46 protein-coding genes and 1 riboswitch (1 of these 47 running past the window's edge) are annotated in these 57,671 nt (G+C 70.6%); of the genes, 28 read left to right on the top strand and 18 right to left on the bottom strand.

Translation table 11 applies throughout. The features are described from left to right. Positions 1-681, bottom strand: the 5' portion of a protein-coding gene (locus MZC64_RS37520) for an AAA family ATPase (RefSeq protein ID WP_247764421.1). Its footprint begins 660 nt before the window's first position; the window shows 681 of its 1,341 coding nt (coding positions 1-681); it begins with the start codon at positions 679-681; the stop codon falls past the left edge of the window. Positions 682-797: 116 nt separating this feature from the next. Here MZC64_RS37520 and MZC64_RS37515 point away from each other — a divergent pair, with 116 nt between their 5' ends. Further along, a complete protein-coding gene (locus tag MZC64_RS37515; protein ID WP_247764420.1) occupies positions 798-1,457 on the top strand; it encodes a transcriptional regulator in 660 nt (219 codons plus the stop codon). Here the strand turns inward: MZC64_RS37515 and MZC64_RS37510 are convergent. From MZC64_RS37510 to MZC64_RS37500, 3 genes are all read right to left on the bottom strand, one after another. Then, positions 1,445-3,562, bottom strand: coding sequence for a diguanylate cyclase (locus MZC64_RS37510; protein ID WP_247764419.1), 2,118 nt, complete (start codon positions 3,560-3,562; stop codon positions 1,445-1,447). The two genes, MZC64_RS37515 and MZC64_RS37510, sit on opposite strands and share 13 nt — an antisense overlap. Positions 3,563-3,886: 324 nt before the next feature. Further along, complete coding sequence (locus tag MZC64_RS37505; protein WP_247764418.1) at positions 3,887-4,963, bottom strand: ribonucleotide-diphosphate reductase subunit beta; 1,077 nt, start codon at positions 4,961-4,963, stop codon at positions 3,887-3,889. Further along, on the bottom strand, positions 4,960-7,794 hold the full coding sequence (locus MZC64_RS37500) for a ribonucleoside-diphosphate reductase subunit alpha (protein WP_247764417.1): 2,835 nt from the start codon (positions 7,792-7,794) through the stop codon (positions 4,960-4,962). The genes MZC64_RS37505 and MZC64_RS37500 overlap by 4 nt, the downstream gene beginning before the upstream one ends. A gap of 284 nt (positions 7,795-8,078) precedes the next feature. Next, a riboswitch (cobalamin riboswitch) is annotated at positions 8,079-8,317 on the bottom strand. 107 nt (positions 8,318-8,424) lie between these two features. On the opposite strand from MZC64_RS37500, the gene MZC64_RS37495 reads away from it, so the two are divergent. The 3 genes from MZC64_RS37495 (at position 8,425) to MZC64_RS37485 (ending at position 11,016) form a co-directional block, all read left to right on the top strand. After that, entirely contained in the window at positions 8,425-9,411 is a 987-nt protein-coding gene (locus MZC64_RS37495; protein ID WP_247764416.1) for an NADPH:quinone oxidoreductase family protein, read from the top strand. Beyond that, positions 9,411-10,334 (top strand): LysR family transcriptional regulator, encoded by a 924-nt coding sequence (locus MZC64_RS37490; protein WP_247764415.1) that lies wholly within the window; start codon positions 9,411-9,413, stop codon positions 10,332-10,334. Before MZC64_RS37495 ends, MZC64_RS37490 begins: the two co-directional genes overlap by 1 nt. 67 nt (positions 10,335-10,401) lie before the next feature. Continuing rightward, complete coding sequence (locus MZC64_RS37485; RefSeq protein ID WP_247764414.1) at positions 10,402-11,016, top strand: DUF1579 family protein; 615 nt, start codon at positions 10,402-10,404, stop codon at positions 11,014-11,016. Here MZC64_RS37485 and MZC64_RS37480 read toward each other — a convergent pair. Beyond that, positions 11,013-11,453: a hypothetical protein gene (locus tag MZC64_RS37480; protein WP_247764413.1), complete on the bottom strand. Its 441-nt coding sequence runs from the start codon at positions 11,451-11,453 to the stop codon at positions 11,013-11,015. The two genes, MZC64_RS37485 and MZC64_RS37480, sit on opposite strands and share 4 nt — an antisense overlap. Before the next feature lie 165 nt (positions 11,454-11,618). Here MZC64_RS37480 and MZC64_RS37475 point away from each other — a divergent pair, with 165 nt between their 5' ends. Both MZC64_RS37475 and MZC64_RS37470 read left to right on the top strand, forming a co-directional pair. After that, positions 11,619-13,004: a polysaccharide lyase 6 family protein gene (locus tag MZC64_RS37475; protein ID WP_247764412.1), complete on the top strand. Its 1,386-nt coding sequence runs from the start codon at positions 11,619-11,621 to the stop codon at positions 13,002-13,004. A gap of 88 nt (positions 13,005-13,092) precedes the next feature. Continuing rightward, on the top strand, positions 13,093-13,824 hold the full coding sequence (locus MZC64_RS37470; RefSeq protein ID WP_247764411.1) for a DUF4097 family beta strand repeat-containing protein: 732 nt from the start codon (positions 13,093-13,095) through the stop codon (positions 13,822-13,824). Positions 13,825-13,879: 55 nt separating this feature from the next. Here the strand turns inward: MZC64_RS37470 and MZC64_RS37465 are convergent, their stop codons facing one another. From MZC64_RS37465 to MZC64_RS37455, 3 genes are all read right to left on the bottom strand, one after another. Then, positions 13,880-15,811 (bottom strand): N-acetylmuramoyl-L-alanine amidase, encoded by a 1,932-nt coding sequence (locus tag MZC64_RS37465; protein ID WP_247764410.1) that lies wholly within the window; start codon positions 15,809-15,811, stop codon positions 13,880-13,882. A gap of 414 nt (positions 15,812-16,225) precedes the next feature. Then, complete coding sequence (locus tag MZC64_RS37460; RefSeq protein WP_247764409.1) at positions 16,226-17,518, bottom strand: HAMP domain-containing sensor histidine kinase; 1,293 nt, start codon at positions 17,516-17,518, stop codon at positions 16,226-16,228. A gap of 14 nt (positions 17,519-17,532) precedes the next feature. Further along, positions 17,533-18,201 carry a response regulator transcription factor gene (locus MZC64_RS37455; RefSeq protein WP_247764408.1) on the bottom strand — a complete coding sequence of 223 codons (669 nt, stop codon included), beginning with the start codon at positions 18,199-18,201 and terminating at the stop codon, positions 17,533-17,535. Between the two features lie 64 nt (positions 18,202-18,265). On the opposite strand from MZC64_RS37455, the gene MZC64_RS37450 reads away from it, so the two are divergent. Further along, positions 18,266-20,104, top strand: a complete 1,839-nt coding sequence (locus tag MZC64_RS37450; protein ID WP_247764407.1) for a glycoside hydrolase — start codon at positions 18,266-18,268, stop codon at positions 20,102-20,104. Here MZC64_RS37450 and MZC64_RS37445 read toward each other — a convergent pair whose 3' ends face one another. Continuing rightward, positions 20,105-21,103 carry a LacI family DNA-binding transcriptional regulator gene (locus MZC64_RS37445; protein WP_247764406.1) on the bottom strand — a complete coding sequence of 333 codons (999 nt, stop codon included), beginning with the start codon at positions 21,101-21,103 and terminating at the stop codon, positions 20,105-20,107. A 210-nt stretch (positions 21,104-21,313) separates the two neighbouring features. On the opposite strand from MZC64_RS37445, the gene MZC64_RS37440 reads away from it, so the two are divergent. Together MZC64_RS37440 and MZC64_RS37435 are read left to right on the top strand one after the other, a co-directional pair. Beyond that, positions 21,314-22,399 (top strand): S-(hydroxymethyl)mycothiol dehydrogenase, encoded by a 1,086-nt coding sequence (locus tag MZC64_RS37440; protein ID WP_247764405.1) that lies wholly within the window; start codon positions 21,314-21,316, stop codon positions 22,397-22,399. Then, a complete protein-coding gene (locus MZC64_RS37435; RefSeq protein WP_247764404.1) occupies positions 22,399-23,028 on the top strand; it encodes an MBL fold metallo-hydrolase in 630 nt (209 codons plus the stop codon). The genes MZC64_RS37440 and MZC64_RS37435 overlap by 1 nt, the downstream gene beginning before the upstream one ends. A 66-nt stretch (positions 23,029-23,094) precedes the next feature. Here the strand turns inward: MZC64_RS37435 and MZC64_RS37430 are convergent, their stop codons facing one another. Continuing rightward, entirely contained in the window at positions 23,095-24,897 is a 1,803-nt protein-coding gene (locus tag MZC64_RS37430; RefSeq protein WP_247764403.1) for a S8 family peptidase, read from the bottom strand. 205 nt (positions 24,898-25,102) lie between these two features. Here MZC64_RS37430 and MZC64_RS37425 point away from each other — a divergent pair, with 205 nt between their 5' ends. Beyond that, on the top strand, positions 25,103-26,695 hold the full coding sequence (locus MZC64_RS37425; protein WP_247764402.1) for a sodium:proton antiporter: 1,593 nt from the start codon (positions 25,103-25,105) through the stop codon (positions 26,693-26,695). 32 nt (positions 26,696-26,727) lie between these two features. On the opposite strand, the gene MZC64_RS37420 is transcribed toward MZC64_RS37425, so the two are convergent. The 4 genes from MZC64_RS37420 to MZC64_RS37405 form a co-directional block, all read right to left on the bottom strand. Further along, entirely contained in the window at positions 26,728-28,032 is a 1,305-nt protein-coding gene (locus MZC64_RS37420; RefSeq protein ID WP_247764401.1) for a helix-turn-helix transcriptional regulator, read from the bottom strand. A 34-nt stretch (positions 28,033-28,066) separates the two neighbouring features. After that, positions 28,067-28,552 (bottom strand): hypothetical protein, encoded by a 486-nt coding sequence (locus tag MZC64_RS37415; RefSeq protein ID WP_247764400.1) that lies wholly within the window; start codon positions 28,550-28,552, stop codon positions 28,067-28,069. A gap of 38 nt (positions 28,553-28,590) precedes the next feature. Continuing rightward, the gene (locus MZC64_RS37410) at positions 28,591-29,184 is read right to left on the bottom strand and encodes an NADPH-dependent FMN reductase (protein WP_247764399.1); all 594 of its coding nucleotides are present in this window, start codon (positions 29,182-29,184) and stop codon (positions 28,591-28,593) included. A 100-nt stretch (positions 29,185-29,284) separates the two neighbouring features. Continuing rightward, positions 29,285-30,835 (bottom strand): helix-turn-helix transcriptional regulator, encoded by a 1,551-nt coding sequence (locus tag MZC64_RS37405; RefSeq protein ID WP_247764398.1) that lies wholly within the window; start codon positions 30,833-30,835, stop codon positions 29,285-29,287. 75 nt (positions 30,836-30,910) lie between these two features. Between MZC64_RS37405 and MZC64_RS37400 the strand changes: the two genes are divergently transcribed. Further along, on the top strand, positions 30,911-31,384 hold the full coding sequence (locus MZC64_RS37400; protein ID WP_247764397.1) for a DUF4334 domain-containing protein: 474 nt from the start codon (positions 30,911-30,913) through the stop codon (positions 31,382-31,384). After that, positions 31,384-32,790 (top strand): GDSL-type esterase/lipase family protein, encoded by a 1,407-nt coding sequence (locus MZC64_RS37395; protein WP_247764396.1) that lies wholly within the window; start codon positions 31,384-31,386, stop codon positions 32,788-32,790. The genes MZC64_RS37400 and MZC64_RS37395 overlap by 1 nt, the downstream gene beginning before the upstream one ends. Here the strand turns inward: MZC64_RS37395 and MZC64_RS37390 are convergent. Continuing rightward, entirely contained in the window at positions 32,777-33,436 is a 660-nt protein-coding gene (locus tag MZC64_RS37390; RefSeq protein WP_374205839.1) for a response regulator, read from the bottom strand. The two genes, MZC64_RS37395 and MZC64_RS37390, sit on opposite strands and share 14 nt — an antisense overlap. Positions 33,437-34,028: 592 nt before the next feature. After that, positions 34,029-35,090, bottom strand: coding sequence for a sensor histidine kinase (locus MZC64_RS37385; RefSeq protein ID WP_247764507.1), 1,062 nt, complete (start codon positions 35,088-35,090; stop codon positions 34,029-34,031). Between the two features lie 220 nt (positions 35,091-35,310). Between MZC64_RS37385 and MZC64_RS37380 the strand changes: the two genes are divergently transcribed. The 5 genes from MZC64_RS37380 (at position 35,311) to MZC64_RS37360 (ending at position 44,782) form a co-directional block, all read left to right on the top strand. Next, positions 35,311-36,045, top strand: a complete 735-nt coding sequence (locus MZC64_RS37380) for an ABC transporter ATP-binding protein (protein WP_247764395.1) — start codon at positions 35,311-35,313, stop codon at positions 36,043-36,045. Next, a complete protein-coding gene (locus MZC64_RS37375; RefSeq protein WP_247764394.1) occupies positions 36,045-38,477 on the top strand; it encodes an ABC transporter permease in 2,433 nt (810 codons plus the stop codon). Before MZC64_RS37380 ends, MZC64_RS37375 begins: the two co-directional genes overlap by 1 nt. A 96-nt stretch (positions 38,478-38,573) precedes the next feature. Beyond that, positions 38,574-39,368 (top strand): FHA domain-containing protein, encoded by a 795-nt coding sequence (locus tag MZC64_RS37370; protein WP_247764393.1) that lies wholly within the window; start codon positions 38,574-38,576, stop codon positions 39,366-39,368. 152 nt (positions 39,369-39,520) lie between these two features. Beyond that, entirely contained in the window at positions 39,521-40,489 is a 969-nt protein-coding gene (locus MZC64_RS37365; protein WP_247764392.1) for a D-2-hydroxyacid dehydrogenase, read from the top strand. A gap of 30 nt (positions 40,490-40,519) precedes the next feature. Further along, positions 40,520-44,782 (top strand): hypothetical protein, encoded by a 4,263-nt coding sequence (locus tag MZC64_RS37360; RefSeq protein ID WP_247764391.1) that lies wholly within the window; start codon positions 40,520-40,522, stop codon positions 44,780-44,782. On the opposite strand, the gene MZC64_RS37355 is transcribed toward MZC64_RS37360, so the two are convergent. Beyond that, positions 44,779-45,123: a helix-turn-helix domain-containing protein gene (locus tag MZC64_RS37355; RefSeq protein ID WP_247764390.1), complete on the bottom strand. Its 345-nt coding sequence runs from the start codon at positions 45,121-45,123 to the stop codon at positions 44,779-44,781. The genes MZC64_RS37360 and MZC64_RS37355 overlap by 4 nt on opposite strands. Positions 45,124-45,198: 75 nt before the next feature. On the opposite strand from MZC64_RS37355, the gene MZC64_RS37350 reads away from it, so the two are divergent. The 4 genes from MZC64_RS37350 (at position 45,199) to MZC64_RS37335 (ending at position 48,738) form a co-directional block, all read left to right on the top strand. Continuing rightward, on the top strand, positions 45,199-46,077 hold the full coding sequence (locus tag MZC64_RS37350) for an NAD(P)H-binding protein (protein ID WP_247764389.1): 879 nt from the start codon (positions 45,199-45,201) through the stop codon (positions 46,075-46,077). Between the two features lie 115 nt (positions 46,078-46,192). Beyond that, on the top strand, positions 46,193-47,311 hold the full coding sequence (locus tag MZC64_RS37345) for an FAD-binding oxidoreductase (RefSeq protein ID WP_247764388.1): 1,119 nt from the start codon (positions 46,193-46,195) through the stop codon (positions 47,309-47,311). After that, positions 47,286-48,176 (top strand): SDR family oxidoreductase, encoded by an 891-nt coding sequence (locus MZC64_RS37340; protein ID WP_247764387.1) that lies wholly within the window; start codon positions 47,286-47,288, stop codon positions 48,174-48,176. Before MZC64_RS37345 ends, MZC64_RS37340 begins: the two co-directional genes overlap by 26 nt. A 64-nt stretch (positions 48,177-48,240) precedes the next feature. Next, on the top strand, positions 48,241-48,738 hold the full coding sequence (locus MZC64_RS37335) for a cupin domain-containing protein (protein WP_247764386.1): 498 nt from the start codon (positions 48,241-48,243) through the stop codon (positions 48,736-48,738). A gap of 65 nt (positions 48,739-48,803) precedes the next feature. On the opposite strand, the gene MZC64_RS37330 is transcribed toward MZC64_RS37335, so the two are convergent. After that, complete coding sequence (locus MZC64_RS37330) at positions 48,804-49,421, bottom strand: TetR/AcrR family transcriptional regulator (protein ID WP_247764385.1); 618 nt, start codon at positions 49,419-49,421, stop codon at positions 48,804-48,806. A 99-nt stretch (positions 49,422-49,520) separates the two neighbouring features. Here MZC64_RS37330 and MZC64_RS37325 point away from each other — a divergent pair, with 99 nt between their 5' ends. The 7 genes from MZC64_RS37325 (at position 49,521) to MZC64_RS37295 (ending at position 57,670) form a co-directional block, all read left to right on the top strand. Next, positions 49,521-50,261, top strand: coding sequence for an SDR family NAD(P)-dependent oxidoreductase (locus tag MZC64_RS37325; RefSeq protein WP_247764384.1), 741 nt, complete (start codon positions 49,521-49,523; stop codon positions 50,259-50,261). An 83-nt stretch (positions 50,262-50,344) separates the two neighbouring features. Continuing rightward, complete coding sequence (locus MZC64_RS37320) at positions 50,345-50,701, top strand: multidrug efflux SMR transporter (protein WP_282106498.1); 357 nt, start codon at positions 50,345-50,347, stop codon at positions 50,699-50,701. 307 nt (positions 50,702-51,008) lie between these two features. Continuing rightward, a complete protein-coding gene (locus tag MZC64_RS37315) occupies positions 51,009-53,786 on the top strand; it encodes a helix-turn-helix transcriptional regulator (RefSeq protein ID WP_247764383.1) in 2,778 nt (925 codons plus the stop codon). Positions 53,787-53,903: 117 nt separating this feature from the next. Beyond that, complete coding sequence (locus tag MZC64_RS37310; RefSeq protein WP_185003987.1) at positions 53,904-54,266, top strand: VOC family protein; 363 nt, start codon at positions 53,904-53,906, stop codon at positions 54,264-54,266. A 120-nt stretch (positions 54,267-54,386) separates the two neighbouring features. Next, a complete protein-coding gene (locus tag MZC64_RS37305) occupies positions 54,387-56,066 on the top strand; it encodes a class I adenylate-forming enzyme family protein (protein WP_247764382.1) in 1,680 nt (559 codons plus the stop codon). 32 nt (positions 56,067-56,098) lie between these two features. Further along, positions 56,099-57,175: a methyltransferase gene (locus tag MZC64_RS37300; RefSeq protein ID WP_247764381.1), complete on the top strand. Its 1,077-nt coding sequence runs from the start codon at positions 56,099-56,101 to the stop codon at positions 57,173-57,175. Between the two features lie 162 nt (positions 57,176-57,337). Next, positions 57,338-57,670, top strand: coding sequence for a hypothetical protein (locus MZC64_RS37295; protein ID WP_247764380.1), 333 nt, complete (start codon positions 57,338-57,340; stop codon positions 57,668-57,670). Position 57,671 lies beyond the last annotated feature (1 nt).

Here is a 57,671-nt window from a genome sequence, read left to right as displayed (position 1 = left end):
GTCTGGCAGAAGCCCGTCGGCCAGGATTCGGAGCGCGGACTCCTTGAGATCCACGGCGGAGCTGTTGCCTTCGAGTGCACGCAGGTGTTGCCCGATCAGCCAATCGATGCCGTCCGCGAGTGAGAAGTCCTCGTCGAACAGGCTCAGCAGGCGGGCGACCCGGCTGGGAGTCTTGCGATCGCCTGCGTCACCCGCGAGTCGGCGAAATGGGCCATAGGCGGCGCAGAACCAACCGCGTGGATTGGTGTGCCACGGGCCTTGGTTGAGCACGGTGTCGGCCATAGACGGGACCAGGATTTGCGGCTGCGCCCCAGATTGGGTCGGTGAGCCTTCTGGTGCTCTCCAAAGCAGCGCGGTCTCAAACGACGCGCTGCCGACACCACCCTGTTGCTGTTGCACGACATCGACGGTGGGTTCCGTGGCCAGATCGATCCAAGCCTTTCCCTTCGAGTGACTGGTGCTGATCCAGCTTTCGAAGTCGGAGACCAAGTTTCGGGTGACGTCGGGACCGCTGACCGTGAGGGCGATCGCGCGAAGCAACGAGGTCTTTCCGGAGCCGTTGCGCCCCGCGATGACCGTCCACCCCGCATGTGACCCGTCCGGCCGGGTCAACTTAAGGTCGACATTCCGGGCGCCGTGGAACCCCCGAATGTTCTCCAGGCGGACGCGCGAGATGTACATGGTGGCGACTGTAGTCGGACCGGTCGCCGGCATCCGGATGGATGGCGCGCAGTGCCACCCGGAAGAGGGCTAGGCTGCCCGCGTCACAGCGGTTTCACGCAGGAAGTCAGAGGCGAATGAGTCCAACCGCGCAGGAGACGTTGGCCGGTCTACGCGATGTGCTCGGGCACGCCGACGGGGAGAACCGGCTGGTGCCGCGGATCGCCACGGGCGAGGCGCCCGTGGCGGTGTTCGCGGCGCTGGCGGGGGAGCAGTACCGGGTGATCAGCAGTGACTGGCGCAGTCTGCTGCACCTGGCGGCGCGGGCGGAGACACCCGCGGCCAAGCAGTACTTCGCCACCATGGCCGCGGGCGAGGGCATCGCGCTGGAGCGGGTGCTCGACTTCGCTGCCGCGGCGGGGCTGGATGAGGACGGGCTGCGGAACTACCAGCCGTTGCCGGGATGTCAGGCGTATCCGTCGTACCTGGCCTGGCTGGCGTTGAACGGGGACATCACCTCGGTGATCCTGGCGCTCAACGTCAACTTCGGGGCCTGGGGCGAGTACTGCGGGACCGTGTCCCGGGCCCTGGAGACCCACTACGGGTTCAGCGAGGCGGGGCGCGGGTTCTTCGACTTCTTCGCCGCGCCCGCGCCGCAGCTCCTGGAACTGGCCATGGACGCGGTGCAGGCGGGGCTGGCGGCCGGGGACTCGGTGCACGCGGCGCACGGGTACGGGCGGCTGTTGCAGGCCTATGAGTTGTCCTTCTGGAACAGCCTGGACGATCACGTCCGGTAGCTGCGGTCCTGGGCTTCTTCGGTGGCGGGGCGGATCGGGCGCAGGGTGCCCACCGCTCCGCGCCGCTGGAGCTTGAGGAAGGCCGCCACCACGTCCGGGTCGAACTGGGTGCCACTGCCCAGCCGTAGTTCCTGGATCGCCTGCCGGGCAACCAAAGCCCGCTGGTACGGGCGGTCCGAGCACATCGCGGCCCAGGCGTCGCAGACCGCGATGATCCGGGCTTCGATCCGGATGTCGGCGCCGGAGAGGCCCTGTGGGTAGCCGCTGCCGTCGAAGCGTTCGTGGTGCTGGCGGATGATGTCGGCGATCACCTCGAAGTCCGGCACCATCGCGGCCAGCCGGTAACCGTGATCGGGGTGCTGGCGCATCAGCTCCCACTCGGCCTCGTCCAGCCTGCCCGGTTTGGTCAGCACCTCCGGCGGCACCACGATCTTGCCGATGTCGTGCAGCCGCCCGCCCAGCCCGGCCTGGTGCGCGGCCTCCGGACCCAGCTTCATCGCCTCGGCCACCTCGCGGGCCCACCGGCTGATCGCCCGGCTGTGCTCCTGACCGGCCAGTTTGCCGTCCACCTCATCGGCCACGTGCCGCAGGTAGTCCACCATCGCCGCGTGATCGGCCATCCGGCCCGCCGGGGGTTCGGGGGCGCGGCCGACCACGATCCGGTCCCGGCCCTGGGCCTTGGCCGCGTACAGCGCCCGGTCGGCCACCGCGACCAGTTCGCTGGGCTGCTCGCCGTGCAGCGGGAAACAAGCCGTGCCAACGGAGACGGTGACCGCGATCCAGGTGTCGGCCGAGACGGTGATCGGGCTGCTGGCCACGCAGTGCCGCAGTCGTTCCGCTATCCCGGGCAGCTCGGTGGGGCTGGTGTCGGGGAACAGCAGCGCGAACTCCTCGCCGCCGTAGCGGGCCACGATGTCCCCGGCGCGGGCGCAGGCACGCAACCGGTCGGCGATCTCCACCAGCACCTGGTCCCCGGCCGGGTGCCCGTACCGGTCGTTGATCGACTTGAAGTGGTCCACGTCCACGATGAACACCGCGAGGTGCCCGTCCGCGCGTTTCGCCCTGGCGATCTCGATCGGCAGATGCGCCTCGAGGAAGCGCCGGGTGTACAGGCCGGTGAGCACATCGGTGATGGCCAGCCGTCGCTGCGCCGAGACCAGGCCGGCCAGCCGGGCGATGGTCAGCCCGAACAGCAGCGCGCAGGCCACCGCGATCACCGGCACCCCGGTCATGTCCCCCTGCGCGCTCTGCACCAGCAGCAACACCGGCGCGAGCAGCGCGGCCGCGGACAGCACCGCCATCCGGGCCAGGCTCGGACCGGTGTCGGTGTCCGAGGTCGAACGCTCGCCGAGCTGGCGCATGGTCGGGTGCAGCGCCGCGGCGCCCAGGGCCAGGTTGGAGGTCAGCCAGATCGCGTCCAGGTAGTTGCCGGCGGCGTAACTGCCGTCGAGCTGTTGCAGCACGTAGAGCGAGTCGGCCGCGAACAACGCCAGCAGGTTGGTGCTGAGCAAGGTGAACGCCGCCGGTCGCCGCCCGCCACCCATGATCAGCCGGATGGCCACCGCGAGCATCGCCAGGTCCATCATCGGATAGGCCAGCGAGGCCGCCTTGACCAGCAGCGGCGAGTCCAGCCGGGCTCGGGGCCCGATCAGGTACAGCCAGGACATCATGCCCGCGCTGACCGACAGCACGGCCGCGTCCAGCACGCCCGGCATGTCCCGGCCGGGGCTGCGCATCCGGATCAGCAGCAGCAGACCGGCCACCACCAGCGGGTAGTGCCCGAGGTAGAAGATGTCGGCCACGTTCGGGTAGCTGTGATCGCGCAGCACGTAGTGCGCCACGTAGAAGCAGATGTCGGCCACCGCGTAGACGACCTGACCCAGCGCGATCAGCGTCCAGGGCCGCAGCGGCCGCGGCCGGTTCCGCCGCACCCCGTACAACGCGGCCACCGCCGCCGAGGAGGTGATCAGGCAATACACCACGAACCGGGCGATGCGACCGGTGTCGTCGGTGGGAATCAGGTAGTAGACCCCGACAAAGGCGAGCCCCACGAGCAGGTAGACCAGCCACCGCCGATCACCGGCCGGACGACTGCTTACGTCCATGCACGTCCCCTTGCTCGAAACACACCCGCGCGCGCATCATGCCCCACTCCCGGCGTGTGCAAAACCATTGAACCCCTGGATACCGCCGGACGCACCCGGTCGATGGTGTGAGATCCGCTCCGCTTGGCCGCGCTCGACCTGCCCGAGCTTGTTTCCGCAGGCCCTGGGGCCGCGCCGGACCGGATTAGGTAAGGCGGCGGTTGAAAGTAGAACTGATGTCGCTGGGTAAGCGCACTAATGGGGGACAACGCCGCGCGGGACCGGCGCGGTCCGTTTCCGGACTCGCCCCGATCCCGCGCGTGATTGCTCAGTGACCGACGGAAATCAGTCCCAGTCGAGCGCGCCACCGGTCTGGTACTCGATGACCCGGGTCTCGAAGAAGTTCTTCTCCTTCTTCAGATCCATCATCTCCGACATCCACGGGAACGGGTTCTCCGCCTCCGGGAACACCGGGGTCAGGCCGATCTGGGCGCAGCGCCGGTTGGTGATGAAGTGCATGTACTGCTCGCACAGCTCGGAGTTGAGGCCGAGCAGGCCGTTGGGCATGGTGTCGCGGCCGTAGGCCACTTCCAGCTCGCAGGCCTCGCGGAGCATGGTGCGGATCTCGGCCTGGAAGGCCTCGGTCCACAGGTGCGGGTTCTCGATCTTGATCTGGTTGATCGCGTCGATGCCGAAGTTCAGGTGGATCGACTCATCGCGCAGGATGTACTGGTACTGCTCGGCGATGCCGACCATCTTGTTCCGCCTGCCCAGGGACAGGATCTGGGCGAAGCCGGTGTAGAACCACATGCCCTCGAAGACCACGTAGAAGGCGACCAGGTCGCGCAGGAACGCCTGGTCCTTCTCCGGGGTGCCGGTGCTGAACTCCGGGTCCTCCAGGTTCTGCGTGTACTGCAGCGCCCACGCGGCCTTGTCCGTGATGGACGGGACCTCGCGGTACATGTTGAACAGCTCGCCCTCGTCCAGGCCCAGCGATTCGCAGATGTACTGGAAGGTGTGCGTGTGCACGGCCTCCTCGAAGGCCTGGCGCAGCAGGTACTGGCGGCACTCCGGGTTGGTCAGGTGGCGGTACACCGCGAGCACGATGTTGTTGGCCACCAAGGACTCCGAGGTGGCGAAGAAGCCAAGGTTGCGCTTGATCGCCCGGCGCTCGTCCTCGGTCAGCCCGGTCGGGGACTTCCACAGGGCGATGTCGGCCTGCATGGAGACCTCGGTGGGCATCCAGTGGTTGTTGCAGCCCGCGAGGTACTTGTCCCACGCCCAGTTGTACTTCAGCGGCAGCAGCTGGTTGACGTCGGCGCGACAGTTGATCATCGCCTTGTCGTCCACGCTGACCCGGCCGCCGCTGCGGTCGATCTGGCCGAGGCCGGTGGCGTCCACGGAGGGTTCAAGGGCGGTCACTGGCAGGCCTCGCAGTCCGGGTCGGTGATGGAGCAGGCCAGCGCCTCGGCGGCCTGGGCGGCGGCGGGGGAGACCGCGGCAGGCGCGGGCTCGGGCGCCACCAGCACGGGGGAGACGGCGTTGAGCTTGCCGTCGGTGCCGCGCAGGGTGGACTTCTCCACGTGCGTGGCGCTCTGCGCGCGCAGGTAGTACGTGGTCTTCAGACCGCGCAGCCAGGCCAGCTGGTAGAGCGAGTCCAGCTTCTTACCGCTGGGCTTGGCCATGTAGAGGTTGAGCGACTGGGCCTGGTCGATCCACTTCTGCCGCCGCGCCGCCGCCTCGATCAGCCATTCGCTGTCCAGCTCGAACGCGGTGGCGTACAAGGACTTCAGCTCGGCCGGGATGCGCTCGATGGCGCCGAGGCTGCCGTCGAAGTACTTCAGGTCGCCGATCATGACCTCATCCCACAGCCCGCGCTCCTTCAGCTCGCGCACCAGCTGCGGGTTGACCACGGTGAAGTCGCCGGACATGTTCGACTTCACGTACAGGTTGCGGTACAGCGGTTCGATCGACTGGTTGACCCCGGTGATGTTGGCGATGGTCGCGGTCGGCGCGATCGCCATCACGTTGGAGTTGCGCATGCCGACCTCGACCACGCGCGCCCGCAGCGTGTCCCAGTCCAAAGTGGACGAACGGTCCACCGCGAGGTCGCCCGCCCGGTTGTCGGCCAGGATCTGCACCGAGTCGATCGGCAGGATCCCCTTGCTCCACAACGAACCCGGGAAGGACTCGTACGCGCCGCGCTCGGCGGCCAGCTCGGCCGAGGCCGAGATCGCGTAGTAGGAGATCTCCTCCATGCTGCGGTCGGCGAACTCCACCGCGCCGGGGGAGGCCATCGGCAGGCGCAGCGCGTAGAGCGCGTCCTGGAAGCCCATCAGGCCCAGGCCCACCGGACGGTGCCGCATGTTCGAGCGGCGCGCCTCGGGGATGGTGTAGAAGTTGACGTCGATCACGTTGTCCAGCATGCGGACCGCGGTGCGCACGGTCTTCTCGAGCCGGGCGTGGTCGATGCCGTCGGGCGTGATGTGCTGGGCCAGGTTCACCGAACCCAGGTTGCACACCGCGACCTCGTCGATCGTGGTGTTGAGGGTGATCTCGGTGCACAGGTTGGAGGAGTGCACCACACCCGAGTGCTGCTGCGGGGAACGCAGGTTGCACGGGTCCTTGAAGGTGATCCACGGGTGGCCGGTCTCGAACAGCATGGTCAGCATGCGCCGCCACAGGTCCTTGGCCTGCACCCGGCGGAAGACCCGGATCTCGCCGCGGTCGGCCGCCGCCTCGTACTCGGCGTACTTGCGGGAGAACTCCAGGCCGTAGGCGTCGTGCAGGTCCGGGACCTCGTCCGGGGAGAACAGCGTCCACTGGCCGTCCGCGCGCACCCGGCGCAGGAACTCATCCGGCACCCAGTTCGCGGTGTTCATGTCGTGCGTGCGCCGCCGGTCGTCGCCGGTGTTCTTGCGCAGGTCGAGGAATTCCTCGACGTCGATGTGCCAGGTTTCCAGGTAGGCGCAGACCGCGCCCTTGCGCTTGCCGCCCTGGTTGACCGCGACCGCGGTGTCGTTGGCGATCTTCAGGAACGGCACCACGCCCTGGGACTTGCCGTTGGTGCCCTTGATGTGCGCGCCGATACCGCGCACCGGGGTCCAGTCGTTGCCCAGCCCGCCCGCGTACTTGGACAGCAGCGCGTTGTTGCTGATGCCGTGGAAGATCCCCTCCAGGTCATCGCCGACCGTGGTGAGGAAGCAGGAGGACAGCTGCGAGCGGGTGGTGCCCGCGTTGAACAGCGTGGGGGTGGAGCACATGAAGTCGAAGCTGGAGATCAGGTTGTAGAACTCGATCGCGCGCGCCTCGCGGTCGTCCTCACGCAGGGCGAGACCCATCGCCACCCGCATGAAGAAGGCCTGCGGCAGCTCGTAACGGACCTCGTCGCTGTGCAACAGGTACCGGTCGTAGAGGGTCTGCATGCCCAGGAACTGGAACTGCAGGTCGCGGTCGGCGACCAGCGCCGCGCCCAGGCGCTCCAGGTCGAACTTGGCCAGTTCGGTGTCGAGCTGGTCCAGTTCCACGCCGCGCCGGATGAACTCGGCGAAGTAGACCGGGTACTGCTCGGTCATCTGCGCGTGGCTGGCCACCCGCTCCTCGCCGGCCAGGAAGCCGAGGGCCTCACCGCGTGCCTTGTCCAGCAGCAGCCGGGCGCTGACGTAGGAGTAGTTCGGGTCGTTCTCGACCATGGTGCGCGCGGCCATCACCGGCGCCACGCTCAGCTCGGCCGGGCTGATCCCGTTGTAGAGGTTGCGCATGGTCTCGGCGAGCACGGTCTCCGCGGAGACCGCGGTCAGCCCGGCGCAGGACTCCTGGATCACCAGCGCGAGCCGCGCGGCATCCAGCGGGACCAGGGTGCCGTCGGCCTGGCGCACCGAGAACTGCGGCGCGGCCTTGGGCGCGGATTCGGCGCGGGCCTTGGTGTGCTCCTCGCGGTAGAGCACGTAAGCGCGGGCGACCTTCTGGTGCCCGGCCCGCATGAGGGTCAGTTCGACCTGGTCCTGGATCTGCTCGATGTGCAACGGCCGGTCCGGTCCGGCGTGCCGCAGCAGAGCCTGTTCCACCGACTGGGTCAGTTCGGCGATCTGTTCCCGCACGCGCGGCGAGGCGCCGGCGTCGGTGCCCTCCACGGCCAGCCAGGCCTTGGTCATCGCGACCGAGATCTTGCTCGCTTCGAACGGGGACACCGCGCCGTTGCGGCGGATCACCGTGATCGCCCCCGAGGCGATCTCTGGCGAATGGACTGACACGAAAGCTGCTCCAAAATGTGTGCTGGGCGGAGGAAAGGCAGCGCCGGGCGACCGAGCACCCGGGTGCGGGTTCGGTTGCCGTCGCTGGGGAAGCTTGGGGTGAGGCGTTAGCTCTGAGGCTCGCTAGCGCTCGCAGGCGATGCGGTCATACAGGTCGTCTCTCCTCGCGAGCGTCGGCGCGATGGGCCGCGGAGTCAGAGGCAGGCGAGGGCCGACCGGGGCGCGCGGAGGCGCCGTCTGGTCGTCCGCTCGGCCTTCCCACGAGACCGCGAACCGGGCACACCGTCGGTGCGCCCGCTGACGGCAGGTCTTCGGACTCGTGGGCGTGCCGGCCGAGGCCGGTGTTCCTACTGGCCGTCGCTTCCCGGACCGTGGCGTCCAGTGCTGTACCGGCGCGATCGCTCGGCCGGTGACGGCGGTCGTTCCCACTCACCGCTGCGGGGCAGTCCCGGAGTCGCACCGGGTTCCCTGTTGCCTCACCGGGGGTTTGCGTGCCCGGTGAACCATCAGCGGAACGGATACTACATGTAGGGGTCGCCCGCGCAAGCGCACCCAATATGGCCGTGTGTCGCGTGTCGGTGGGACATGACACGATGGGGGCTGACCAGTCACGGTGCGTGGAGGTGTGTAGTGCGGGCATGGCGGGTGCACGAGCTGGGCGAGCCGCGGGATGTGCTCAAGCTGGACGAGGTTCCGGACCCGGTGGCAGGCCCCGGCCAGCTGTTGGTGAAGGTCCGGGCGACCGCGCTGAACTTCCCGGACGTGCTGATCTGCCGTGGTCAGTACCAGGTCCGCCCGCCACTGCCGTTCACGCCGGGGGTCGAGCTTTGCGGTGACGTGGTCGCACTCGGTGAGGGCGCGTCCGGCTGGTCGGTCGGCGATCGGGTCATCGCCACGCCCGCGCCGCCGCACGGCGGACTTGCCGACTACGTCACAGTCAACGCGAACGAGGTCATCCCGGCGCCGGAGTCCCTGGACGACGCGCAGGCCGCCGGATTCCACATCGCCTACCAGACCGGCTGGTTCGGCCTGCACCGCCGGGCCGGGCTGGCCGAGGGCGAGACGCTGCTCGTGCACGCCGCCGCGGGCGGGGTGGGCAGCGCGGCCGTCCAGCTCGGCAAGGCCGCGGGTGCCACGGTGATCGGCGTGGTCGGTGGCGCGCGCAAGGCCGAGGTGGCCAAGCAACTGGGCGCGGACCTGGTGATCGACCGCAAGCAGGAGGACGTGATCGCCACGGTGAAGGAGTTCACCGGCGGCCGCGGCGTGGACGTGGTCTACGACCCGGTCGGCGGCGACTCCTTCCGCGCCTCCACCAAGGTCATCGCCTTCGAGGGCCGGATCGTCATCGTCGGCTTCGCCAGCGGCGAGATCCCCAGCGCCGCGATGAACCACGCCCTGGTCAAGAACTACTCGCTGCTGGGCCTGCACTGGGGCCTGTACACGCACAAGGACCCGGCCTCGGTCCGCCAGGCGAGCCTGGAACTGGCCGCACTCGCCGAGGAGGGCCTGGTCGACCCGCTGGTCGGCGAGCGGCTGCCACTGGCCGAGGCGCCCGCGGGCCTGCAACGACTCGCCGACGGCGACTCCGTCGGGCGAGTCGTGGTCACGATGGATTGATGGAGTTACGCGAGATCGAGGCCTTCCTGGTACTGGCCGAGGAACTCCACTTCGGCCGCACCGCCGCCCGCCTGCACCTGACCCAGGGCCGGGTGAGCCAGACCATCCGGACCCTGGAACGGGAGATCGGCGGCGCGCTGTTCGAGCGGACCAGCCGTTCGGTCCGGCTCACCGGGCTGGGCCAGGAGTTCCTGGCCGGGGCGCGCACCGGGCACGAGCAACTCCTGAACACGCTGCGCGCGTGCCAGGTGCTCGCGCGCGGGGTCAACGGCACGCTGCGGGTGGGCTACCACCCGTCGATGGGCCTCGATTTCGTCACCGGGCTGGTGCGGGCCTTCGAGGCCAGGCACCCGCGGTGCGCGATCCAGCTCAACGCCACCGAGATCGGCCCGGACCTGCTGCCGGTCTTCGCCGGCGCGCAGGTGGTGCTCACCTGGTCCCCTGGCGACCCGGAACTGTTGCGGGACACCGGACTCGGCGTCGGACCGGTGCTCGCCAGACATCCGCGGGCACTGGTCACCCCGGCCGATCACCCGCTGGCCCGCGGCGAGTCGATCTGCGTGGAGGACCTGGCCGGGCACCTGCTGTGCAACCCGACCAACTCCGCGCCGCCCGCGCACCGCGCCGCCTGGACCCCGGTGGTCACCCCGTCCGGCCGGCCGATCCCGCAGACCTCCGATGACCTGTGCGCGCTGACCGGCAAGACCAGCATGCTGGTCGACGACGCGCTGATCCTGGTCGCCCGCGGGGTCGGGCTGCACTGCTCGGTGGCCGGGGTGCTGGACCGGATGCCGTTCCCCGGTCTGGTCGCGGTGCCGATCCGCGACCTGCCGCCGATGCTGGCCGTCCCGGTGTGGCACCAGGATTCGGCGGCGGTCCGCGCCTTCGTGGACCTCGCCGTCGAACTGGCGCCGATCGATTAGCCCGGCTAATCGGAACCATTGATGATCGACTGTTGTTCCGGCTGACCGCCGATCACAGACTTCCCCCGTGCTGACAAGACTTCTCGCGACCACGGTCGCGCTGACCCTGACCCTGACCCTGCTCGCCTCCTGCGCCGCCGCCCCCGCCAGCCCCGAGGTGCCGACCTTGGTGCGCAACGGCCTGCCCGGCCCCGCCCACCAGCGCCTGCAACCGCTGATCGGTGAGTGGGAGGTGGAGATGCGCACCTTCATCGCCGGCGGCACCGCGGAGAAACCGTTGGTGGCCAAGGACGTCAAGGGCACCCGACGGTGGGTGGAGGGCACCGGCGGCCGCCACCTCCAGGAAGAGCTGACTGGCACCTTCAACGGCGGCCCGTACTACCGGCTCGGCTGGTTCGCGCACGCGAACATGGCCAAGCAGTACGAGTTCGTCACCATCGACGCGCTCAACGCGGCCATGATGAGCTACCACGGCGCCTCCGACAACGGTTCGCCCGAACTGAACCTGACCGGCGAGTTCGTGGACCAGGGCGTGCTGGGCGACGCCTACATCGGCAAGACCATCCGGATGCGTACGGTCATCCGGTTCGAGACCCCGGACCGGCAGGTGATCGACCTGCTCTTCACCCCGCCCGGCGAGCCGGAGCGACTGGCCGACCGCAAGACCTACACCCGCCGCTAACAGATCACCGGACGGTTGGCGTTGATGAGCCCGAAGCGGCGGTCGACCCACGCGGTCCGCCACCCGGCGAAGAACGCGTCGCCCGCGTCCGACAGGTGCACCCCGGCGCCGACCTCGTAGACCACGCAAGCCCAGCTGTCGTCGACGTGCACCGCCAGTGCGCCGGGCCGCGGGACGGCGCGCAACAACCGGGCGGCGCTGGGGCCGCGTTCACCGGCCTCGCCGTCGTCCAGGCAGCGGGCCAGATCGCCGATCGCCTGGGCTGCGGTGCCGAACAGCGCCCACCGGTACTTCGGGGACGGCGGTCCGGCCGCCCACGGATGGAAGAACGCGGCCGAGCACCAACCGGGCCCGTGGCGATCATCGCGCTGTCCCGGGCTCGGCTCGCGCTCGGTGGGCATGATGCAGTTGTAGCCGGTGAACGTCGCTGGACTCATCCGCTCATCTCAGGGCCGGCGGCCAACCTCGTCCACCTCGTTCCAGGGACTGGACCTGCCGGTTCACATCCGTGCATCACGGGATTTGGCAAGGTTCTTGACTAGAGATCGGATGTGTCCCTAGCTTGTGGTCACCGCCGCGCCGTCTCACTGGAGAGCTGGCACATGAAACAACACACCGCCGTGCTGCTGCCCGTTCTGGCCGCCGCGATCGTCCTCACCCTGCCGTCCGCCGCAACGGCCGGGTCCACCGCTGCCGAAGTGGTGCGGGTGAGCAGCCTGCCCGCGCTGCAGAACGCGCTCAACGCGGCCAAACCGGGTGACCGGATCGAACTGGCCGACGGCAGCTACAACGCCACCAGCGCGATCACCGTCCGCCGCTCCGGCACCGCGTCCGCGCCGATCACGGTCAGCGCGGCAAACGTGGGCAAGGCGGTGATCACCGGGTCCACCGGGTTCGCCTTCGACAACGTCAGCTACGTGACGCTGAACGGGTTCTCGCTGCGGCACGGCGGTTCGCTGTCCGTGCCGACCGCGGCGCACCACATCCGGTTGAGCCGCAACACGATCCAGTTCTCCGGCGACGGGAACTGGGTCAACATCAACGGCAACGACGTGGAGATCGACCGCAACACCTTCCAGAACCGCAGCACCGCCGGGGTCTTCCTGCAGATCTCCGGGCCCAGCGACAACATCGCCAAGCGCACCAAGGTGCACCACAACTACTTCTACAACCACAGCTTCGCCGGCGCCAACGGCGGGGAGTCGATCCGCCTGGGCTACAGCCACAAACAGAGCTACTCGGGCAACGCGGTCATCGAGCACAACCTGTTCGAGAAGGCCAACGGCGACGCCGAGGCGATCTCGGTGAAGGCATCGGACAACACCATCCGGTACAACACCATCCGGGACAGCAAGGGCTACATCGTGCTGCGGCACGGCCACCGCAACCTGGTGGAGGGCAACCTGTTGTACGGCAACACCGGCATCCGCTTCCACGGCAACGACCACAAGATCATCAACAACTATGTGGCGGCCACCGGCGGGCGGGCGCTGGTCTTCGGCAAGGGCTCGGAGGCGGACAGCTCACCGACCAGCACCGGGCACGACCGGCCGGACCGGGTCACCGTCGCCTACAACACCCTGCTGGGCACCAGCTCGGTGGTGGACAGCGACGGCGGCGAGTTCCTGCCCAAGGACTGCGTGCTGGCCAACAACATCATCGTGGGCAGCTCCGGTTCGCTGGTGGCGATGCGCAGCGGGTCCACGGTGAAGTACGAGGGCAACATCGCCTACGGCGCCAGCGCGGGCATGCCCTCGGGTGGCTACCGCAACGTCGATCCGAAGCTGGTCACCGACGCCAACGGGCTCAAGCGGCTCAGCGCGGGCAGTCCGGCCATCGACGCCGGTGCGGGCAGCTATTCCTTTGTCACCAACGACTTCGACCCGCACGCGCGCAGCGGCAAGCTGGACGTGGGCGCGGACGAGTTCGGCGGTTCGGTGAGCCGCAAGCCGCTGCAGAAGGCCGACGTCGGCCCGTCGGCGCCCTGAGTCACCCGGTGGAGGTGGGGCTAGCCCTACCTCCACCGGAGGTGGTGACCCGATCGTGCCCGCAGGCCGCGATCACTACGGTTGCCGCATGAGGATGCTCAAGGTGGGGGCGGCGCTGGTCACCGGCGCCGTGCTGTTGTCGGGGTGCTCGCTGATCGCGCGCAACCGGGAGACCCAGCAACAGGATTTCGAGCAGAAGATCGCCAAGCTGGAGGTGACCCTCGACAGCGGCGACGTCGAGGTCCGGGCCGGTGCGGACGGCAAGGTCAGCGTCACCAGGAAGCTGGAGTGGGCCAACAACAAGCCGGTCGCGCACGAGGAGTGGTCCGGGGAGACGCTCCGGATCACCGAGCCCACCTGCTCGAACAACTGCGGGATCGACTACGTGATCACCGTGCCCGCCGCCATCGCCGTGCAGCTGCGCACCGACTCGGGTGCGGTCTCGGTCTACGACGTCAAGGGCGACCTGCGACTCGAAACCGATTCCGGGGACGTGCGCGCGGACAATCCGGTCGCCGCGCTGTGGGCGCGCACCGGCTCGGGCACGGTCACCACCTCCGGCGCGCGCTCGCCCAAGGCCGAGCTGCACACCGATTCCGGTGACATCACCGCCGGGTTCGCCGCCGCGCCGGGCAGCGTGGTGGCCGAGGCCGGGAGTGGCACCGTCACCGTCACGGTGCCCAAGGAGCCCGCCGGGTACCAGGTCACCGCCAAGACCGATTCGGGCAAGAAGGACATCGCCGTCACCCAGGAGGCGGGGAGTTCGCGCACGATCTCCGCGACCGCCGACTCCGGCGACGTCACGGTCAAGTACGGCTGAGGGGGAGTGGGTCCGGCGGAGGCGGTGAGGGACGCCTCCGCCGGACCCACCGGGACTACCAGCTCGGGCTGAGCCGGACGTCCGCGGCCTTCACGAAGAACGCCCGGTGCCCGAAGAACACCTGGTAGTACTTGTCCTTGCCCCGCACCACAGTGCGCGGGCCTTCCCAGTTCTGCGCGAAGTAGTAATCCGTGGACACCTCGTGCTCGGCGAGCACGTACTTCTCCCCGGCGCGCATCGTGTACTGCAACGGCGCGATCGGCTGATATGGCACGCCGGTGCCCGCGTAGGCGGCTTCCTCCGGGTAGGCCCGGCCGAACACCGGGACCTCGGTCAGGCCGGGGCGCGGGGTGACGGTGTACCCGGTGCTGTTCACCGCGGTCGGCTTGGCGCGCGGGTTGTGGAACCAGGCTTTCTGGCCCAGGTACCAGATCGCGGTCCACTCGCCGCGTCGTTCGGCCACCGCGAAGCGCTGCCCGGTGTCCACCCGGCCGCCGTAGTCGCTGACCTGCCGGGTGCTGTGGCTGCCGTCCGGCCGCAGACCGGGGTCCTTGACCAGCGGGGCGTCCGTGCTGGGTTCGGTGTGCAGGAACACCGAGGTGGTGCCGCGGACCGGGCAGGGGTCGGCGGGCTTGGCGCTGTCACAGCCGTACATCGCCGGGTGGTGGGTGGCGTAGTCCGGTTTGATGGTGACGATCCCGGCCCACGGCCCGGAGCTGGTGTGGAAGGGCGCGCCGAGCAGGTCGAAGTAGTGCGCCCAATCCCAGTAGGGGCCCGGATCCCAGTGCATGCCGCGCACGGTGGCCGGGGTGGTGCCGGGGACGTTGTCGTGCCCCAGGATGTGCCCGCGGTCCAGCGGGATGTCGTACTTGTTCGCCAGGTAGCGGACCAGCCGGGCCGAGGAGCGGTACATCGCCTCGGTGTACCAGGTGCCCTTGGCCGCGAAACCCTCGTGCTCCAGGCCGATGGAGTGCGAGTTGATGTACCAGTTGCCGGCCTGCCAGGCCACATCCTCGGCCTTGACGTGTTGCGCCACATGGCCGTCGACCGAGCGCAGGGTGTACTGCCAGCTCACGTACTTCGGGTTCTGCACCAGCCGCAGCGTGGTGTCGTAGTAGCCCTCGGTGTCGTGCACGATGATGTACTTGATCTTCAGGTCGCGCGGCCGGTCGGCCTGGTCGTGGTTGCCGTAGCTGCCCGGCTTGGTCGGGTCGAAGTGCTCGTACGGTGCCGGAATCCATTCGCAGCCCAGGTTTCTCGGACACTCGGTGGCAGCCGGCTTCGGCGCGCGCAGTCCGAGACCGTCCACTTGGGACACTCGCGGGCTGAGTCCTGGCTCGGCGGTCAGCCGGACCCGGTGCCCGTCGTCGGTGACCCGGTCCGCGCCGGTGCGCAGCAACTCGAACACGTCGTCGGCGAACCGGCGGGCGGTCGCGGTGTCGGTGGCCCCGCTGTACCTGGCCACCGCCCCGTACCAGTCGCCGGTCGCGGTGCCGCCACGCAGTTCGCGCTGGTACTGCGCCAGCACAGCCGCGCCACCGCGGATGTTGACCGCCGGATCCGCGCGCAGCCGCGCCGGTTCGGCCCCGGTCAGCCGCGCGGCCAGGTCCAGGGTCTGCAACCCGGCGGGGGAGGCGCCGGCGGGCGCGGGTTCGGGCAGCCGCAGCGGCCGGGCGGAGTCCCCGCGCGGGTCCTCGGCGCCGTCCCCGTGGTGGGTGTCCGGGGCGACGCCGAGGCCCCGCGCATCAGTGAGGTGCATGGGCCCGAAGCCCGCACCGCGGCTCGGTTCCCCCGCGTTGGCATCCCAGCGCGACTGGAGGTACGAGACGCCGAGCAACACACTCGGCGGCACGCCGAACTCGGTGGCGGCGGCCGTGAACGCGTCCTGCCGGTCCGCCGGAGCGGCGGTCGCGGACACCGGGGTGAGCAGCGCGCCGAGCACCGCGAACGCGGCCCCCAGTGCGAGGTGACGCCGGACAACGGGCATGTGGACATCTTTCTCACAACGCCCATTGTGTGGCAATAGTCCACAAGGAGCACCCACCCCGTGTTGGCCGTTCTCGCACGGTGTCTTGGCCGTTCTGGACGCCGTGTTGGCCGTTGTGGGCGGCGTGTTGGCCGTTGTGGGCGGCGTGTTGGCCGTTGTGGTCGGTGTGTTGGCGCGTGGGCGTACCAGTTCGGCCAAGACTGCGTACGACGACTCTGTTGGCGAAGTCGCCCCGGTGTGCCGATCTTCCGGCCAGTTGGGCCAACTGGTACGCCGGTTTGGCCAAAGTGGGCGTACCAGTTGGCCCAAGTGGTGCGGGAGTGCGGATCACACCGCCGATTCGCCAACAGAGTCGTACGACAACGGCCAACACGCCGGCGAGTTGCGGGGCGAGCCAAGGTGGCAGCGCCAGTTTCAGCTGAAACGCATGCGCAGCAACGTTCCGCCGCCCTCGGGGCATTCGGCGGACACGGTCGCGCCATGTGCCCTGGCCACCTGTCCCACGATCGCCAGCCCCAGCCCCGAACCCGGCAGCGACCGGGCCGCGGCGGAGCGGTAGAAGCGCTCGAACACCCGGTCCAGGTCCGCCGCCGGAATCCCCGGACCTTGATCCCGCACGCACAACTCCTTGTCCCGCAAGGAAACCCACACGATCCCGCCGGGTGGGCTGAACTTGCCCGCGTTGTCCAGCAGGTTGCGTACCGCGCGGGCCAGGCGGCCGGGCTGGCCGGTGATCGCGGTGGGGTCCAGGTCCAGGCAGAAGGCGGTGCGCGGCCAGTGCGCACCCACCTCGGCCGCCACGTGTTCGACCAGCAGGTCCAGGCGTAGTTCCTCGGCCGGGTCGTTGGCCTCCTCGCCGCGGGCCAGTTCGATCAGGTCGGTGACCAGGCCGGTCAGCCGGGTGGCCTGGGTGTGCAGGGCGGTGAGCACGTCGCCGCGCTGGGTCTGGGTGAGCTGGTCGGCGCGGCGCAGCAGGTCGATGTTGGCGCGCAGGCCGGTCAGCGGGGTGCGTAGTTCGTGCGAGGCGTCGGCGACCAGTTGTCGTTGTGCGGCAAGGGCTGCGTCCAGTTCGGCGAGCATGGTGTTGAACCCGGTGGAGAGCCGGGCCAGCTCGTCCGCGCCGTCGACCTCGATGCGGGCCCGTGGATCCCGGTTCGCGGCCACCCGCTCGGTCGCCTCGGTGAGTGCGGCCACCGGGCGCAAACCGCTGCGCGCCACCAGGTATCCGGCCGCGGCGGCCACCGCGACGCCGACCAGTCCGGCGCCGATGAGCGCCCAGCCGATCCGGGTGAGGCTCTCCTCGGTGCGGTCCGAGCGCACCGCCACCTGCACCGCCACCCCTTCGGCCAGTGGCGAGGTGAGCATGCGCACCGGGTGGCCGCCGATGGTGGCCGCGCTGAAGAAGGCGGTGCGGCGGCCGGCGGCGACCGCGCGGGTCTCCTCGGTGACCGGCAGGCCGGCGTCGTCGGTGATCCGCCCGTCCGCGGTCACCTTCTGCGCGCAGGCCGGCGCGGTGATGAACTCGCAGGGGCCAGCGGGGATCCAGGCGTCGGGGGCCACGCGTTTCAGCCGAGTCACCTCCCGCTGTAAGCCCAGGTCGGTCGACCGGTGCAGCTCACCCGCGATCAACAGGTAGGCGGCCACCGCCATCGCCGTGGACGTCAGCGCGACCGCCAGCGCGCCGGTGACAGCGATTCTGGCGCGCAATGGCCAGCGGCGCCTCACGGGTCACCCAGTCGATAACCAAGTCCGCGAACCGTGTGCAGCAACGGGGGCTCGCCAGGCGTCTCCAGCTTGCCGCGCAGATACCGGATATACACCGCCAAGGAGTTCGCTGTGGACAGTCCGGGACCCCACACCAGCTCGATGATCGACTCCCGCGGCAGCGCCCGGCCCGCGTTGCGCGCCAGCACCTCCAGCAGGGCGAACTCGGTGCGGCTCAACTCGATCCGCCGGTCGCCGCGGCGCACCAGCCGGGCGGCGGTGTCCACGAGGAGATCCCCGTGTCGCAGGATCGCCGGATCCTCCGGGTAGGCCCGGCGCAGCAGTGCCCGCACCCTGGCCAGCAGCTCGTCCAGGTCGAACGGCTTGACCAGGTAGTCATCGGCCCCGGCGTCCAGTCCGGCGATCCGGTCGCCCACCGCGTCCCTGGCGGTCAGCACCAGGATCGGCGTCCGGTCACCGCTCGCGCGCAACCGGCGGCACACGGTGAGGCCGTCGGTGAAGGGCATCAGCAGGTCGAGGACCACCGCGTCCGGCCGCCAGTCCGCGATCTCGGCCAGCGCCAGCCCGCCGTCGCCCACTCCGCGCACCTGGTGGCCCGCGGTGCTCAGCGCCAGCTCGACCGCTGTGCGCACGGCATCGTCGTCCTCGGCCACCAGTACCCGCATGATGCCCCGATGGTAGCCAAGGGATTCTCACCGGACTCTCATCCGTACCCGACATGGTGATCCGGTGCGAACATCACGTGAACGAGCCGTGTCCGTCGGCCTCGCCCTGGCCCTGCTGCTCACCGGAACACCCGCCACCGCCGAACCCGCCGCCGGCGAGGTGTTGTTCCCGGTGAGCGGCGGGGTGCTGCGGCTGCGTCCGTCCACAATGGAGATCACCGGCCCGGCCCTGGTGTCAGCGGGGGTTGACGGGTTGGGTCCAGTGACCGGGTTGCGGCGCAACAAGGACGGGGTGAGCTGGCGGTACCCCGAGCGCGGCTACCGGGTCTGGGCCGGGGTGCGGGAGGGCAGGCTGCGGGTCACTGTCCACGGTGGAGCGGGCAGTCTGCGCTGGCCGGTCAGCGGCGCTGACCCTGGCACCACCCGGCTGGCCGTGCCGCGGGGCGAGGGCCTGTCCGTGCCGGTCAACGACACCTGGTGGGCGCAGCGCCTGGGCACGGTCCCGGTCTCCGGCGGCCTCACCCTGCCATTCTGGGGACAGACCCTGGGCGGCCGCGGGGTGAGCTACCTGGTGTCCACCGAGATCGGCACCGACCTCGCTGTGTCCACTGTGGACAATCGGTTGCGCGCCACCGCGGAACACCGGTTCGAGGCGCGCACGCCGGAATATACCGTCGACTTCGGGCTCACCGACGGCTCCCCGGTGGCTGCCGCCGCGGACTACCGCCGGTTCCTGGCCGCCCGCGGTGGACTCGGCAACCTGCGCGCGAAGATCAAGGCCAACCCCGCGGCCGGCAAGCTGCTCGGCGCGTTGCACGCCTACGGCTGGGGGCAGGCCCGGCAGGTCGAGGGCGTGCGCCGGCTGCGCGAGCTGGGCATCGACCGGCTGTGGCTGGGTTACGACGGCACCCCGATGAGCAAGGAGGCGGTGGCCGAAGCCCAGCGGGCCGGGTACCTGGTCGGCCCGTACGACTCCTGGGACAACGCCCAGGACCCGGCCACCGCGGACAATCCCGGCTCGGTCTGGCCGGGCAAGCTCTGGCCGGAAGGCTGTGTCCGCAAGGCCGACGGCACCCCGGAAACCGGCTTCGGTGGCCGCGGCTGCTACCTCAGCACCGCCGCCCTGCCCGACCCGGTCTACCGGGACAGGGTGCGCGAGTGGACGGCCAACGGCGCGGACAGCTACTTCCTCGACGTCGACGCCGCCAGCGAACTCTTCGACGACCATTCACCGGCTCATCCGATGACCCAGGAACAGGATCGCGCCAACCGGCTCCAGCGGATGGCCTGGCTCTCCGGTGAACGCCGCCTGGTGCTCGGCTCGGAAACCGCCGCGGGCTGGGCGAATCAGGTCCTCGCCTTCAACCACGGCTCGTCGACTCCGATCACCGACGCGCTGTGGAAGGCCCAGCGGGACAAGCCGAACTGGGGCGCCTGGTATCCGGAAGCGGCCCCGACGTTCTTCTTCAAGCCGGTCGAGCTGTCCGCCGAGCTGACCCGATTCCTGTTCGACCCGGCCGTGCGCGTTCCGCTGTACCAGACCGTGCTGCACGATTCGCTGATCTCCACCGACCGCTGGGAGCTGCCGCTGTCCAAACTCCCGGCCCTGGCCACCGACCGCATCCTGCTCGCGCTGCTCTACAACACCCCGCCGAACCTGGTGCTGGACCAGGGCGAGCTGGACCGGCACGGCGAGCGGATCGCCGAGCTGCACCAGGTGTTCTCGCCCCTGCACAAGCTGGCCGGGACCGAACCGCTGACCGGATTCCGCTGGGTGGACGGCAATCCCAAGGTGCAGGAGACCGAGTTCGGCAACGGGGTGCTGCGGGTGCGAGCCGACTTCAGCACGGGGTGCGTGGAAACCTCGCGGAGCGCGCGGAAGTACTGCCCGACGGCCTGGTGATCACGGCGACCCTGGACTCCTGGTGGAGCTGCCGCGCGGGATGAGCCGGGCGTCCAGGGTCACCGTGCTGGGTAGTCGCCCCGGATCGGCGATCCGGGCCAGCAGCAGCCGGGTGGCCTGCACCCCGATCTGGTAGGCGGGCTGGGCCACCACGCTGAGCTGCGGCTCCAGCAACGTCGTCCACGGCGCGTCGTCGAAGGAGACCAGCCCCAGATCGATCCCGGCCCGCAACCCGTGCGCGCGCATCGCGGCCAGCACCCCGACCGCCATCGCGCTGTTGCCCACCAGCATCGCGTCCGGCCGCTCCGGCCCGCCGAGCAGCTCCGAGGCCGCCACCTGCGCGCCCGGCGCCCGGTACTCGGCCCGGCGCAGCAGCTCCCGGCGCCCGGTGCCGACCAGGGCGTCCCGGTAGCCCGCGGCGCGGTCATCGGCCGTGGGCACCCCCTCCGGGCCGGTCAGGCAGGCGATCCGCTGATAGCCCTGCTCGATCAGGTGCTCGGTGGCCTGGCGGGCGGCCAGGCGGCTGTGCACCAGCACCATGTCGCAGGAGCGGTCCGGCATCCGGCGGTCCACCGCCACCACCGGGGTGCCGCTGTCGAAGAGCGGGTCCAGGCTGCCGGGCAGCCCCGAGGGCGAGACGATCACACCAGCCGCCCGCTCGCTCAGCGCCACCTCGACATAGCGCCGTTCCTTGTCCGCGTTCTCATCCGAATTGCACAGGACCACCTGGTAGCCACCGGCCTGCGCGGTGTCCTCCACCCCGCGGGCGATGGCCGTGAAGAACGGGTTCTCCACGTCTGAGATGATCAAGGCGAGCACCGCGGTCTCCTGCCTGCGCAGGTTGCGGGCCAGGCCGTTGGGCCGGTACCCGAGTTCCTTCGCCGCCGCCCGCACCCGGCTCGCCAGCTCCGGGTCCACGGTGGACTTGCCGTTCAACGCCCGCGAGACCGTCGCGGTGGACACCCCTGCCCGTGCGGCTACATCACTGATCGTCGCCAACTTGTCTGACCCCTTGCTGCGCGCTGTCCCCGCGGACACCTTATTGACCCGACCGCAAATTAAGAAAGAATCTTGGCGAAATCGATTGCGTGCACGTTGCGCTTTTCGCCCGGTCGGGGATTGATCCACTCGGTTGACGCACGCGGTTCAGGCGTGGCGAATCATGCGCATGTCTGCAACCGTGCACTCAGGCACCGAAGGGAGAGCAACGTGGCTCAAGAGGTCCGTGGCGTGATCGCCAGGAGCAAGCAGGCGCCCGTCGAACTGGTGACGATCGTGGTACCGGACCCCGGGCCGGGCGAGGCCGTGGTGCGGGTGCAGGCGTGCGGGGTCTGCCACACCGACCTGCACTACCGCGAGGGCGGCATCAACGACGAGTTCCCGTTCCTGCTCGGCCACGAGGCCGCCGGGATCGTCGAGGCGGTCGGCCCCGGCGTCACCGAGGTCGAACCCGGTGACTTCGTGGTGCTGAACTGGCGCGCGGTCTGCGGCCAGTGCCGGGCGTGTCGCCGCGGGCGGCCCTGGTACTGCTTCAACACCCACAACGCGACCCAGCCGATGACCCTGACCGACGGCACCCCACTCAGCCCGGCCCTGGGCATCGGCGCGTTCGCGGACAAGACCCTGGTCGCCGCCGGTCAGTGCACCAAGGTCGACCCGGAGGCCAGGGCGGCCGCGGTCGGCCTGCTCGGCTGCGGCGTGATGGCCGGCATCGGCGCGGCCATCAACACCGGCGGCGTCGGGCGCGGCGACTCGGTGGCGGTGATCGGCTGCGGCGGCGTCGGCGACGGCGCGATCGCGGGTTCCGCGCTGGCCGGGGCGCACACCATCATCGCGGTGGACATGGACCCGGCCAAGCTGGAACTGGCCAAGGGCTTCGGCGCCACCCACCTGGTCAACGCCAGGGAGACCGACCCGGTCGCCGCGATCCAGGAGCTGACCGGCGGCAACGGCGCGGACGTGGTGATCGACGCGGTCGGCCGCCCGGAGACCTGGAAGCAGGCCTTCTACGCCCGCGACCTGGCGGGCACCGTGGTGCTGGTCGGCGTGCCCACCCCGGACATGACCATCGAGATGCCGCTGATCGACTTCTTCTCCCGTGGCGGCGCGCTCAAGTCCTCCTGGTACGGCGACTGCCTGCCCAGCCGCGACTTCCCGACGCTGGTCGAGCTGTACCGGCAGGGCCGCCTGGACCTGGACGCCTTCGTCAGCGAGGAAATCCCCCTCGATGGGGTGGAGGGCGCGTTCGAGAAGATGCACACCGGCGGCGTGCTGCGCTCGGTGGTGGTCTTCTGATGGCCGTCCGGATCGACCACGCGGTCACCTCCGGCACGTTCAGCCTGGACGGGCAGACCTACGAGGTCGACAACAACGTCTGGGTGCTCGGCGACGACGCGGAATGCGTGGTCTTCGACGCCCCGCACGACGTCGAGGCGATCCGCAAGCTCATCGGCGACCGGCGGGTGGCCGCGATCCTGGCCACGCACGCCCACGACGACCACATCCGCTACGCCCCGGAACTGGCCGAGGCCACTGGCGCGCCGATCCTGCTGCACCCCGAGGACCTGCCGGTGTGGGAGCTGACTCACCCGGACCGGGAACCGGACGACATGCTGCGGGACGGCCAGGTGATCGAGGTCGCCGGGACCGCGGTGCACGTGCTGCACACCCCCGGCCACGCGCCGGGCGCCTGCTGCTTCCACGTGCCCGAGCTGAACGTGGTCTTCACCGGCGACACCCTGTTCCAGGGCGGACCGGGCGCCACCGGCCGGTCGTTCAGCAGCTTCGACACCATCATCGGCTCGATCAAGGACCGGCTGCTGACCCTGCCGCTGGACACCACCGTGCACACCGGGCACGGCGGCAGCACCACCATCCGGGCCGAGGCGCCGCACCTGCAGGAGTGGATCACCCGCGGGCACTGACGCACCTGCGGCGAGGGCTCCATGGCGGAGTTCGGAGCCCTCGCCGAGGTGATCACCCGGTCAACCTCACCTGGTGATCGTCAGGGCGTAGTCGCTGCTACCGGACTTGTCCCCGCTGGTCGCGGTGATCTTGAGGGTGTAGCTGCCTGCCGCGCTGCCGAACCCGGTCCAGATGAACGCGGTCGAGGTGCCGCCGTCGGTAACCTGAGCGGGGGAGAAGAACACGCTGGTCCCCGCCGGCGCCCCGGAAGCGGACAAGGTCGCGTCGCCACCGGTCACGGTGATCCTGGTTTGCAGGAAGCCGCCCGGCCGCGCGCTGCCCGAGGCGGGGGACAGCGAGACGGATAGGGGCGAACTGCCCGGCTTGCCCACGGTCAGCGCCACGGTCGCGGTGCGGGTCGCCGACTTCGACTTGCCGGACACGGTCACCTGGTAGCTGCCCTTGGGCGTGCTCGCCGAGGTCGAGATGGTCAGCTTCGCGTTCTCCCCGGCGGTCACCGAGGCCGGATCGAAGGCGGCGGTGGCGCCCGAGGGCAGCCCGCTCGCGGTGAGTTCGACCGCCTCGGCCTGGCCCTTGACCACCTTGGTCGTCACGGCCGACTCGGCCGAGCCGCCCGGCTCCTCGACGGTCACCGCGGCCGGGTCCACCGCGACCGAGAAGTCGTTGGTGACCGGCACGCCGCCGATGAAACCGCTGTAGAGCAACCGGTTCGGCGAACCGGTGCGGATGTCGCTGAGCTTGTCCTTGGTCGAGTCGTTCACCAGCGCGTCGCGGACCTGCTGGTTGGTCGCGCCGGGGTTCTCGTTGAGGTAGAGCGCGGCGACCCCGGCCACGTGCGGGGAGGCCATCGAGGTGCCGCTCATCGTCTTGGTGCCGGTGTCATCGGTGTGCGAGGCGGACACGGTGTTGGTGCCCGGCGCCCAGATGTCCAGGCAGGAGCCGTGGTTGGAGGAGACGGACTGGCCGTTCCACACCGCGCGGCCGTCGTTCTGCTGGGTCGCGCCCACGGTCACCGCCTCGGCCACCTTGGCCGGGGTGAAGCCGCAGGCGTCCTGCCCGGAGTTGCCCGCGGCCAGCACGAAGGTCACCCCGGTGCCGATCGCCTTGCGGACCGCGTCCTCCAGGGCCTGGTTGGACCCGGTGCCGCCCAGGCTCATGTTGGCCACCGCGGGCTTCTTCGCGTTCTTGGCCACCCAGTCAATGCCGCCGATGATCTGCGACCACTGCCCGCTGCCCTGGCAGTTGAGCACCCGCACGCCGACCAGGCCGACCTTCTTGGCCAGGCCGTACCGGGTGCCGCCGACGGTGCCCGCGACGTGCGTGCCGTGCCCGTGGCAGTCGCTGGCGTCGGCGTCGTTGTCGATGAAGTCGTAGCCGCTCCTGGCCCGGCCGCCGAAGTCCTGGTGCGAGTTGCGGATGCCGGTGTCCAGCACGTAGGCGGTGACCGCGCTGCCGTCGTTGGCGTAGCTGTACTTCTTGTCCAGCGGCAGGTCCCGCTGGTCGGTGCGGTCCAGGCCCCATTCCGGGTCGTTCTGGGTGTCGGTGGCGTGCGCGAGCCCGTCCTGGGCCACGTAGTCCACCCGGGGGTCCGCGGCCAGCCGCCTGGCCTGGGTCTCGGTCATGGCGGCGGCGAAGCCGTGCAGGGCCGCGCCGTAGTTGTGCGTGACGCGGCCGCCGTAGCGGTCGGTGAGCGTGCTCGCCACAGCCGGGCCGTCCTTGAGCACCACGAGGTAGCTGCCGGCCACCGCGTCCGGCGTGCTGCGGATCGTGCCCTCCGCGGGTGCGGCCGCGGCCGGCGCGGCGGCCGCGCCCAGCGCGAGTAACGCGCCTAACGCGGTCAGGACCGCCGCCCGATTTCCTTGTCGCATCGTGACTCCTTCGCAGGGGGAGTTGCCCGAGTCACGATCAGCCAGCCGGATGAGGCGGACAATCAGGGCGGGGATCCGTAGGGGTACCTATCTATTGCCGTCGGCCAGGTGTCCCCGGATGTGGTGAAGGCCCGGCCGGGCGCGGAGTTCCGGGCCGCCGCTTCGGTTACCGTGCGGCGCACCGATCCGGTGCCCCGCGGCGGAGGTGAGTGCGATCCAGTTGCTCCTGGTGGTCGTCGGCGCGATCGCGGTCACCGCGTTCGCCAGCCGCAAGGGCAGGCAGCCCGCCCTCGTCGTGGTGGTGCTCGCCTCGGCGATCTCGTTCATCCCGGGGCTGCCCCGCTTCGAGCTGGCGCCGGAACTGATCCTGAGCGTGGTGCTGCCGCCGCTGCTGTACTCCGCGGCGCTGGACTTCTCCTTCGTCAGCTTCGCCCGCAACCTCCGGCCGATCCTGTCCCTGGGCATCGGTCTGGTGGTGGCCTCCACCGCGGTCACCGGGGTGGTCGCGGCCTGGGCGGTGCCGGGCCTGGCGCTGGTGCCCGCGTTGCTGCTGGGCGCGGTGGTGGCCCCGCCGGACGCGGTGGCGGCGCTGGCGGTGGGCCGGAAACTGGGGCTGCCCAAGAAAGTCATGGCCATCCTGACCGGGGAGAGCCTGGTCAACGACGCGGCCGCGCTGACCCTGTTCACCCTCGCGGTGGCCGCCGCCACCGGCAAGGACACCCTGTTCGGCAACCCGTTCCTGCTCTTCGGCTACGGCGTGCTGGCCGGGGTGCTGATCGGCCTGGCACTGGCGCTGGTGGTGCACTGGACCCGCTCCCGGCTGCGGGACAGCGGACTGGAGACCGCGCTCGGCCTGATCGTCCCCTTCGCCGCGTACCTGCTGGCCGAGGAGGTGCACGCCTCCGGGGTGCTCGCGGTGGTGGCGGCCGGGATCGCGCTGGGGCACAACGACGCCAAGGCCTCCTTCGCCACCCGGTTGCAGGGCAGGCAGGTCTGGCGCAGCCTGGACGTGCTGCTGGAGGCGTTCGTCTTCGCCTACATGGGTTTGCAGTGCAAGTTCGTCTTCGCCGCGCTGCCCGCCACCGGGATCTCGTTGTCCGGCTTCATTCTCGGCGCGGCGGCGGTGCTCGCGGTGGTGCTGCTGGTGCGTCCGGTGTGGGTGTTCCTGACCTACGGCCACGGTGTGCTGCGCGGCCGGATGACCGGCCGGAACTGGCGGCGCGGCAGGCAAACCCGCCTGGTCCCGCACCAGCTCCCGTGGCAGTACATGATGGTGATCTCCTGGACCGGCATGCGCGGCGTGGTCACCATGGCCGCCGCGGCCGGGGTGCCCGCGGGCGTGCCCGGCCGCGACCTCATCCAGGCGCTGGCCTTCGTCGTCGCGGTCGGCACCCTGCTCATCCAGGGCCCCACCCTGCCGTTGCTGATCCGTCGTTTGCACCTGGCCGCCCCCGAGGAGGAACGCCGGGCCGAATGGGGTGCGGCCAAGGCCAGGGACATCGTCCGCGAGGCCGCCCGCGACTCGCTGGGCACCGCTCCAGAGGGTGCCGACCCAGCGGTGTTCGGCCGGTTGCGGGACCGGTTCACCACCGCCCTGGCCGCCAGCCGCGAGTCCGACGAGACCCGGATGACCCCCGCCGAACGCGAACTCCTGCTCACCGTGCGCCAGCAGATGCTCGCCGCCCAGCGCACCGCACTGGTCCGGGCCCGCAAGGCGGGGGAACTGCCCGACGACATCGTCCGCACCGAACTGGAACGCCTGGACCTGGAGGAGGCCGCGGCCGACGCGGCGCGCTGAGGTCGGATCAGCCCGGCCACGCCCGCTCCCCGTCAGGACCGGAGCAACCCGTCCCGCCCAGCCACCCCGAGCTTGCGATACACCTGCGACAGGTGCAGCTCCACGGTCCTGGTCACCACACCCAGCCGCGCCGCGATCTCCTTGTTGCTCAACCCGGCCCGCGCCAGCGCCGCGATCCGCCCCTCCTGCCCGGTCAACCGCGGCCCCGAAACGCGGTGCGCCCAGCGGGAATTCCCGATCAGCCGGGCCGCCTCCCGGGCCGCGGCGAAGGCGTCCTCGGCGGCCGGCCGCTGCCCCCGTGCCGACAGCAACACCCCGAGGTCATGCCGGACCTGGGCCAGTTCCGCGCCGCGCACCAGCTCCGCGGCCTCGGCGAGCTGGGCGGCGGAGTCCCACCCCGCCGCGTGCAGCGCCAGCCCGATCGCCCGCGGACTGCCCCAGCGCCGGGCGGCAACGAGTTCCACCCTGGCCAGCGAGGTGGCCAAGGGCGCGCGCTGCAACGCGTGCGCGCACAACGCGGCCCGCGAGCGCCAGGGCAGCACCGCCGGATTGACCACCGCCCACCCGTCCAGGGCCCGCCCACAGGCGAGGAAGTCCTGATACGCCAACGAGAACTGCCCCAGCGCCCGGTGCAGCCCGCCCCGGGCGAAGAGCAGCTCGGCCCGATCCGCCGCACTCGCCAGTCCGCCGTCCAGGCCGCGCTCCCGGAACAACTCCCGCGCCCGGTCCAGCTCGCCGAGATCCACCAGCGCCGCCGCCAGCCAGGCCACGGTCAATCCGGCGAATTGCGGGTAAACCCCGTTGTCCATCAAGGTTTCCAGCGCCCGCACGGCCTGCCCCGGCGCCCCCGCCCAGGTGTCCAGCCGCGCGGTGAGCACCGTCAGTGAGTCCCGCTGCCGAACCGACCGCGCCCAGTCCACGGTCCGCGCCGCCCGCGCGCAGTGCTCCCGCGCCAGGTCCAGTTCCCCGGCGTAGGCCAGCGCCAGCACCGCGTACCAGAAACACCCGGCCTCGGACCACGCCGCGGAGTCCAGTACCCGGTTGGCCAGGTCCACGCTGCCCGCCCGGTCCACCCCACGATTGGCCAGCAGAATCGCTCGCATCGCCAGTTCCCGTTGCGGCGGCAGCGGATCCGCCCGGTCCGGGCAGCGCGCCGACCCCGGTCGCGGTCCACCGGCCACATAGGACAGTCCGGCCAGCATCGGCCCGGTCACGGCGTCCTCGGCCAGTGCCCGGCCCAGCACCTCGGTGACCACCCGGTCCGCCTCGGCCCACCGGCCACCCTCGACCAGCCGCAACCGCAACGCCCGCGCGGACTCGACCCATTCCTCCAGCATGGCCGGCCGATCCTCACACGCCCGAAGCCGCACCTCAACCCCCCTTCATGACCGAAACCGGCGCGCCCAACCGGGCATGCAGGGTGAACCCGCCCTCCACCGGCCCGGCCCACCCGGACACCCCGAGGAACCCACCGTCATCCCGCAGGAACAGATGTCCGCAGGCGGCGCCGGGCCGTTCCAGCAACGAGGCCAGCCAGTCCAGCGCGGCGCTGACCCGGCCGAAGGTGGTCAACGCGAAGCACACCGGCCGCACCGAAGCCCGCCCGACCTGGTCGAGCCGGTGATACCGCCGAGGCCCGGCCGAGTAGCCCGGCGCGCCGTCCAATCCCCACAACGACCGCGGTTCCGCGGGTTCGGCCCACTGACTGCACGCCAGCACCGAGGCACCGTCCACACTGGTCAGACAGGACACGCCGAGCAGGTGCCCCGGCCACCGCAACCGCCGCCACCGGCCCACACAGGCGCCGGCCGCGGCCTGCTGGCGAGCCTCACCGGTATGCGCCAACTCGAACTGCACCGACCGCACCCCAGGGCCACTGATGATCATCACGGCCCCTATCCGCCCAGGTAAGGCCGCATCGCTCGGGCCTCACGCAACGCCAACGCCCACCACACCAACTCATCGAGCAACGTCCCCAACGCCGCCACCCCACCCCCTTGCTCACGCGGCCGGCCGTGCTCGTCAAAGGCCAGCGCCCCACCGGGAAAACTCACCGTGTCCCGCAACGCCACCGCCCGCAGCTCGGCAAACACCGACCGCAACTGCTCCACCGCCCGCACCCCACCGCCCAGTCCACCCCCGTGCGAGACGAACCCCACGGGCTTCGCCTGCCAAGGCAGCACGTGCCAGTCCAGGAAGTTCTTCAGCACCGCGGGGAAGCTGTGGTTGTACTCCGGCGTGACCACCACAAACGCGTCCGCCTCCGCCAGCCGAGGCGTGGTCTCGGCCAGCGTTGCCGCGTCACTGGGCCCCGGATCCCAGGTAGGCCCGGCCAAACTCAGTGGAATGGTCGCCAGGTCGATCAGATCCACACTCAACTCGGCCCGATACCCGGCCTGCCCACACACCCACTCGGCGACGCTCCGGCTACGACAACCAGCCCGAGCGCTGCCCACCAGCACGGCCACCCGAACGAGATCAGGGATCATGCCCCCCAGTCACCCAGACCCAGCCCACCCCGACCCCCGCCGATGTGACCTGGGTCACGCGGACCCTTCGGTCCAACCACAACCAGCACCACGCGGAAGATCAGAACAACGCGGACCGCAACCCATCCCGCCCGGAAATCCCCAGCTTGCGATAAGCCCGCGACAGGTGAACCTCCACCGTCCGCACCGCCAACCCCAACCGCGCCGCGATCTCCCGATTCGCCCACCCATCCCGCGCCAACCGGGCCACCCGCTCCTCCTGCCCGGTCAACACAGCAGGCGCCGCCAACTCCCGCAACGCCAACTCCGCCGCCCGAACCCGCCGCCCATCCCCAACCAGCTCGGCCAGCCCCCGAGCCTGGGTAAGCCGCTCCCGCGCCCCCGGCAGGTCATTGCGAGCGGCCAACCGAATCCCCAGCTCGTACTGCACCACGCTCAGTTCATTGCGAGCCCGCGCCACCTCCAGCAAGTCGGCGGCCTCACGCAACAACTCCACGTCATCCAGCCCCGACTGCCCCACACCCCGCCCGCCAGCCCCCATACCCCTGCCCCGCCCAGCCGCAGCACCCATCACCGCCGAGCGGTCACCCGCGCGCGAGCCGCTGCCTCTCTCCGAGCCGCTGCCTGTCCCCAAGATGCCGCCACCCGGTCCCGCGAGGCCGCCACGCAGGCCGGCGCTGCCGGCGCCTCGCCCCGGACCGCCATCCAGTCCCGCGAGGCCGCCACGCAGTCCGGCGCTGCCGGCGCCTCGCCCCGCGCCGCCATCCAGTCCCGCGACGCCGCCACCTCGCCCCGCCATGTCCTCACCCAGCCGCACAACGCCCCCGCCGCCCCCCACTATGGCGACCGTGGCCAGCGCCGACCCCAGCACCCGCGGCTCACCCCACCGCAACGCCGCCGCCCACTCCTGCCCCGCCAGCTCCACCGCCAGGCCCTCCCGCCGAGCCGCCAGCGCGGCCAGTGCAGCCCGGTTGCGCCACGGCACGATCGCCGGATTCGCCACCCCCTGCGCCAGGAACTCCCGCCCACTGGCCAGGTAGTCCCGCAATCCCGCCTGCGCCCGCCCCGCCGCCACGTGCACCGCCGCCCGCGCTGCCAGCAGCATCGGCCGGCACGGCGAACGCCACTGCACCGCCGAGTCGAACTCGTGCTGGGCGAGCAACGCCTCAGCCCGGTCCACCGCCCCCACCCCGACCAGCACTTCAGCCAGCCAGCCCACCGACACCAATCGCATCGGCCGCGGCACCACCTCGACCGCGATCAGCTCCTCCAGCTCCGCCCGCGCCCCGAGGAAGTCCCCACGCTGCACCGCGATCCGCGCCCGGACTCGCAACATCATCGCCCGCCGCTGAGCGGCCCCCGCCAGCCGAGGATCAACGTCGTCGACCAGACGCGCGCAGTGCGTGTCGGCCGCGGTCAGCTCACCGGCGGAGGTCAGCGTCACCAGGGCACGCCACACGCACAGCGGATCGTCCCGGCAGGGCGCCTGGGTCAGCGCGGCCTCGGCGAAACGCACCGAGTCGGACCAGTTCCGCCCCTGCACCATCAGCCCGGTCGCGCGCAAGGCCAGGCAGTCCTGATCCGTGACCGCTCCCGGCCACGGCGCGCCACTGGCCAACTCCCGTGACCGGTCCCCGGAGTGCGCGCGCATTCCGCATGATATTCACACCGCAAGATCATCATGGTCGAATGGCACGATCGTGGACGCTCAACCGGAGAGGTCGGGATGACGAACGTCGAGCGGGCGCAGGTCAGGTTCCAGGAGTTGCGGGACCGCAAGGACAAGGTCACCGCGGCGGAGTTGGACGAGCTGTGGGCAGAGCTGCCGACGGTGTCCGCCACCGAGATCCTGGGCCGCTGGCGGGGCGATGAGTTTGTCACCGGCCACCCGCTCAACGGCCAACTGGCGGCGGCAGGCTGGTACGGCAAGGAGTTCCATTCCCTGACCGACGCCAAGCCGCTGCTCTGCCGCGACGAACACGGCGAGCTGTACTCGAACATCGAGGCGGGCAAGGGCGAAGCGAGCCTGTGGAACGTGGAGTTCCGCGGCGAGGTCACCGCCACCATGGTCTACGACGGCCAACCCATCTTCGACCACTTCAAACGAGTGGACCAGCACACCCTGCTCGGCGTCATGAACGGCAAACAGGTCCTGGCCCCCACCGGCGACCACTTCTATTTCTTCTTGGAACGCGCCTGATGCCCCGCCTCTCGGTCCTGGCCACAGCCCTGTTGCTGGCGGTCGCGGCGACCTCCGCCCCCGCCACCGCGACCGCTGCCACCGCCGCTCCCGCCGTACCTGCCGCTGCTGCCACCACCGCCGCTACCACCGACACCGCTGCTACCACCGCCACCGCCGCCACTGCCACCGCCACCGCCGCAGCCGCCGCCCTCGCCGCCAGCGGCGACCCCGCGACCGTCCCCGCCGCTCCTGGCGTCGCCGCGGCGTCCCCGGTCGCCCCTCGCTGGCTGACCTCCTGGGCCCAGTCCCAGCACGCCCTGGCCCCGCAAACCCTGGACAACCAGTCCATCCGCATGATCACCCACCTCAGCCAGGGCGGCCGGGCTCTGCGCATCCGGGTCCAGAACGAGTTCGGCACCACCCCGCTGACCGTCAACGCCGCCGCGGCCGGAATCAGCGCGGGCCAGGGCGCGGTAGCCCCAGGAACCACCCGTCCCGTCCGCTTCAACACCCGCCCCACCGTCACCATCCCGCCGCACGGCGAGGCATGGAGCGACCCGGTCCCGCTGCCAACCCGCCCTCAGGACGACGTCGCGGTAAGCCTGTTCGTCAGCGGTCAAGCCCGCCCCGGCGGCCACCAAGCCGCCCTGCGCGACAACTACCTGACCCCAGCGGGCAGCGGAAACCGAGTCGCCGACCCCGCCGCGTACCCGCTGAAAACCGGCTCCACCTACCTGCTCAGCGCGGTGGACGTGCTCACCACCGAGGCCGTCGGTGCGGTCGTCGCCTACGGCAGTTCGGTCGTCGACGGTCACGGCAGCACGGTCTGCGGCCCCGGCTGCACCGCCAACGGCAACAACCGCCGCTGGACCGACGACCTGGCCCGCCGCACCCAGAGTCTGCCGCCCGCTGAACGCCTCGCCGTGGCCAACGCGGGCGTCGGCGGCACCACCAGTGCCGCCACCTGCCCGCTGACCCCACCACAGCTGGCCGGCCTGGATGCCCAGGCCCGGCTGGACCGCGACATCCTGTCGCTGCACGGCGTCACCGCGGTGATCTACTACTACGGCACCAACGATCTGGCCTTCGGGTGTCAGGCAGGCCAGATCCTGGATAGCTACCGGGCGGTCTTCACCCGCCTCCGCGCCGCCGGCCTCAAGATCCACGTAGTCCCGATCACCCCACGTCCCGGTTACTCACCCCAGCAGAACCAGTACCGCGCCGAGGTCAACAACTTCGTCCGCGCCGGTGGCAACTGCGCGGGCGCCTGTGACAGTGTGATCGACTTCGACCAGGTCCTGCGCGACCCGGCCAATCCCAACACCATCCGCGCCGACTACGACAGCGGCGACGGCATCCACGCCAACCAAAAGGGTCACGAAGCCCTGGCCCGTTCAGTCCTCCTTCCGCTCATCGTGGACTGACCAGCCCGGTCTCGTACGCCACGATCACCAACTGAGCCCGATCCCGCGCATGCAACTTGCTCAGCAACCGCCCAATGTGCGTCTTCACCGTGGCCACACTCAACCGCAAGCTCTGGCTGAGTTCCACATTGGACAGACCGCGGGCGATCAACGCCAACACCTCCCGTTCCCGTTCCGTCAACCCGTCCAGTTCCCGCGCTGGTGATTGCGCGGGCTCCGGCCGCCGAGCGAATTCACCGATCAACCGCCGAGTCACAGTGGGCGCCAGCAACGCCTCCCCGCTCGCCACCACCTGGATGGCGTTGAGCAGTTCGGCGGGCGGAGTGTCCTTGAGCAGGAATCCACTGGCCCCGGCCCGCAATGCCGCGTAGACGTAGGAATCCAGATCGAAGGTGGTCAGGATCAGTACCCGAGGCACCGGCTCCGGCCCCGAGCACAACACCCGGGTCGCCTCGATCCCGTCCATCTCCGGCATCCGCACGTCCATCAACACCAGATCCGGCTTCTCCCGCCGCGCCACCTCAACCGCCGCGACCCCATCTCCAGCCTCGCCAACCACCTCCAATCCCGGCGCCGAGTCCACGAGCATCGCAAAACTCCCGCGCACCAACGCCTGATCATCCGCGATCACAACCCGAACACTCACCGCCAACTCCCAGCCCCGCCCAGGAACCCGGCCAGCCGCCACCTGCGAGCCGCCACGAGCGGGACCACCAGCCGCGCCGCGCCCACAGCCGCAGACCGATCAGCCAGGATCCGGCGCGCCCCAGCCGATCCGCCACTCGTCTCCGGCCCAGCCGAAGCGGCCCTGCTCGCCGGATCCAGGCACACCGCCGCAGATCCAGCACGCCTCGACCGTCGGACCGGCACTCGCGGGTCGCCACTCGCCCGACAGTCCGCCGCCCGGCTGTCGCCCAGCACCCACCGATGCGCCGGTCGTCTGCCAGCCGCCGCGAGTCCAGTGACCGCCCGTCCGCCAACCTGTCCGCGCGCAGTCCTGCCGTGCCCACCGGCCGTCACCCGACCGTCAGTCGCACGCTCCGCGCGTAGCAGCCGACCGGCCGCCGCCGACCCTGAATCCGTTGCCCAGCAACCAATCACCCGCCCAACCCCGGTTTCCTGCCTGCCATCGACCACCCACCTGGTCGCCGACCTGCCGTGGCCCGCTCGGCTGGTCGAAGCACCGTCTGTGCCCCTTGCCCGGTCAACGTTCGACCCCGGCTCGAACCCCAGCCCGCTCATCCCGTCGCACCCACCGGCAACCGTGCGCACACCCCAAACCCTCCGCCCGGCAACCGCCCCGTGCTCAAGATCCCTCCATACGCCGCAACCCGTTCCCGCATCCCGACCAACCCGTGCCCGCCGCCCGGTCCGCCCGGCGTCCGCCGGCCACCCGGATCGGTCACCTCCACCACGACCTCGGTGTCGTCCCCGTGTAGCCGGACCTGGCAGTGCCCGGCACCGGAATGCCGCACCACATTGGTCAGCGCCTCCTGCACGATCCGGTACACCGCCTGCTGCACTCCCTCCGGCAACTCCAGTTCCGCGACATCCAGTTCCACCGTCACTCCGGCCGTCTCGGCCCAGCGTGCCAGTCCGTTCAGCTCGCCAAGTCCGTGCACCGGACGGAGTTCGGCCTCCGTGCCATCCGTCGCCCGCAGCACACCCAGCATCCGGCGCAGATCCTCCAGCGCCTCGCGGCTGGTCGCCTCGATCACCGCCAGTGCCGCTCTGGTCTCGCCTGGGCGGGTCTCGGCGAGGTGGTTGGCCACGCCTGCCTTGACCGCGATCAGGCTCATGCTGTGCGCGACGATGTCGTGCAGGTCCCGCGCGATGCGTAATCGCTCGCCCAGCACCACTCGCTGCTCGCGCTGCTCGGCCAGCCGGGCCTCGTCCCGCTGCCGGTACCGGCTCGAAAGGCCCAGCGCCCACAGCATGATGCTCAGCAGCAGCGTGATCAGGACCGGTCCACCGCTGTACATGAGCGCTCCGCAGGTGATCACCAGGGCCACGATCAACCCGGTCCACGACCAGCGGTTCGGTGCGACCGCGGCGACTGTGTACAGGACCAGTCCCACGGGCACCATTCCCAGATAGGAGATGTCCAGCAGGGCGGCCGCGGCCGAGAACGGGATCAGTGCCGCCAGCGCGCCCAGCGGCCAGCGCCGCCGCACCGCCACCGGCAGGCCCAGCCCGGCGGCTATAACACAGGCCACCCACGCCGGACCGGTGTAGTGCGGCAGCGAGTTGCGGTTGAGCGCGAGGGTTGCGGACAGCACGATGATGAACGCCGCCACCACGGCGTCCAACAACGGTAGGTGTATGCGCCTGGCACCACTGTCCACACTGGCCATTCCCTCACCCTGCCACAGGTCCGCGGCCTTGCAATCGGCCCGAGGTCCGTCATACCCAGGTCTGACAGAACAGCCTTTCCGGCCCTGTGCCCAGACCACGGTCGGACCTCGAAGTCCAGGCCACGCTCCGATGCCCGCAGCCCTCGATTCCGGAACCGTGGTCGCCATGACACACCACCCCACCGCGGTCCGAGCCAGCGGCCTGACCAAGACCTATGGAGCGGGCGTGCGGGCGCTCGACGGCGTCGATGTGGACCTGCACCGCGGCCGATTCACCGCGATCATGGGGCCGTCCGGGTCCGGCAAATCCACCCTCATGCACTGTGTTGCCGGACTGGACCGGCCCAGCGCCGGCCGGGTGTGGATTGGTGAGACCGAGCTGACCGAACTCTCCGACGACGAGCTGACCGTGCTGCGCCGGGACCGGATCGGCTTCGTCTTCCAGGCGTACAACCTGTTACCCACGTTGACCGCGCTGGAGAACATCACCCTGCCCTTCGCGCTGGCCGGCCGCCGCCCCGACCCCGGGGTGGTGCAGGCCGTGGTCGACGCGGTGGGCCTGGCCGACCGGCTGGATCACCGGCCACACCAGCTCTCCGGCGGACAGCAGCAGCGGGTGGCCTGCGCCCGTGCCCTGGTGACCCACCCCGACGTGGTCTTCGCCGATGAGCCCACCGGCGCGCTGGACTCGGCCAGTTCGGCTGAGCTGCTCGCTTTCCTGCGTCGCGGCGTCGACGAACTGGGCCGCACCGTCGTCATGGTGACCCACGACCCCACCGCCGCGGCCTACGCCGACCGCGTGCTGTTCCTGGCCGATGGCCGCCTGGTCGGCGAACTGCTCAACCCGACCGCCGACCGGGTGCTGGACCGGATGAAATCCCTCGAAGGAGTGAACGCCTGATGTGGCGGACAATGCTGCGCGACCTGCTGGCGCACAAGGCGCGCGTGGCGATGACCCTGGTCGCGATCACCCTCGGCGTCACCGCGGTGGTGGGCGCCTGGGTGGTCAGCGAATCGATCGCGACCACGCTCAGCGGCCAGGCCGGTCGCACCGGCCTCGGACTGACCGTGCAGGCGGACCGTGCGGACACCCGGTTGCCCGAGACCGAACTGGCCCGGCTGGCCGCGCTGCCCGGAGTCACCGCCATCGGGGTGCGCACCGGTCAGGCCGGACTGCCCGGCCCGGACGGCAAACTCGTCCGGACCCGCGCGCCCCTGGCTCAGACCGGCACCGGCTGGGACAACACCGGCCGCTTCGCCCTGGCCGCCGGACGTCCGCCCGCGGCGCCGGGCGAGGTCGCGCTCAACCGGACCGAGGCCGCACTGGCCGGGCTCGATGTGGACGACCGCAGCCGGGTGCTGCTCACCGGTGGCCGATGGACCCCCGTCACCGTGGTCGGACTGTACGACTACCGCACCCTCGGCGAGGGCGACCAGCCGACCGTCGCCTTCGGGCCGGCGGAGGCGGAACGCCTGCTGGACAAGGGTTTCCAGCGCGTCGAGCTGACCGGTGCCACCCCGGCCGCGGTCGCCGCACCCGGCCGCCAGGTGCGCACCGGGGCGGAACTGGCCGAGGCCGTCGAGGCCGAACGCGCCGAATCCCTCACCGATCTGCGGATCACGTTGCTGCCCTTCGCCTTCGTGGCACTGATGGTCGGCATGTTCGTCATCACCAACACCTTCGGCATGTTGCTCACCCAGCGCACCCGCCAGCTCGCCCTGCTGCGTGCGGTCGGCGCCCGCCGCGGTCAGGTCCGGCGGACCGTCGTGCTGGAGGCCGCCCTGCTCGGTGTGGTCGGCGGAACCCTCGGCGCCATCAGCGGAATCGCCATCGGTCCACTGATCATCCGGCTGCTCCGCCCGGACGAGCGGATCGAGTTCACCGTGGGCCCGCTGGCCCTCCTGCTCGGCTACGCGGTCGCCGTCGGCACCACCGTGCTCGCCGCCTACGGCCCAGCCCGGCGTGCCGCCAAGGTGCCCCCGATGGCCGCGCTGCGCACCGATCCGATCCCACCCAAGGCCACCCGCCGTGCCCGCACCCTGGCCGGCCTGGCGGTGCTGGCCATCGCGGTGGCGGCCGTCGTCGCCACCGCGGACCCCAGCGTGGACCTCCTGCCCAGGATCATCGCACTGAGCGCCACCGTGCTCGCGGCGGTGGGCATGTTGTTGCTGGCCCCGGCCCTGGCCACGCTGGTGCTGCGCCCACTGAGCAGGTTCGGCGGCCCCGCATTGCGGCTGGGCATCCGCACCGCCGCCGGCGACCCGCGGCGCACCTCGGCCACCGCCACCGCGATCGCCATCGGCGTGGCCCTGGTGTGCGCCTTCGCCACGCTCAGCGCCAGCTTCGCCGACCTGATCGCCTCCACCACCCGGGCCACCCTGCCCAGCAGCACCACGGTGATCCGCCCGGCCCAGCGCGGCGACGCCGTCCTGGCACCGGCCGATCTGTCCACAGTGGACAAGGTTGCCGGGGTGACCAAGGTGTCCACGGTGCGCGAGGTGACCGCCGACATCGCCTACCCCGGCGGTGCCACCCAGCGCCGGGTCTCCGCCATCGACCCGGCCGCCTTCGGCACCGTGCTCACCCCGGAGGTCACCGCCGGTGTCGCCGACCTGAGCCGGGGCGCGCTGGTCTCCCGCAATCAGGCCGACATGCTCGGCCTGCGACTGGGCCAGCCGTTCACCATGACCGTGGATGGGGCGACCATCGCCAGCACCGTCGCCGGCGTGTACGAGGCCACCGAACTCCAGGCCAGCATCTACTTCGACCAGGCCCAGGCACCGCCGGGCTTGCGGGAGAAGATCACCACGATCTACGCCACCGGCCCCGATCCGGCCGCGGTCCGCACCGCCGTGCACGCCGCGTTCGCGGACCGCCCGGACGTCACCGTCAGTGACCAGGCTGGCCTGGTGGCCGAGGGCCAGGAGACCCAGCGGCTGGCGTTCGTGATCATGTACGCCATGTTCGCCCTGGCCGTGCTGATCTCGCTCTTCGGCGTGGTCAACACCCTGGCACTGGCGGTGCTGTCCCGGGTGCGCGAACTCGGCGTACTGCGCGCCGTCGGCGCCACCCAGCGATTACTCCGGGCCGCCGTCCGGTGGGAGAGCGTGGTGATCTGCCTGTTCGGCGCGGTCCTGGGTGTCCTGCTGGGTGTCGGCTCCGGAGCGGTGATGCAGCACGCCATGCTCGGCCAGGCGCTGACCGATGTCACGGTCCCGGTCACGGTGGTCGTCCTGACTCTGGCCGGTCTGGTGACCGCGGGCGTGCTGGCCGCGATCTGGCCGGCCCGGCGCGCCGCCAGGGTGGATCTGTTGACCGCCGTGGCCGCCTGACCAGGTGGAAGGCTCCCGAACCCGGCCCGGGAGCCTTCCCAAGGTCGCCGTGCCAAGCTCGTGGGGCACGACGCGACAACCGGCCAGGAGGCGAACATGACGGAGCGGCTTGCGGTGGCGGGTGGCCAGAATCTCCCGGCCGGGCACCACAGCCTGGCCTGGGGAGTGCACGCGGGCGAGGCCCCCGGCACGCTGCACGTGCTGGCGGTGACCGGCGGGATCACCGTGGGCCCTCGAGAGGGCAGGGAGATCCTGTTCGGCCGCAACCGACCGGACGTGCACGTCTGCGTCGGCGAGCACGACCGGCGGATCAGCCGCCACCAGGGCGCGCTGACCCACCACGGCGACAAGTGGTGGATCAGCACCCTGGGCCGGTTGCCGCTGCGGTTGCCCGGCGCCCGGCTGCTGTTCAACCAGGACGAGCCGATTCCGCTGGCGGCCGGGTACACCCCGCTGTTCATCCGCGGCTCCAGCGGCCGCGAACACCTGCTGGAGGTGCATGTCCGCGCCACGGACGGCGAGGAACTCCTGACCCAGCACGGCGCCTCGACCCGTCCGCCGCACACCTGGCCCCTCTCGCCCGCCGAGAAGCTGGCTCTGGTCGTCCTCGGCCAGCGCTACCTGTTGCACGAGCTGTACCCGAACCCGCTGTCCTGGCGGCAGGCCGCTGAACACCTCAACGAGATCCGGCCTGGGGAGAAGTGGACGCACAAGAAGGTCGAACACCTGATCGTGGGTGTTCGCGATCGGCTCAGCCGCGGTGGCGTGGCTGGCCTGACCAGAGAGGAGGTCGGCGAACCCATCGGCAACACGCTCAACCACAACCTCATCCGCGAACTGATGGAGAACACCACCCTGGTGCCCCCAGACCTCGGCCTGCTGCACGACTGAGCATCCGCAGGGGGAGCCGAGAAGACGACCATCGAACAGGCCAAGCCCGAGCATCGGCGGCGGCATGGGCCTGACCCGGGCCAGCACCATCGGCCCGGAACCCCGCCGGGTTGAGCTGGTGGCGAGGGTGTCCAGCGGCGACGATGTCTGCCATGAGTTTCACCCTGGCGCTGGTTCCGCCGCACAACGATGAAACCCTCGGCTGGCCCGCGCGGCTGGCCGAGGCCGTGCCCGGTATCCGGGTCCTGCGGCCGGAGACGGCCGAGGACACCGTGGCCGCGCTGCGGGTGGCGGATGCGGTGTACGGGGCGTTGTCGCCCGAGTTGCTGCGGCACGCTCGGCGGTTGAGCTGGTTGCAGGCGCCGCAGGCTGGGCCACCGGTGGGCTTCTATCACCCGGAGTTGATCGCGCATCCGGTGCAGGTGACCAATATGCGGGACACCTACACCGATCATGTGGCGGCGCACGCGTTGGCGTTGGTGCTGGCATTGGCACGTGGGTTGCCCAGGTATGTGCGTGATCAGAGCGCGGGGAGGTGGGCGCCGGACTGGGCGCCGACCGCGGTGCTGCCGTTGGCCGAGGCGAGTGCGCTGGTGGTCGGGGTTGGCGCGCTGGGCAGTGAGATCGGGCGGTTGCTGGCTGCTTTCGGCACCCGGGTGATCGGGGTTGATCGGCGGCGGGTCGACCTGCCTGCCGGGTTTGCCGAGGTGCGGCCGGCGGGGGAGTTGGACTCCTCGTTGGGAGAGGCGGATGTGGTGGTGTTGACCGTGCCGCACACGCCGGAGACCGAGGGCCTGGTTGACGCTCGGCGGCTGGCGTTGTTCCGGGCTTCGGCGTACCTGGTCAACATCGGGCGGGGTGCCACCGTGCGGCTGGATGACCTGGTGGCGGCGTTGGACGCGGGACGGTTGGCTGGGGCGGCGCTGGATGTGTTCGAGCAGGAGCCGTTGCCCGCGGGACATCCGTTGTGGCGGCGGACGGATGTGCTGCTGACCCCGCATGTGGCCGGGGTCGGACCGCATGCGGACAGCAGGCGGTTCGCGGTGTTGCTGGAGAACGCGAAGCGCTTCGCGGCAGGGGCGGAGCTGGTAAACCTGGTCGACAAGGCGCAGTGGTCCTAGACCCGTGGGTGTGGCGGGCTGGAGGAGATTGTGAACGGCGGCTTCGCGGAGGTGGTGGCACAGCACACCGGGGCGGGGTTTGTGGACCGCCGCTGGTTGCGGGACGCGGTGGAGCGGGCCGTTGACCGCGGGCATGTGCTGGTGACGGGGGAACCCGGCGCGGGCAAGACGAGCCTGCTGGCGGGGCTGGCGGTGGCGCATCCGGAGTGGGCGCGGTACTTCGTGCGGCGGGACAGCCGGACCGCGGTGGAGGGGACCGACATCCAGTCGTTCCTGCTGGCTGTGGGGCATCAGCTGGCGCGGTGGCGACCGGAGATCTTCCAGCCGGAGCGGCTCGCGGTGGTGGTGCGGCAGCGAGTGGAGAACGTGGCCGAGGGTGGGCGGGTGGTGGGCGTCCAGATCGAGGACCTCACCGCCTCGCCATTTCACCGGACCGCCGTGTTGCAGGTGGAACAGCAGCTCGGCGGAGTCGCCGGGGTGGTCAGCGGGGTGGAGATCGGGCGGGCGAATCTGGAGCCCCGGTTGCTGGAGCCGGACAACCTGGCACACCTGGCGTTGCTGGACCCGGCGGCGGCGTTGCACGCGCTGGATCCGGCGGCGCGGATCGTGATCCTGGTTGACGCGCTGGATGAACTCGCCGGAGCGAGTGTGCTGGACTGGCTCGCGCGTGGGCCGGAATTGCCGTCGAACGTGCGGCTGGTGCTGAGTTCGCGTCCGCATGCCGCGTTGGCGCCGCTGCGCGCCGGTCGTCAGCTCATCGAGGTGCCGATCGAGCCGGGGTCACGGGAGGTGGCCGCCGATCTGCTTGCCTACGCGGCGACTGTGCTGAGCACCGAGCCGATCGTCACGGCGGTGGCGGGGCGGGGCGAGTTGCTGGATCAGTTTCACCGGCGGGTGGTCGGCCGGGCGGCTGGGAACTTTCTCTACCTCGCCGCGTATGCCCGCGCGCTGGTCGAGGCCGAACCGGCGTTGGCCGAGCGTTTGGTGGGGCTCGCGGGTGTGCCGGCTGGGTTGAGTGGGTTGTACGGGTTCTTCATCGAGACCGCGCGGGCTGATCTGCAGCGGCTGGGCATGGTGGAGATCCGCGAGCCGACCGGGCCCGACGACCGGTTCACCGATGCCTGGTTGGGGGTTGGGCAGCCGATTCTGGGGGTGCTCGCCGTTGCGCGGGAACCGCTCACGGTGGCTGAACTTGGTGCGCTGGCCGGGATTCGGGTGTGGCCGCGGGTGGTGCGGGCCGTGCTGGGCAGATTGCGCTGGTTACTGGCGGAGGGCGCGGCCGGGCAAGCGGGGCGGATCAGTCTTTACCACAGCTCGGTGGGGGAGTTCCTGGTGAGCGTGCAGGCGCATCGGGACTATCCGGATTGCGCCGTCGATGAGACCGAATGGCATGAGCGGATTGCCCGGCATTACCGCGGTGGCGCGTCCGATTGGGGTTCGCTGGACTGGTCCGCGGTGGATCGGTATGGCCTCTTGCACCTGGTTGAGCACGTCACGCGGGCGGGGGAGGCGGTTGCGGGGCGGGCTGTTGAGCTGATTTGTCCTGGGTCGCGGCGGGCCATTGTCGCGGCTTTTGGCGGGGATCGGCATTTCGGCCGGTGGGTGGAAGTCGTTGCTGAGCGGGTGATCGCTGGGGCGGAGCCGGGCAGTGCGTTGCCGACCACGTTGTACCTGGGGGTGTTGCGGCGGCAGCTGCGCCGTACCGGGCGGGGGCTGACGCCGGCGGTGCTGGGGTTGCTTGCCCGGCTGGGGCGGGTTGGGCAGGCGCTGGATCAGTTGTGGGCGTTGCCGCCCTCGTTGCAACAGTTCCAGAGTGCTCGGGAGATTCATCGGCAGAGTGGGGTGGATCTGCGGGAAGTGTTGGTGGAGACGGCTTTGACCATACCGGCGGATCAGGTCAGCCGGGGGTATCCGGCTCAGCTGTTGCCGTTGGAGGAGGTCGCGTTGGAGTTCGCGGCCGATGACCTGCCGCGGGCGTTGCGGTTGTGGGCGCATGCGCAGCGCGGTCAGGAGGGGGACCGGGTTTGGGCGCCGGATGCGGTGTACCGGGCCGCTGCTGCGGCGGCGGAACCGGCGGTCGCGCGTGGACTGGTTGAGCAGTTGCGCAGTGGTCGGGTGGGGGATTGGCTTGATCTGGCGGAGCGGCTGGATCCTGTTGCGGCGCGGGAGCTTCTGGCCACGGCGGTGGGTGAGTTGGACGGAGTTTTGCCTGGGGAACGGCTGGTGGGGCTGGCTCGGTTGTCGGTGCTGCAGCCGGAGCGGGCTCGGGAGCATCTCGGGCGGCTGGTGGCTGAGGCTGAGTCGGCGGCGGAGGGGGAGTACGGGCCGCAGCGGGAGCTGGCCGAGGGGTTGGTCGCGGCGGCGATGGTTCCTGGGTTGGATCGGGGGGTTGGGTATCGGTTGTTGGATCGGTTGGGATCGTTGGAGATCGGGGGGTTTGTGGACAGCGCTGTGTTGCGGGGCGCTGGTGTGCTGGGGGCTTGGGGTGAGGTGGACCGGGCTCGGGGGTTGGTGGAGCGGGTGGTCGCCTGGAACAGCACGGTGTGGACCATGCGCAAGGCCAGTGGGGTGCTCGCCGAGTTTGATCCGGTTGCCGCGCGCCGGTTGCTGGAGCGGGCTCGGGGCGCGGTGAGGCCGACAGGGGACCCTGGCTCGATGCAGGAGTCGCGGCATCAGGGGGATCTCGGTTCGCTGGCCGTCGCGCTGGCCCCGCACGACCTGGCCGCGGCGTTGGACTTGGCCAGGGGAATGACTGACGTGCGCTGGTCGTTCCTGGCCGACGATCGGTGGACGGTGCTGGCCCGGATTGCCGAGGGCCAGCCCGACTGCGAGGCCGAGGTGATCCTGGCGGAGATCCTGCGTGGCACCGGGCAGGCCCCGGCACTGGTCGACCAGCGGTCGCACGGTCCGTGCCGTTGGGCCACCGGCGCCCCGGCCGATTCGCTGGAGTGGGCGAGCAACATCGCCTACCAGTTCAACCACAGCCGGGACTGGCAGTGGTTGCGCGAACGCCGTTTCCACCGCGATCCGGCCGAGGTGGTCCGGGCGATGGCGCCCGGGTCCAGGTCGATCGGCAATCCGCACAGCTGGGGGCGCACGGTGCGGGTGCTGGCCGAGACCATCGCGGACACCAACCTGCCTCGGGCCACCGCGCTGGTCGGCTCGCTCACCGATCCCGGCGAACGCGCTGTCGGCCTGGCCGCGCTGTTCCGCTCGGCCGTGAGGTACCAGCCGATCGAGGTGGCGCAGCGGGCCTGGGCGGCCGTGGGCGAGGCGCTGGGCCGGATCGAGCCGTACGAGTGGCTGATCCCGGATCAGGACCGTTACGGGTTCGCCTACCTGCGGCCGGATCACCGCGCCCGGTTCGAGGTGGCGATGCGGCTGATGCCGTATGAGGCGGATCCGGCCCTGCACCTGCTTGACCAGAGCGGCGCGCACTACCTGGCCTACGCCTTCCACCTGTCCTTCGCCGCGGTGGCCTCCGCCGAGCACGCCGCGGCCAGCCGACCGTTCCCGCCTTTCCAGCAGGTGCACCAGTCGACCGTGGCCATGGTCGCACCGCCCGAGGGCGGGGATCCGCTGCTCACCGACATCCTGCGGGCCACCGCCGCCGGGCACGAGCGGCGCCTCGCCGCCCGGACCGGCCGCAGGCCCGCGCCGCCGCCGCGGATCGAGGACCCGCTCTACGCCGCGCTGGCCGAGCTGACCGCAGGCGACCCGGGCTTCGCGGTGAAGATCCGGGCGCTGTTCGGCACGCCCCGGCTGCCCGCCGCCGCCGGACTGCTCGCGCACGCGGCCACCAGCGCGTACCTCTGGCCGGAGCAGCTCGGCACACCCGGCCCCATCCCCGCGTTGCTCGCCCAGCTCCGCGGCCTGGCCGTCGAAGCTCTCGCCGCCACCCGCGACTGCCCGCCGGCCACCCGCGCCGTCACCCGGCTCCAGTTCGCCCTGTCCCCACCGCTGGCTGACCTGGTCGACCCCGCCGACCTGCACACCGAAGCCCTCCGCCTGGACGAGCGGGATCCCTTCGCCAGGGGCGAACGCGACGAAGTGCTCACCCGCCTGTTCCCGTTGCTGCTGAACACCCATCCGGCACTCGCGCTGCCGCAGCTCTACCGCAGCCTCACCGACAACTGGGAGCACGCCATGGCCCTGTTGGAACAGGCCGCCGGAACCATCACCGACACCCTGGGCCCGGATGCGGCGCCCATCCTGCATGCCGCGATCCGGCGTGGGGTGGCCTGTGCGTCCGGCGACGGGGAAGTGCCGGCTGAGCTGGACGGGGTCGCCTAGAGCAGGTTGTGGCCGATCCACTCCAGTACCGCGTACAGCTTCTCCGCCAGCTCGCGGCCCGGCGGGGTCAGCTGGTAGCTCACCTTGGGTGGGGTGTCCGGTTCCACCGTGCGGGTGAGCAAACCGTCGGCGACCAGGTCGCGCAGGTTCTGGGAGAGCATTTTCTCGCTGATGCCGTCGATGCGGTCGCGCAGGGCGGCGAAGCGTTGCGGGCCGTCCAGGAGTTCGGCCAGGACGAGCATGCCCCAGCGGCTGGTGACGTGGCTGAAGATCTCCGCGCCCGCGCAGTCGACGTGAAGCCGCTCACGGGTCGTCGCCACCGTGTCCTGGTCTGCCTGCATGCCAACCGCCACCTCCGGAGCTTACCCGAAAGTGCGTTCTTACCTGGCTGAACTCCGCTCCGTAGCGTCCAGGACATGAAGCGACACAACGAGATCCTGGTGACCGGCGCGACCGGCAACGTCGGTGGCGCGGTGCTCCGGCAACTGCTGGCCGGCGGCAGCACACCCCGGGCGCTGACCCGCGATCCGGCCACCGCCAACCTGCCCGCCGGGGTGCCGGTGGCGACCGGGGCGCAGTCCGATCCGGCCGCGCTGAGTGCCGCGCTGGCCGGCGTGGACACGGTCTTCCTGGTCTGGCCGGTGGGTTCGACCGCCGAGGCGGCCCGGGTGGTGGAGGTGATCGCGGCGCGGGCCCGCCGGGTCGTGCTGCTGTCCTCGGCGGCGGTGGAGGACACCCTGGAGGAACAGTCCGATCCCATTGGCGCGCACCACGCCGGGGTGGAACGGCTGATCGCCGGGACCGGTCTGGAGTGGACGTTCCTGCGGCCGTTCTCCTTCGCCGCCAACACCCGGCAGTGGGCGGGGCAGGTGCGGGCCGGGGACGTGGTGCGCGGCGCGCACGGCGAGGCCGGGTTCACCCTGATCCATGAGGCCGACATCGCCGCGGTGGCCGTGCGCGCGCTGACCGAGGACGGCCACCACGGAGCCAGACACCTGCTGAGCGGGCCGGAGATACACACCCAGCGCGAGCAGGTGCGGATCATCGGCGAAACACTCGGACGGCCCTTGCGCTGGCAGGAGATCCCGGTCAGCCAGGCCAGGGCGGACGCGCTCAGCTGGCTGGATGAGTCCATTGTGGACACTGTGCTGGACGCCTACGCGACCCTGGTGACCAGACCGTTGGGACCTACCGGCGTGGTCGAGCAGCTGCTGGGCAGACCCGGCAGGAGCTTCCGCGACTGGGTCGCCGAGCATGCCGCGGACTTCGGCGGGGGATCTCACGAGAACACGTGATGCCCGCGTGCGGCCCCGGCGGCCAGGCTCGTGATGCCCGTATCGGCCACAGTCGTTACCCAGGAGGCACTCATGGCTGGCAGCTCGGTCCGCAGCGGTGCGGGGAGGCGTGCGCATGGCTGAGCACAGGCGGGAACTGGATGTCGCGGTGATCGGCGCCGGCGTGCTCGGGCTGGCCACCACCGACGCGCTGGTCCGGCGCGGGGTGTCGGTGACCTGCTTCGACGGCAGGCCACCCGGACACGGGCTCTCCGGCGGGCTGACCCGCACCTTCCGGCACCGGCACGACAACGAACGCCTGGTCGCGCTGGCGGTGGAAGGGCGGGCCGGGTTCGGCCGGTGGGAGGAACGCCTGGGGCGCAAGCTGATCGGGCCCGAGGGTGCGGTCTACGCGGGGATGGGGCCCGCCGATGTGGCCGGGATGGTGCGGCACGGGGTGGCACACCGCTTCGCCGATCCCGGTGAGGGCAAGAAGGTTTTCCCGGCACTGGCCACAGTGGACGGACCGTTGCTGGTCGACCCCGGTGCGGGCGCGATCCGGGCCCGGCGGACCATTGACGCGCTGGCGAGCTGGGTCGGGGACCGGATCGTCAACGCCGACATCCACAGCGTCACCGTGCCCGGCGACGGGCACGGGGTGGAGATCCAGACCACCGAGGCCATCTACCGGGCCCGGCACGTGGTGATCTGCGCGGGCACCGCGGTGCCGAAACTGGCCGCGGGAGTCGGCCTGGACGTGCCGCTGGAGTCCGCGTTGCACGCCCGGCCGCACTACCGGGTGCGGGAACCCTTCCGTGGCAAGGCTTTGCCCTGCTGGGTGGATCGCTCCGGGGCCTTCGGCGAGACCGTCTACGGCTCGCCCATCGGCAACCGGGACACCTACGTGCTCGGCCTGATCGGCCTGGACGTGGACATCCCGTTCGGCCCCAACGGCGCGCTCGCCCCTGGCTCCGGCATGGAGGACCACGTCCGCCGGGTCACCGAATACGTCCGCCGCGCCATGCCCGGCCTGGAACCGGACCCGATCGGCATCCGGGTGTGCGTGATGACCAAACTGCCCGCGGGCTCGGACGCTGTGCACGCCTGGCACACCGACGGCGTCACCGCCATCGCCGGGCACAACCTGTTCAAGATGGCCCCGGTGCTCGGCGAACTGCTCGCCGACGCCGCGATCAAGAACCAGCTGCCGGAGATCCTGGAGCGGGCCGGTGCACACGCCCTCCACGCCGCCTGAACTGGCGGTCACCGGCGCATCCGGGAACATCGGCCGGGCACTGGTGCGGGAGCTGACCCTGGCCGGGCACCGGGTGCGGGCGTTGGTGCGCAAGGGATCCGAACTGCCGGGGCATCCGCTGGTGCAGCGGGTCGAGGTGGACCTGGAACGCGAGCGGACCGTGGCCGAAGCGCTGGCCGGGATCCGCTCGCTGTTCCTGCTCACCCCGTTCCACCCGCGGCAGGACCTGGTGCAGGCCGGGCTGGTCGAGGCCGCGGTCCGGGCCGGGGTCGGGCATGTGGTGAAACTGTCCGCGCTGGGCGCCGATCCGGCCGCGTCCGCGCTGGTGCACCGCCAGCACGGACTGGCCGAACAGGCCGTCATCGAGTCCGGGCTGGGCTACACCCTGTTGCGCCCCAACGCCTTCATGCAGAACGCGGTGCAGTGGCTGCCGACCGTGGCGGCCAAGGACGCCATCGTGCTGCCCGCCGGGAACTCCCGGGTCAGCATGGTGGACACCCGCGATATCGCCGCGGTGGCCGCCAGGGCGCTGACCGACCCGGTCCGGCACGCCGGCGCCCACGACCTGACCGGGCCGAAGGCGTTGACCTACGCCGAAGTCGCCGCCGCACTGTCCACAGTGGCTGGTCGCCCGATCCGGCACCTGGACGTCACCCCGGAACAGGCCGGCGCGGCCATGCTGGGCAACGGCGTGCCGGAGTGGGCGGTCCGGGCGCGACTGGAGCTGTACGCCACCTACCGCGCGGGCGAGGCCGAGCTGCTCAGTCCGGCGGTCCGCGAGATCACCGGCCGGGAACCCCGCGACTTCGTTGCCTTCGCGACCGAACTCGCCGGCGAGTTGCGCCGGGATCACGCGAAGACGTGATGTCCCGGACCACCTCCGATGGCCACGCTGTCCACGTCGTCCCGTCCCGAAAGTGAGGATTCGCATGACCAGCCAGGTGGAGAAGGAGACGCCGCGAGCGCTGTACGTGCCGCCCGGCGAGGGTCCGAGCGTGTGGGCGTTCAGCGGCGACCGGTACACCGTCAAGGCAGGCATCGCCGACACCGGCGGCGCGCTCGGCCTGCTGGAAGCCGTGATCCCGCCGCAGAGCGGACCGCCGCTGCACCTGCACCGCAACGAGGACGAGGCCTTCTACCTGATCGAGGGCCGGCTTGAGGTGGTGGCCAACGGCCGCCCGATCATCATCGAGCCCGGCTCCTTCATCTACATCCCGCGCGGCTCGCCGCACCGGTTCAAGAACGTCGGCGAGACGCACGCCAAGCTGCTGATCTTCTTTGTGCCCAGCGGGTTCGAGGAGTTCTTCCTGGAGGTCGGCATCCCGGTCATCGACGGCGAGGAAGCGCCGCCGGAGGAACAGCACGCCGACGACGTGGCCCGCTCGATGCGGATCGCCGCGGACAAGTACGGCATCGAGGCGGTCTGAAGCCAGCCCGCTCAGTCGTCATCGCCGGAGGGCGAACCGGGATCACCGGTTCGCCCTCCTCGGCGTCACACCCGGACTCCGGGCGCGGCCAGCACATCCCAGGCGCGCATCGCGGCGTCCACGATCGCGGACAGCTCCGCGCGGTCGGCGCCACTGCGGGCCTGGATGGACAGGCCCTGCAACAGGGTGTTGTAGTACCCGGCCAGCGCGTCGACGTCGGCCTCGGGCGGCACGTCCCCGTCGGCCTGGCCGCGCGCCAGGCGCTGGCGCAGCGACTCCTGGGTCTCCCGGCGCAACTCGGCCAGGAAGTCGCGCACGCTCTCGCTCTTGGGCGTGTACGTGGTCGCGGCCAGCACGATCATGCAGCCGCTGGGCTTGGCCGGATCGGTGTAGGCGTGCACGTTGACCCGCAGCACCGCCTCGAAGGCCGCCCTGGCACTGGGCTCCTCGCGCAGCGCGCGGGCGGCGGCCTCGCCCTCGGTCTCGTCGTAGTAGGTGACCGCCTCCCGGAACAGCTCCTCCTTGGAGCCGAAGGCGGTGTACAGGCTGGAGGTGTTGATGCCCATGGCCGCGCTGAGGTCGTTCAGCGAGGTCCCCTCATAGCCGTGCTCCCAGAACACCTCCATCGCGCAGCGCAGCGCCGCGGTGCGGTCGAAAGCACGTGGACGGCCTCGTGTGGCCATGCCCCACCCCTTTCTGTAGCGATCGACCCAAAAATCCTTGACAGGTCGATCTCCTGCACGATACCAATTATGTAGTGATCGACCCAGAAATGAGGGGACATGTCGGAACTCGCAGGTAAGGTGGCCCTGGTCACCGGGGGCAGCCGCGGCATCGGCGCGGCCATCGCCAAGAAGCTCGCGGCCAACGGAGCCGATGTGGCGCTGACCTACGCCAGCGCCGCCGACCGCGCCCAGGGCGTGGTCGAGGACATCAAGGCCGCGGGCCGCCGCGGTCTGGCCATCGCCGCGGACAGCGCGGACGCCGCGGCCGTGGTGGCCGCCGTCGAGCAGACCGTCGCGGAGTTCGGCCGGATCGACATCCTGGTCAACAACGCCGGAATCTTCCCCTACGGCACCATCGACGAGGTCACCCTCGACGAGGTCGACCGCACCCTGGCCATCCACGCCCGCGCGGCCTATGTGGCCAGTCAGGCCGCGGCCAAGCACATGGAAGCCGGCGGCCGGATCGTCAGCATCGGCAGCACCCTCGCTGAGCGGGTGCCCTACCCGGGCGTGGCGCTGTACGCGATGAGCAAGGCCGCGCTGATCGGCTTCACCAAGGGCCTGGCCCGCGACCTGGGCGAGCGGGACATCACCGTCAACCTGGTGCACCCGGGGTCCACCGACACCGAGATGAACCCGGCCGACGGTCCGCAGGCCGATGACGAGCGCGGCCTGACCGCGCTGGGCCGCTACGGGCAGCCCGAGGACATCGCCGCCTCGGTCGCGCACCTGGTCGGCCCCGGCGGTCGCAACATCACCGGTTCCGCGATCGTCGTGGACGCCGGTTCGAACGCCTGAAACCAGTCCTGCGGTGGCGTGTCGCTCCTGGCGGCACGCCACCGCAGGATTTTCGGTGGTTACCGGTTGGAGGGGTGGGTTTTATGTCGAGCGCAACCGCGGTGGAAACGGGGAGTAAGCAGATGGCCTGGACGCTTCTGATCGTCGCTGGTCTGTTCGAGATTATTTTCGCGACCGCGTTGAAGCAGGCCGATGGCTTCTCGAAGCTGTGGCCGAGCGTAATTGGTATCAGCTGTGCCGCGATCAGCTTTTTCTTGCTCTCGGTCTCGCTGAAAACCCTGCCAGTCGGCACTGGTTACGCCGTATGGGTGGGAATTGGCGCGGTCGGCGTGGCCCTTGCCGGTATTTTTACCCAGGGCGACTCCGCGTCTCCGTTGCGCTTCGTGTTCCTCGCGCTGATCGTGGGTGGAATCATCGGTCTGCGGTTCGTGGAGGCATAGCATCCATTCGGGTCAACAGTTGCCCGATGGGGCAGTTTGGACCCTTGCTGGCCTGCGAATACTGCTCCAAAGGGACCAATCCTTACAGACTTTACGACTATGATGTTCAGGAATAGTCGAATGACTCCGGCTTCGGCTCATTAGCACACGGTGACCCCCATCGGGCTTAGGAAGTTCTACCTGTAGTTGTCTATCAAACCGTGATTGAATGGAGGTGAAAGCGCGGGATCGCCCAGGGTGGGGCGAGACCCGGGCGCCCTGTCCGGAGGGCGAGATGAGCTGGGGGAATGTGAATATGCAGGCGACCATGACACCGTTAGTGGGCCGAGAATCCGCGCTGGCCGACCTCCGGCGAGCGCTGTCGAACACAGTGGCGGGCAGCGGTCGCTGTGTTGTCATCGAAGGCTCGGCCGGTATCGGCAAGAGCCGTTTACTCGAAGTCGTCTCCTCCGATGCGGCCGGTCAGGGCATCTCGGTGGCATTCGGCCGGGCGACCGAGTTGGACAAGGGCGCCCCGTTGACCACGCTGCGCGCCTTGCTCACCGGCCTACCCGGGCTGGAACGCATCGCCATGCACGATCTGGAGCGCAACGCCCTCGGCCTGGTGGACCGGGTGGGCGAGCTGATCGAGAAGCACGTGCGCGACCGGCCGCTGCTGATCGGCCTGGACGACGCGCACCGCTCCGACGAGCTGACCGCCTTCGCCCTGCGCATCCTGGTGCCCGCGCTGAGCACCTCGCCGGTGCTGTGGCTGCTGGCCCGCAGGCCGGCCCCGGTGCGCGGCTACGCCCAGGACGCGCTGGACTGGCTGATCAGCGAGGGCGCGCTGCGGCACCACCTGGGACCGTTGTGCTGCAACGCGGTGGCCGACCTGTGCGCCAACGTGCTCGGCGCGCACCCCGACGCCAAGGTGCTCGCGCTGGCCGCCAGGGCCGAGGGCAACCCGTTCCTGCTGGAGGAGCTGCTCACCACCCTGCGCGACACCGGTCAGCTGCTCACCGACGAGGGCACCGCGACCGTGGTGGGCAACGAGCTGACCCCGCCGTTCCTGTCCGCGGTGGATCACCGGCTGCGCGATCTCTCCAGCGAGGCCCGCAGGCTGCTGGACGCCGGCGCGGTGCTGGGCAGGCCGTTCACCGTGCACGAGGTGGCCGCGTTGCTGGGCCGTTCGGCCACCGAGCTGCTGCCGGTGATCAGCGAGGCGGTGGACGCCAGCATCCTGGTGGGCAACGGATCCGAGCTGACCTTCCGGCACGATCTGATCCGGGAGGCGCTTTACAATCGCTTGCCCGGCCCGGTCCGGATGGCGCTGCACCGCGAGGCCGCCTTCATCGTGCTCGGCGAGGGCCGTTCACCCGCCGACGCGGTCGAGCACCTGGTGCGCAGCGGGCACAAGGGCGACGCGCAGGCGGTGCTGATCCTGCGGCAGGCCGTCCGCGAGGTCGCGCCGACCTCGCCGAACACCGCGGCCGACCTGATCCTGCGGATGCTGGACCTCATCGACGAGCAGCACGCCAGCAGGCCGCAACTGGTCGGCGACGCGGTGCGGCTGCTCGCGCTGGCCGGGCGGGCCGCCGAGGCGATCCGGCTGGGCGAGTCCTCGCTGCGCACGGTGGAGCGCACCGAGGACAAGGTCTCGCTGCTACTCGGGCTCTCCGAGGCGCTGTACGCCACCGGACGCAACTCCAGCGTGGTCGAGTACACCAGCCGCGCGCTGGCCAGGGCGCGCACGCCCAGCCGGGCCAGGGCCGAACTGCTGGCCATGCAGGCATACCTGCTCATCGACAGCGGGGACCCGCGCAGCGCGGACGCGGTGGCCGCCGAGGCGGTGGCCATCGGCGTGCAGGCGGGGGAGTACGCGGCGGTGGTGTGCGGCAACAACGCGCGCAGCGTGGTGGCCAGGGTGCACGGGCAGCTGGACGTGGCGCTGACCTACGCCAAGGAGGCGGTGCGGGTCGCGGACAAGGTCGGCGGCAGTTCGCGCAGCAGGCATCCGCGGCTGTGGCTGGCGGTGGCGCTGACCGCCAGCGACCGGTTCGAGGAGGCCGAGGCCGGGTTCGCCCGCGACCACCAGGACACCGAGGCGGCGGGCACCGCGCTGTCCCAGCCGCACTGGCACTACTACCGGGCCGAACTGCGCCTGGCCCAGGGCCGCCTGGACGACGCCGCGGTGGAGGCCGAGGCCGGGGTGTTCGTGGCCGAACAGCTGCGCGCCCAGCCCCTGGCGGTGCCGCTGCTGGCCATGCTCGGGCTGATCTCGATCTACCGGGACGACATGACCATGGCGCGCAGCTACCTCAAACAGGCCGACGGTCTGGTGGACGAGGGCGTCAGCGTGGTGCCGGAGGACCTGGCCTGGGCGGCGGCCTGCTTCCAGGACGCGGCCGGGCACCAGGAGGCCGCGCTGGAGATCCTGGACGAGCTGAGCCAGGCGCTGCCGGAGCGGCTGCTGTTGTTCACCCGGCACTCGGCCGCCGGCGCCCGGCTCATCCGGATGGCCCAGCAGGCCGGTGATCACGCCCGCGCCGAACTGGTGGTGCGGGCCACCCGGAAACTGGCCGAGCACAACCCGGAGGTGGCCTCGGCCGCCGGCGCCGCCGCGCACGCCGAAGGGGTGCTGCGCAACGACATCAGTCTGCTGCGCGCGGCCGTCGGGGCCTACCGGGTCACCGGGCGGCAGCTCTCCCTGGCCGAGGGCCTGGAGGATCTGGCGCACGCCGAGGACGCGGCCGGGCACCGGGCCACCGCGGTCGGGATCCTGCAGGAGGCCGCGCAGGTCTTCACCGGCTGCGGCGCCAAACGCGATCTGGCCAGGGTGCAGAAAGCGCTGCGGCGGCTGGGGGTCCGGCGCCGGATCGCACCGAAACCGGTCAAGGGCGGCTCTGGCTGGAACAGCCTCACCCAGTCGGAGCTACGGGTGGTCCGGTTGGTGGCAGAGGGTTTCACCAACCGTGAGGTCGCGGGCAAACTGTTCCTCTCACCGCACACAGTGGACAGTCACCTGCGGCACAGCTTCGCCAAACTAGGCGTGACCAGCCGGGTCGAGCTGACCCGCAAGGCCATGTCGCACGACGAGTCCCACTAGTCCATTGTGGACTGTGGGTCGCCACGGCAGGATCACGCGAACACGTGATGCTGCCGTGGCGGCCGCCGAGCACTCTGGGGTCGGTAAGTAGTGGTGTGACTCAGGGAGATTCGCCTTATGAGCAACGCTGTCGGACCGAACTTCCTCACGCTCCAGGTTCGCGACCTTGAGCGCTCCAAGCGTTTCTACACCGAGCTGGTCGGCTTCACCCCCACCGAGTCCAAGGTGCCCACCGCGGTGGTGCTGGACACCGCGCCGATCAAGCTGGCGTTGCGGCAGAGCGCCATCGACCTGGACGCGGTCAGCGAACTCGGCTGGGGCGTGGTGCTCTGGATCAAGGCCGAGGACCCGGACAAACTGGCCAAGGAGCTGGCGGCGGAGGGCGTGACCATCACCAAGCCCCCGTGTGACGGTTTCTGCGGCCGCGAGTTCCAGTTCAAGGACCCCGACGGCTACGAGCTGACGATCTACGAAGGCTGATTCCCCCAGAAAAGCCAAGCGATCGCAGCCTGTCCGCCGACCCGCCGCCGCGCGCTCACCCGCTCTGCGGCGGGTCGGCCCCCCTTTCGTCGAGTTGGGTCCTGCCGGGAGACAACACACATGAGCGAGAGAAACGGCACCACGAGCATCGACTTCAGACCGCTGGCCCGCATGCCGTTGCACGCCCGGCTCCAGCTCCTGCTGGATCGCGGACTGGGCGTGGGCAACTTCCTCGACCGCGCCCGCCGGGTCAGTCCGGCGCCCGATCAGCCCTTCCTGCTCGCCCAGCGGCGCACCGGGCACGGGATGTCGTTGCAGCGGTTGAGCCTCAACGACCTGACCACCATCCGCAACGCCTACGCCGCCTGGTACCACCACGCCGGCGTGCGCAAGGGCGATCCGGTCGGGGTGCAGCTGGGCGAGGGCGTGGACTCCTTCCTGCACTTCCTCGCGGTCTCCTCGCTGGGCGCGATTCCGGCGCTGGTCAACGGCCGGATGGACCCGGCGTTCGCCTCGGCCTACCTGGGCCGGATCGGCGCGGTCGGCGTGGTGGCCGACGAGGAACGCCTGGCCGCGTTGAAGAACTCCGGCGCGCTGCCCGCCGCACTGCGGTTCGCGGTGGACTCCGCGGATCTGCCGACCAGTGGCGCGACCTCGCTGCCGGGGGTTTTCCCTTACCCACACGGGGATGACGATCCGGTGATGCTGTGCCACACCTCCGGCACCACCGGCCCGCCCAAGTCGGCGATCTTCGCGCACCGCCAGTTCTTCCTCGGCAAGCGGCACCGGCTGTGGAGCTTTCCGCAGGCGGAGAAGAACCGGATGCTTTCCGCGCTGCCGCAGTCGCATTCGGCCGGGATCAGCTACCTGATGACCGCCACCCTGCTCGGCCTGCCCACGCTGGTGATGGCCGATTCCAGCGGTGAGGCGGTGCATGAGGCGATGAAGCTGTTCCAACCGTCCATTGTGGTCGCTTTCCCGCAGACTTACGCCGAACTGGCCCAGCTGGACATCGACCGGTCGGCAGGCAGTCAGGTGCACACCTGGATCAACACCGGCGACTCCGCGCACGAGGCGCACATCAAGGCGCTGATCCGGCACGGCAGGCGACCGGCGCGCGGCGGGGACAAGCCCGGCTCCCGGTTCATCGACGGCCTGGGCTCCTCGGAGATGGGAATGGCCTTGTTCCGCAAAGTGAGCGAGCCGGAGAGCACCGACTACGACCGCTGCGTCGGCACCCCGGTCAGCGTGGTGGAGAAGGCCACCGTGCTCGATGAGGACGGTCGCCAGCTCGGTCCAGGCCGGGTCGGGCGGCTCGGCGTCCGCACCCCCACCAGGACCCCGGGGTACTGGAACAACTCCGAGCTGACCACCAAGTCCTCGCTGTCCGGCTACTGGCTCACCGGCGATGTGGTCTACAAGGACCGCAAGGGCCGCTTCTTCCACCTGGACCGGGTGCCGGACGTCATCCACACCACCACCGGCCCGGTCTACAGCCTGCCCCTGGAGGAGGCGATCCTGTTGGGGTGTGAGCAGATCGCGGACTGCGCGGTGGTCGCGGTCGACGCGCCCGCCCCCGGTCGCGGTCACGTCCCGTTCGCCGCGGTCAAGCTCAAGCCCGGCGCCGCACAACCCGCGGACCTGCTGGCCACCGTCAACACCGCGCTGACCGCCCGCGGACTGTCCACAGTGCACGGTGCCGTGCTGGCAACGGATCCGGCGGACTTCCCGACCGGGGCCACCGGCAAGGTGCTCAAACGTCAGCTCCGCGAACGCTTCGCCACCGTGCTCTCCAGCTGACCCACGCGACACCGAACCCAGGAAAGGGAACCATGACCGACACAGTCTCCGCCGCTTCGGCTCACCGTCCCGGCGTGACGGCCGGGGTCTCCCCGCAGGACGGCGACGTGCCGGCCCCGGTGCGCATGTACGAGATGCTGTACAGCTCGCTGGTGAGCCAGCTGCTCATCGCGGTCGCCGAACTCGGGGTGGCCGACGCCCTCGGCGATGAGGTGCGGCACATCGACGATCTGGCCGAGCGCACCGGCGCCCACCCCGGCGCGCTGTACCGGGCACTGCGCGCGCTGGCCAGCGTCGGGGTGTTCACCGAGGTCGAACCGCGCACCTTCGGCCTGACCCCGCTGGCCGCCACGCTGCGCGGCGACGTGCCCGGGTCCATGCGCGACCTGGCCAAGTACGTGGGCCTGAGCGAACGCCAGCGTTCCTTCGGCGCCCTGGTGCACAGTCTGCGGACCGGCCAGCCCAGTTTCGACCACGTGCACGGCACCGACTGGTGGACCTACTTCGCCGCGCACCCGGAACTGTCCACTTTGTTCAACAACGCCATGGGCAACATGGCCCGGATGGTCAATGGCGCCACCCTGGACGCCTACGACCTCACCGACGTCAAGCACCTCATCGACGTCGGCGGCGGCCAGGGCCACCTGGTGGCCACCCTGCTGGCCCGCTACCCGGAGATGACCGCGGTGGTCTACGACCTGGCCAGGGTGGTGCCCGAGGCCGCGGCCACGGTGGCCAAGGCCGGGTTCGCCGACCGGGTGGAGTGCGTTGGCGGGGACTTCCTCAAGTCGGTGCCGGCCGGCGGTGACGCGTATGTGTTGTCCTGGACCATTCACGACTGGGCGGACAAGGACGCGATCACCATCCTGAGCAACGTCCGGGAGCAGATGAAGCCCGGCACCAAGCTGATCATCATCGACGAGGTGCTGCCGGAGGGCGACGCGCCGCACTTCGGCAAGTTCGAGGACATCGTGATGCTGTCCCTGCTCACCGGGCATGTGCGGACCGAGGCGGAGTTCATCACGCTGTTCGAGAAGGCCGGCTTGAAGCACCTGGAGACCCGGCCCACCTCCTCGCCGACGAGTGTGATCGTGGCGGTGCCCGCCTGATCCGAGGCACTGCAAGGCTTGACGTGCGCCGGTTCCCTGATGGGGAGCCGGCGCACTTCGCGTGGTGTCCTCGGGGTTTCAGATCCGCTTGAAACCGGTGGTCCCGCTGATCCGGCAGCCCTAACCTCCGTGATCGACCGGACCGCGGAAGAAGAGGGAAACATGCAGCTGGGCAGGAAAATTCTGGTGAGCGCGGCGGCGGTGGCGGCGACCATGTCGTCCACGCTGGTGCTCCTCGCCACCCCCGCGAGCGCCGAGGTGTGGCGCTGTGAGGCCAAGGCGGAGAAGGCGGCCAACTACGGCCAGGTGTTCTGCCGGGACGGCTTCGGCAGCTACCGCGTCGTGGTCGAGTGCAACATGGGGCACTGGCCGTACACCAGGAACATCGACGGTCCGCTGGTGACCAAGCAGAACGGCTACACCGGCCCGATCTCCCGGGTCGACGGTCCGCCGAACGGCTGCCACGTGGTGAAGGCCTGGCTCAAGGTCGTCTGAT

The organism is Crossiella sp. S99.2, assembly GCF_023094165.1.
Lineage (GTDB): Bacteria > Actinomycetota > Actinomycetes > Mycobacteriales > Pseudonocardiaceae > Crossiella.
Note: the sequence above shows the minus strand (reverse complement) of the source record. Positions and strands in the feature narration are given on the sequence as shown.

Bases quoted from the DNA above. Each gene is read 5' to 3' on its own strand.
- MZC64_RS37515 (WP_247764420.1), top strand. From the start codon at position 798: ATGAGTCCAACCGCGCAGGAGACGTTGGCCGGTCTACGCGATGTGCTC.
- MZC64_RS37510 (WP_247764419.1), bottom strand. From the start codon at position 3,562: ATGGACGTAAGCAGTCGTCCGGCCGGTGATCGGCGGTGGCTGGTCTAC.
- MZC64_RS37490 (WP_247764415.1), top strand. From the start codon at position 9,411: ATGGAGTTACGCGAGATCGAGGCCTTCCTGGTACTGGCCGAGGAACTC.
- MZC64_RS37480 (WP_247764413.1), bottom strand. From the start codon at position 11,453: ATGAGTCCAGCGACGTTCACCGGCTACAACTGCATCATGCCCACCGAG.
- MZC64_RS37475 (WP_247764412.1), top strand. From the start codon at position 11,619: ATGAAACAACACACCGCCGTGCTGCTGCCCGTTCTGGCCGCCGCGATC.
- MZC64_RS37470 (WP_247764411.1), top strand. From the start codon at position 13,093: ATGAGGATGCTCAAGGTGGGGGCGGCGCTGGTCACCGGCGCCGTGCTG.
- MZC64_RS37465 (WP_247764410.1), bottom strand. From the start codon at position 15,811: ATGCCCGTTGTCCGGCGTCACCTCGCACTGGGGGCCGCGTTCGCGGTG.
- MZC64_RS37455 (WP_247764408.1), bottom strand. From the start codon at position 18,201: ATGCGGGTACTGGTGGCCGAGGACGACGATGCCGTGCGCACAGCGGTC.
- MZC64_RS37435 (WP_247764404.1), top strand. From the start codon at position 22,399: ATGGCCGTCCGGATCGACCACGCGGTCACCTCCGGCACGTTCAGCCTG.
- MZC64_RS37430 (WP_247764403.1), bottom strand. From the start codon at position 24,897: ATGCGACAAGGAAATCGGGCGGCGGTCCTGACCGCGTTAGGCGCGTTA.
- MZC64_RS37420 (WP_247764401.1), bottom strand. From the start codon at position 28,032: ATGCTGGAGGAATGGGTCGAGTCCGCGCGGGCGTTGCGGTTGCGGCTG.
- MZC64_RS37410 (WP_247764399.1), bottom strand. From the start codon at position 29,184: ATGATCCCTGATCTCGTTCGGGTGGCCGTGCTGGTGGGCAGCGCTCGG.
- MZC64_RS37405 (WP_247764398.1), bottom strand. From the start codon at position 30,835: ATGCGCGCGCACTCCGGGGACCGGTCACGGGAGTTGGCCAGTGGCGCG.
- MZC64_RS37400 (WP_247764397.1), top strand. From the start codon at position 30,911: ATGACGAACGTCGAGCGGGCGCAGGTCAGGTTCCAGGAGTTGCGGGAC.
- MZC64_RS37395 (WP_247764396.1), top strand. From the start codon at position 31,384: ATGCCCCGCCTCTCGGTCCTGGCCACAGCCCTGTTGCTGGCGGTCGCG.
- MZC64_RS37380 (WP_247764395.1), top strand. From the start codon at position 35,311: ATGACACACCACCCCACCGCGGTCCGAGCCAGCGGCCTGACCAAGACC.
- MZC64_RS37375 (WP_247764394.1), top strand. From the start codon at position 36,045: ATGTGGCGGACAATGCTGCGCGACCTGCTGGCGCACAAGGCGCGCGTG.
- MZC64_RS37370 (WP_247764393.1), top strand. From the start codon at position 38,574: ATGACGGAGCGGCTTGCGGTGGCGGGTGGCCAGAATCTCCCGGCCGGG.
- MZC64_RS37365 (WP_247764392.1), top strand. From the start codon at position 39,521: ATGAGTTTCACCCTGGCGCTGGTTCCGCCGCACAACGATGAAACCCTC.
- MZC64_RS37355 (WP_247764390.1), bottom strand. From the start codon at position 45,123: ATGCAGGCAGACCAGGACACGGTGGCGACGACCCGTGAGCGGCTTCAC.
- MZC64_RS37350 (WP_247764389.1), top strand. From the start codon at position 45,199: ATGAAGCGACACAACGAGATCCTGGTGACCGGCGCGACCGGCAACGTC.
- MZC64_RS37345 (WP_247764388.1), top strand. From the start codon at position 46,193: ATGGCTGAGCACAGGCGGGAACTGGATGTCGCGGTGATCGGCGCCGGC.
- MZC64_RS37335 (WP_247764386.1), top strand. From the start codon at position 48,241: ATGACCAGCCAGGTGGAGAAGGAGACGCCGCGAGCGCTGTACGTGCCG.
- MZC64_RS37330 (WP_247764385.1), bottom strand. From the start codon at position 49,421: ATGGCCACACGAGGCCGTCCACGTGCTTTCGACCGCACCGCGGCGCTG.
- MZC64_RS37325 (WP_247764384.1), top strand. From the start codon at position 49,521: ATGTCGGAACTCGCAGGTAAGGTGGCCCTGGTCACCGGGGGCAGCCGC.
- MZC64_RS37320 (WP_282106498.1), top strand. From the start codon at position 50,345: ATGTCGAGCGCAACCGCGGTGGAAACGGGGAGTAAGCAGATGGCCTGG.
- MZC64_RS37315 (WP_247764383.1), top strand. From the start codon at position 51,009: ATGACACCGTTAGTGGGCCGAGAATCCGCGCTGGCCGACCTCCGGCGA.
- MZC64_RS37310 (WP_185003987.1), top strand. From the start codon at position 53,904: ATGAGCAACGCTGTCGGACCGAACTTCCTCACGCTCCAGGTTCGCGAC.
- MZC64_RS37305 (WP_247764382.1), top strand. From the start codon at position 54,387: ATGAGCGAGAGAAACGGCACCACGAGCATCGACTTCAGACCGCTGGCC.
- MZC64_RS37300 (WP_247764381.1), top strand. From the start codon at position 56,099: ATGACCGACACAGTCTCCGCCGCTTCGGCTCACCGTCCCGGCGTGACG.
- MZC64_RS37295 (WP_247764380.1), top strand. From the start codon at position 57,338: ATGCAGCTGGGCAGGAAAATTCTGGTGAGCGCGGCGGCGGTGGCGGCG.